This window comes from Clostridium sp. (assembly GCF_047718555.1).
Classification (GTDB): Bacteria; Bacillota; Clostridia; order Clostridiales; family Clostridiaceae; genus Clostridium_I.
Map to the genome: position 1 here is coordinate 1 of NZ_JBDNRK010000027.1, position 52,028 is coordinate 52,028.

Genomic DNA, 52,028 nt, shown 5'->3' on the forward strand with positions numbered 1-52,028 from the left:
TTCCTTGTATGATTCAAAATATACGTCGCATCTTTGACTTACTATTTATTTTCATGTGCCTTATTAAATCAGACATCGCATTAAAATATTTTTATTATTAAAGTATTATGTACGTAAACTTCAGCAATCATTTATTTCACTGCGGCATGTTTACTGGCATTAATGAAGTTTACAATGTGAAATTTAACTATATATCTAAAAATTATCTTTTCTTATTCTATTATAATAGTCTATCACATGTCTTTCATATTCTTCTTCCATAATAGGTGATTTTACCAAAAAATCTGCTGTAGATCTACTCATAGCTATAGGAATATCATATAGAACAGAAATTCTAAGAAGAGCTTTTACATCTGGGTCATGTGGTTGTGATGTTAATGGATCCCAGAAAAAAATCATAAAATCTATGTCGCCATTAACTATACTTGCACCAATCTGCTGGTCTCCTCCCATAGGGCCGCTTTTAAAGCCCTTTACTTCTAAACCCGTTCTTTCAGAAACAAGCTTTGCAGTAGTACCGGTTCCGCATAGAAAATGTTTACATAAAATATCTTTATTCTCTCCTGCCCAGCTTATTAAATCTTCTTTTCTATTATCGTGAGCAACTAATGCAATTTTTTTCTTTTTACCTAATTCATTTATACTCATACTGATCCCCCTTAAAGTAATCTTTTATATAAAATTATATCATATATTAATGCATCTTCAAAGAAACAACTAATTAATTAATACTTTAATTGGTTATATAAGAAAAGTGCGAATTAACTTGAAGGTTTCTAATCATTAATCAGTGAAAGCTTTTATGGCTGTAAAATCCCGAAAAACATGGGATCTTACAGCCACAAAAAACGAAAGATTTCACTTTATAAGTTTTAAACTCATAACATACCCCTGCGGGCGTTAAATCACTATTAATGACCACTAACAATTACTAATTAATCCTCTTTAACAACTACAGCTACCCCATTAGGAATAACTACCACTTCAGCATCATTACCCTTTATATCATAGGCTCTCTTTAAAGCATCTTCAAAATTATTGGCATGCTCCATATGCATATTTTTTATCATTTCAGGATCACACATATCTGTAACCATAATTACAGTATAGTTACTTAAAATTCTTGCTAAAATTTGAATTTCCCATTGATCTGGTATAGTTTTATTTCTAGGCACCTTTAATATACTTTCAAGAAGTTCTTCGGGTCCTTTTGAATTAGCAATAGTATTGTAAAAAGATTGACCACCGTGGCCATCATTACAGGCTGCTATCATAATAATAACTCCACCTTTTCTACAGGTAGATTCTGCCGCTGTCATGCCCTTAACTGCCTGGTATATATTTTGATCTAAAGGATATCCTCCATTACTGGAAACTACAATGTCAGCATCTATTTTTTTTACACTTGAAAGCTTCATAAGAAATTTGCAACCTGACTCATGAGCTAGCTTGCTATCTCCCGCAAAAGCATTTATAATGTTTTTGTTCTCGTCTATAATAACATTTAAAATGAATGCCAATTTTGCCTTTTCAGCAGCATACAGCATATCCTTATGAATAGGATTATTGTCTATTATCCCAGTTCTAGCATGCTCATTATTAATAAATTCTGAGCAATGATTTGCCATTATGGTATTTGCTGATGCTATACCTGGTAAGATACTTTTTCTTCCTCCTGAAAATCCTGCAAAAAAATGAGGTTCAATAAAACCTTCTGCTATTAATAATTCTGTTTCTATTGCTAATTTATTTAATAAAAGCTGTCCACCTGATGGCAATACACCAACATTCACCAAACTGCTTTCATCAGTAGAAATATGATTTATAATTTTTTCTTTCTCCACTATATCTTTTCCAAATTTATTTATCATTTCTTCTCTGGTAGTTGGTCTATGAAACCCTGTAGCAATAAGTATAGTTATATTAATATTGTGATTTATCTTTCTTATCCTATTAAGTAAAATAGGCATAGTAATACTGCTTGGAACCGGCCTTGTATGATCACTAGTTATAATAACCATGTTATTTTTATCTTTTACAAGTTCCTCTAAGCTTTTACTTCCTATACAGTTATCAAGTGCTCTATTTACTATGTTCTCTTGTGACTCACTAACTTTATAATCCTCCGCTTTAGATACCAATATCCCCTTTAAATTTTTATCATCTATACTTATTTTTAATGTTTTTGTTGAATAAGGAATGTCAATCATAATGCTTACCCCCATATAATTAATTTAAATATGAATAAATTAAATTTCAGCCCAGATTGGTACTACCACTAAATCCGGGTAAATTCCGAGTTGCATACCACTGCAATAAGATACCATTATTTAAATATCATATATTAATCAAATATATAATTTAAATTGTGATTTATGCATCATCTTACATGAATGCTAACGATTTCATACCAATAACATTATACCATATAATAACAAAGTTGGATCAATAATAAAAAATTATTGATCCAACTTTATTATTTTTTTTATTTGGTTTTCTTTTGCAATTAAATCTTCAAAATTTCCATGCCATAATTTTTCACCCGTAAGTTCATAAATGACTTTGGCAAATTTTGAAAAGTCACAATTACCTGCCCGTTCCCCCATACCTGTAATAGTGCAATCAGCAAATTTTGCTCCTGCTTCTATTGCCGCTAAGGAATTGGCAATGGCCATTCCAAAATCATTATGAATATGTATCTCTATATCGATAGGAACTGCATTTCTTATTCTTTTTACTTGATTAAAAAGTTCTTTAGGTTCCATTATCCCTACAGTATCCGCATACCGTACCCTTTCAACGCCTAGATTAAAAACCATTTTGCATAATTCAATGAAAAAATCCAGATCTGCCCTAGAAGAATCTTCTAAACCTACAGTTACTTCACAACCTTTATTTTTAGCATAACTAACAGACTTTTTTAGATTTTCTATAACCCATTGTCTATCTTTTTCCAATTTTGATTTTATCTGAAGATCTGATACAGGTGAAGATATATGAATTATATCTACTCCACACTCAATGGAAGTATCAATGTCTTTAGTACTCATCCTGTTCCAAGCTGCTATTTTGCTGTTAAGACCTAAAGCTGCTATTTTTGTTACACTTAATTTTTCATCACCACCCATGGCCGGTATACCTGCTTCTATCTGGTATACTCCCATTTCACTGATAAGCTTAGCAATTTTTACTTTATCTTCTATACCTAAAGCTATCCCAGCTTTTTGTTCTCCATCTCTTAAGGTAGTATCTACTATGTTGATACTCATATAATCATCACCTTTAATAGCTTCTATTATTTATATATTTTAAAATAAATAATTATTATTGCTTTTATTCAAATATATTTTATACATTTTAACTATTTCTTCATCTAAAACATTTCTTTTCATTTCTATACTTTTTTCTCTTATGTCATTTAAAAATAAGTCCATATCTATATTATTATAATCCAATTTAAGTTCTTCAAATTTCACCATTAAAGCTCTTTTCCCTGAATGTTTTCCAATGTACAATTTTCTATGTGCTCCTATAAATTCTGGACTAAATGGTTCGTAATTCTTAGGATTTTTAGCTATACCATCAGCATGTATTCCTGATTCATATTTAAAAATATCTTCTCCCAGTATAGGCTTCATGGAATATATCTTTTTCCCTGTTATCTTTTCATACACCTTAGTAAGTTCACTTATTAACTTTAGATCACCGCATATTTTAGCTTTCTTAATCACTTTAATTGCTAAAATCACTTCCTCCATTGCTGCATAATCCTTACTGTTAAATTCAGTAGTAATAAAATCACTACCCTCTATGCAGGCATCGATAGCTATAGAGGTAGCCATATAATATTTATTACTGGCACAGAAATCTACTAATACAGAAAAATTTGCTTTTATGTCTTTTATTAAATCATCTCTACCTAAAAAGTCAATTTTATTTGCATTACTTATTCTTACACAAGTTATATTATATCTACAAAATATCTTATTATTTTCATCCATATACAATTTATCTAAATCCTCAATGTCTATTTCCAGTATTACATTATTTTCTCTTAGCTTGTCTTGAAATTTTTCATTAATTACTAAAGCGATTTTATATCCTAAAACAACATACTTGAAGCTGTACTTATTCAAATATTGTAAATCTTCAATTTCTTCAACTCTATATATATAATCTAAATGTAAAGGCAGCCTATTTATTTTATCTATAGCAGCCTTATCAATTTCAAATAAATCTACACCTACTTTGGATAATAACTCTAAAAAGTATGCTATATCTTCATTATCAAAATTTTTAAACTCCCTCACAAGCTCCGGTATAGTTCTATCAATAATATTTTTTTCGACTTCATTAACTATAATAGCCATATAAACACCTTCCTGTTAGTCATCATCCTTAACGCTAAGTCTAACTACTAATAACAACACAAAAGTCATTATGTATAAAATTGTGGCAAAAGCTGTGGCCATCTTAATATCATCCTGCATATATGTATAAATTTGAAGTGGCATAGTTCTTGTTTTACCTATGATATTTCCAGCAAACATCAAAGTGGCACCAAACTCTCCCAGCGACCTTATCCAGGCTAAAATAAGCCCTGACACAACTGATTTTTTAAGCATTGGCAGCATAATCTTAATAATTGTTTCAATTTTTCCTGCTCCTAACACATAACTTACCTCAAAAAGTTCAATGGGCACTGTTTTAATAGAATCTCTCAGAACTCTTACATAGAGAGCAGAAGATACGAAAAATTGGGCAATTACTACCGCTGTAGAAGTAAATATGATATTTATTCCATGACTTGCTAAAAAATTACCCACAATGCCATTTTTACCAAAAGTCAGTAATAAAGCAATACCAGCTACTGCTGGAGGCAAAACCACAGGGATTTCTACAAATATATCCAATATTTTAGATAAAAATTTATTTTTCACAAAATGTATCCAAAAGGCTGTTGGAGTTCCTATTATAAAAGTAAATATAAGTGCTATTAAAGAAGTAGAAAAGCTTAGAATTACGGTTTTTATATTGTCTGAATCATAAAGAGTTTGAATAATATAGGATCCTCCTGAATACCTGATCATAGAAAATATTGGAAATATAAGTACCAAAAAATATATAACAGTTAAAATTAAAAAAACAGGAGCTAATATTTTTTCAAAAAAATAAAATTTAGTCTTTTCATCACCATAAGAAGAAATATTTTTTGAATTTTGTGGGATTTTTTGATTATTCTCCATATATAATATTACCCCCCTAATATGTGCATTTATAAAATAATTACAGCCATATTATTTAATGTTATTTTATATTAATTAATACCATTTAATTAATCAATACAATTCTAATATAACAGTATATTAAATAATAAACTTACTCTTAACGTCATTATTATACCACATTTTATATGTTACTACACTATAATATATAAATCGCTATAACAAAATATATTATTATATATAATTAAAGAAATAACAAATCAATATATTATTCTTTGACCTGTTATTTCTTTAATTATATTTTAAATCTATTAACTTATTTTACTGAAAAACCATATTGCTTTAAGATATCTTTTCCTTTACCAGCAGTAACATAATCAACAAACTCTTGAGCTGCTGCTTTGTTCTTTGAATCACCTACTACAGCTATAGGATAATCTACTTGTAATTTTGAAAATTCCTTGTCATTTATAACTTGTAATTCTTTTTGATTATTTGCATCTGTCTTGTAGACAACACCAGCATCTGCATCTCCAAGTTTTACTTTACTTACAACATCTTTTACATTCAATTCCTGGCTCTTTATATTTTTTATTATCTTGTCATAAGTAGCCTGGTCTATTGTATTGTCAGCTTTAGCAGCATCTAAAGCTTTATAAAAATAGTTTCCAGCTGGTAGAGATTTATCCCCTACTACAAGCTTAACCCCATCCTTACCAAGGTCTGCTAAAGAATTTATGGATACATTACTGGACTTGTTTTTTGCTATAACTATCTGATTCTGAGCAAAAATAACATCTTTATCAACCTTTTTAGCATCTGTTAAAGTCTTCATATTTTTTGTATCAGCTGATGCAAATACATCTGCATTAACTCCCTGATTAATAGAAGCAACTAATTGCTGACTGCCTGCAAAGTTAAATGTTACATCGATATTTTTGTCTTTTTTAATCTGCTTTCCTATTTCAGTATAACTTTCTTTTAAACTGGCAGCTGCAAATACAGTAATTTTCTTAGGCGGCTCATTGCTTCCAGCAGTGTCGTTCTTAGTGGTACTATTTTGCTGACCGCTGCTGTTTCCACAAGCAGCACTGAACATTGCTGCTAACAGGATAATAAGAATTAATAAGGTAAATTTACAACCTTTAAAAAGTGACTTCTGCATTCTTTACTTCCTCTCCAGTTAGTGCTGACATCTCCTCTACAGCACGTTTTATTCCTTTGTCAATTGAATCATACATTTGGATAAGTTTAATGCCTTTTGACTCTAGAGTTTTTACTGGTTCTATTCCTGCTCTCAGCGCAAGAACAGCATCACAGTCATGAATAGTATTTACTATTTTTAAGATCTTATTCTCAGCTTCTCCACAATCCTCAGAACCTGAACAATATTTATCTACATGTCTGCTCTCTAGGAATTTAATATCTCCTCCTTCATAAGAATAAATTTGGAATTCCTTAGCTTGACCAAAATGTTGATCTATATCTACACCTGATTTAGATGCTATGGCAAATTTATATTTTGACATTTTAGATGAATTTTCCTCTGGAACTTCAACTTTAGATTGATATGCATCAACTACTGAACTGCTGCAGCCTGATTTACAATCTCCTGCTGGAGCTATATCTGAAAAATCGGCGGAACAATCATTTCCCAATGTACCTATGGCATCTGCTCTACACTGCTTACAGTGATACATTTGTTTCATGTCTATTTCACATGATTTTCTCATGTCATTTAATTCTTTAGTAGGAGTCTCTGGCAAGTTTCCAAAAGCACTTTCCTTTACAGGTATAAGCTTCATTATATTTGTCATAAATGCTCCACATTCCTTAACCTTTTTAACTACCTCTGGAATATGAGTATCATTTACACCTTTAATCATTACAATGTTAACCTTGCAGACAATACCTTTAGAACAAAGATATTTAAGTCCTGAAAGCTGATTATTCATAAGTATTTCAGCAGCTTCTTCCCCAGTGTATCTCTTTCCAAGATAGTTAACATCTCTATATATTTTAGCTCCTATCTTCTTGTCTACAGAATTCATAGTTACTGTAACATGTGATATTCCCAATTCTATCAATTGATTAGCAAAGAACGGTAACATTAAGCCATTGGTTGAAATACAGAAAGTAATATTAGGATCTTCTTCCCTTATTAATTCTATAGATTTTTTAACAACATCAAAATTAGCTAATGCATCTCCAGGTCCTGCTATACCTAGAACAGTTAAATTTTTAAACTTAGCTTTAACTGCTTTAAATTTTTCTAAAGCCTGTTCAGGAGTAAGTACCTGACTTGTAACCCCTGGTCTGCTTTCATTGACACAATCATATTTTCTACTACAATAATTACAGCTTATATTACATTTTGGTGCTACAGGTATATGCATTCTTGCAAATTTATGAGCATTATCACCATAGCAAGGATGAGTACATGATTTTTCTGCATTTGCTTCAGCAGTTGTGAGAATTTTTTCCTCTTTTACTGGTTCTTCTACTATTGATTTTGGTTTATTTACTGGCTCCATATTATCTTCCCCTTCTTTTTTAGGAATGAAAAATCTATCATAGGAATCTTTCCTAAAGGTATTTTCCTTATCTTCAAGAATAGTGTTTGCAATAGAATCTATTAAGAATGCAGATCCATTATATCCTGTAAATACTAGTCTTTGAGCTCCAACTCTATCATGAACTGGGAAACCTATTCTGACTATTTTTACACCAAGTCTCTCTGCCATTCTTCTTCCATCTGAATTTCCAATCATAACATTTATATTAAAATCTTTAGCATAAGATTCTATTGTTTCAAAGTCAGTATCATCTAAAATAACAGCTTTTTCTAATTGTTTTTCAAGTTCTTTCTCTAACTGCATCTTTAATTCTTTATTTTTTGATCCAGTAGCAATAAGTTTAACTAATACTCCATTTTCTGCACAAGTTTTAGTTATAGCTAATACAAGTTCTGGTTCACCATATATGATAGCTCTAGCCTCTCCATTATATTTGTGACTATCTATCATGGCATCCAGATATCTTCCTCTTTGTAATTTAAATTTATCTGGCATCGCAATACCAGTTATTTTCGAAATTATAGCCATAAATTCATCAGTATTCCTAAGCCCAATAGGAATATTACATTTATAAAGTGGCACTCCAAATTCCTCTTTTAAATACAGCCCAGGTGAATAGTCATCTGGCACCGTCATGCCCATTTCTATAGTAGCTGCTGCGCTACCCATTTTTTCAATATCTTCTATTTTTGTTCCACCATTAGGTAGTCTTGTATATTCTTCATTATGTGATGAATCCAATGTATTAGACACATCTGGAAGCATTGTATACTCTACTCCAAAGGTTTCAAGTATTTCTTGTATATTTCTTACATCTCCAGGGTTTATATTCGCACAAATTATATTAACTTTTTTACTTTTAACATCAGTTTCAGGTTTTTTACAAACCTGCTCTACAATACTTCTTAAAGCTCTAAAATATCCCTCTGCCTGTGTTCCACCATATCCTGGTGTTGAGGTAGTTATTATTCTAATATTTTCATATTCCTTATTATCTTTTTCTTCTTGTCTGAATTCATATATAATCCTCTTTATATCCTCACCTATAGTTTCCGCAAGACAAGTTGTCATTACCCCTATAGTCTTAGGATTATACATCTTAATCATATTCTTTAAACCTGATTTTAAATTCTTAGTTCCACCATATACTGTACCATTTTCAGTTAGCGAAGATGAAGCTATATCAATAGGCTCATTGTAATGAGTTGCCATATGCCTTCTAATATATGTGCTGCAGCCTTGAGAGCCATGTAAAATTACCATATTTCCTTCTATACCTTTAAAGGCCATAACACCTCCCATTGGCATACACATCTTACACGGATTAACATTTAAATTCACAAAATTTCGACTATTCAATATAATCACCTCCACTTATATTTTAAACAAAATTCCATACAGGACTGTTTATTGTTAAATCAATCTCTTTAGCAAAATTTAGAGATCCTACATAACCGCTTAGTGCATGTTTTCTTTCATGATTATGATCACAAAATGCTATACCTAATTTATAAGCCAGTGGTCTTTCTTTAACACCACCTACTAGTATATCTGCACCCTGCTCTAAAATAAATTTTTCTAATTCATAAGGATTTGCATCGTCTAATATTACAGTACCTTCATTAGTAATACTTTTTATTATTTCATAATCATCTTTTTTACCTGTTTGCGTTCCTACCATTACTGTTTCCATACCTAGATTTCTAAATTGCTTTATTAGGGATATTGCCTTAAAAGCACCACCAACAAATATAGCAGCTCTTTTTCCCTTTAATCTATCTCTATAATAATCCAGTTCATTTTCAATTTTACTTTCTTCATCTAAAACAAACTGTTTTGCTTTCTTAATCTTATCTTCAGTACCTAAAATATCTGCTATTTTAAGTAATGAATTCTTTGTATCCTCAACTCCATAGAAACTTACCTTAATATAAGGTATTCCAAATTTTTCTTCCATCATCTTTGCCAAATACATCATAGATCCGGCACATTGAACTATATTAAGTTTAGCTTTTGGCGCATTCATTATTTCATCATAACTGCTATCTCCAGTTAATTTAGCCACAACATCTATACCAAACTTTTTCAAATAATTAGTTACAATCCATATTTCTCCAGCCAAATTAAAATCACCCAAGAAATTTATTCCATCAATCTTTTCGTCTGTAGTTTTGTCACCCATAAGCTTCATTAAAGCATCACAAGCTGCTTTATATCCAGTAGATTTACTTCCTGCAAAACCAGGAGATTTAACCGGTATTACTCTTATACCGTATTTTATTTCCGCTGCCTTACACACTGCATCAGTATCATCACCTATAACTCCTACAATACAAGTGGAGTAAACAAAAATTACTTTTGGATGATGTGCTTCTACTATTTCATCAATAGCTGCTGTTAATTTCTTCTCTCCTCCAAATATAACATCCTTTTCTCTTAAATCTGTAGAAAAACTGTTTCTGTATACTTCTTCTCCGCTGCTTAGACTTCCTCTTATGTCCCAAGTGTAGCTAGCACAACCAATAGGTCCATGTACCAAATGGTAGGCATCAGTTATTGGATTTAGAACAACTCTGGCTCCACAGTACACACAAGCTCTTTGACTTACAGAACCTGATACACTAGCTGAATCACATTTGAATTCTCCCTCACCACATCCGCCTTCACTTTTTTTATTGTAATAAACGGATTCTTCTCTTTGTTCTATTACCTCTAATTTTTTTTTTTGAACTACAGGTTTATACTTAACTTCATCACTCACATTCTCATTCTTATCCACTAATTCCAAACAATCATCGATTGTTGAATCATCATAACAAAAATCTTTTTTTCTATTTTCCATAATAATTGCACCTCCAAAATTTTAATCATTATAACATTACCCTATAAAATTACCTATATTAAAATTTGATTCAGGATGATTATAGTATCATCCTGAATCTATGGGGCATTTATCAATATATAGCCTCTGCCAATTTTTTATAAAAGTAATTGGGCAAATTATATTTTTATCAAAATACAATCTTTACTTAAAGAGATTAGCAGCAGGCCCGTAAATAGCTAAAAATTATCTTACTACTTCAAAGTCTTCTTCTGCACATTCTCTTTCAATTTTGTCAAGTATAACATTAGTTATGTCTTCTATTAAACGCATTGCGCCTTTGTAGCCAACCTTTGGATTGTAATAGTGTCCATATCTATCCATTATTGGGAAACCAAATCTAACAAATGGAATATTTTCTTCTCTTGCAATGAATTTTCCATAAGTGTTTGATATCAATAGATCAACACCTTCATTTTTTATCCATTGGTGTATGTCAAAGAAGTCACCTTCAGCTTTAACTTTACTTCCTTCTATGCCAGCTTCTTCAAGCATAGCATTGATTTCTTTTCCAAATTTAGCACCAGGAGTACCAGTAACTACATACTTTGGTATAGCTCCTAATTCTATTATAAATTTGCTAAGTGCAATTATTTCATCAGGGTCACCAATTAATGCAACCTTTTTACCTTGAAGATACTGTTGGCTATCGATCATTAAGTCGATCAATTGACCTCTTTCTTCTTCTATTGATGCTGGTATTTCCTTACCTGTTGCTTCAGTTAAAGCCATTAACAATTCATCTGTAGCAGCCACACCAATAGGAGTCTTCAATGTTTTAAATGGAACTTTGCACTTCTTTTCTAATTCCTTTGCACCTAATTCTGAAGCATAACTTCCAAGTGCAAAAGTAATATCTGCATTTCCTGAATCAGCTATATCTTCACGCTTTGTTCCACCCTCTGGATACATTTTGAATTCACCTGTAGTTGGACCATCTAATACTCCACTAGTATCTGGGAACATTGTATAAGGAGCCCCTACAACTTCAAATAATCTCTTTATTTCTCTCATGTCAGCTGGACCAACAAATCCAGGAATTATATTTATTTTGCCATTCTTTTTATCAGTATTTTCAGCTAAATATTTAACTATACCCTGTACCATGTTAGCAAATCCAGTAATGTGTGATCCAACATAACTTGGTGTGTTTGTATGAATAACTAATTTACCTTCTGGTATACTACCTGCATCCTCCATTTGGCTGATATAAGTAGGCAAGTCATCGCCTAATGTTTCTGATAGACAAGTTGTGTGAACAGCTATTATATCTGGATCGTACATTGCAAATATATTTTTAACAGCTGTCTTTATATTTGAACCACCACCAAATACGCTGGCACCTTCAGTAAATGAACTTGTAGTAGCCATTGCTGGTTCTTTAAAATGTCTTGAAAGAACTGTTCTGTGGTATGAACAACAACCTTGTGAACCATGGCTGTGAGGAAGACAATTGTGAATACCTAGTGCTGCGTACATTGCCCCTACTGGTTGACAAGTTTTAGCTGGATTAATTCTTAATGCTTTTCTATCTACTACTTCTTTTGATGTTGCATCTAACATTATACTTCCCCTCCTACAACAACTTTACTTTTTGCTGAAGCATCTTTTTTCCAAGGTGGTGTTATCATTTTCCATGCTGGTGTATAAATACCATTAACAAGTTCATGTCCAAAATTAACTACTCCTCTGAATCCTGCATATGGACCATTGTAATCATAAGAATGAAGTTGTTTTGATAATATTCCACCCTTTTGGATAACATATTTTTCTTTTACTCCTGCAAAGAACATATCTGGGTGTAATTTTTCTATTACTGTTTCCATGTCGTGATGGTTCATATCATCTATTAATACAGTACCATCATGCATTTCTTTCATCATTCCGCCATAAGCAGATAATGGAACGCCTGCTTTTTTAAGCTCTTCTACTTTATCTTCTGGAATTACAACACGATATTTCTTATCATCTGGAGTAACAGTTATTTCAGGAATATTTTTACTATCTGCATCAATTTTGATAGTTGGTATAACTTCTCTTCCTTCATAGTCGTCACGGTGAGCAAATTCGAATCCAGCTACTAAGCTGTCTACACCAAAGCTCTTAAGCATATTCATATATGTGTGAGATCTTGATCCTCCAACATATAAACAAGCTGTTTTTCCATTAAGTTTCTCTTTGAAATAATCTAAATCATCTTGAATTTCAGCAATTTCTTCTGCTATAACTTCTTCAGTTCTCTTAGTAAGTTCTGGATCATCAAAACATTTAGCCATATCTCTAAGTGTTTCAACTATTCCATCTACACCTATGAAATTACATTTGATCCATGGAATACCATACTTAGTTTCCATCATTTCAGCAATGTAGTTTATAGATCTGTGACATTGTACCAAGTTTAAATCTGCCTTGTCAGCATTTTGAACTTTCTCATAACTACCATCACCAGTTAGAGTTGCGTTAACAGTATACCCTATTTTTTCAAGGATTCTATCCATTTCCCAAGCATCTCCACCGATGTTGTATTCTCCTAAAATATTTATAGAGAACTTCTTCTTTTCCTTGTTTCCTTTTCCAATCACTTCACTCATAACAGTATTATTTGCTATATGGTGACCTGCTGATTGAGATACACCTTTGTAACCTTCACAGCTGAAAGCATGAACTGGAATTCCAAGTTCTTTACTTGTTGTTGAAGCAACTGCAAGTATATCGTCACCGATAAGACCAACTGGACATGTTGCATATACACCGATAGCTGCTGGATGGAACATTTCATAAGCCTCATGTATAGCCTCTGTTAATTTGTTAGTTCCTCCGAAAACTATATCGCTTTCCTGCATATCAGTAGAGAATACATATTCGTTAAAGTTTAAGCCATCTCCGTTTTCTGGTCTTGACTTAAATCTTCTTCCACCCCAAGTGTAGAAAGAACAACCTATAGGTCCATGTGTTATATGAACCATATCTTTTATAGGTCCCATAACAACACCTTTACAGCCTGCGTAAGCACATCCTCTAGCTGTAATTATTCCTGGTATTGTTCTTGTGTTAGCAACTATTTCAGGATTTGGTGCTTCTTCAGTTTTTATAACAATGTGACCACTTCTGCTTCTTTTAGTTTTAGGTATATATTTTTCTAAAATCTCGTCTTTTAAATTTTCGCTCACGAAATTCACCCCTCATTATAATTAAATAAATTTGTTTTAGAATTATAGATCCATAAGACCATATTGCATTAATATTTCTTCAAGTCTTTCTTGAGTCATTGGTTTTGGTATAACAAATAATTTGTTTTCATCTACTTTTCTTGCTAATTCTCTGTATTCTTCAGCCTGATCACAAGTAGGATCAAATTCTATAACAGTTTTCTTGTTTATCTCAGCTTTTGTTACCATTGGGCTTCTTGGTACGAAATGTATTAATTGACTTCCAAGTTCTTTAGCAAATGCATCAAGTAGTTCATATTCATTTGCAACCTTTCTGCTGTTACAGATGATACCACCTAATCTAACTCCACCGCTCTTAGCATATTTTTGGATACCTTTTGAAATGTTGTTAGCAGCATATAGAGCCATCATTTCTCCACTTGCTACTATGTATATTTCTTGAGCTTTTCCTTCTCTTATTGGCATTGCGAATCCACCACAAACAACGTCTCCAAGTACATCGTAGAATACGTAATCTAAATCATCAGTATAAGCTCCAAGTTGTTCTAGCATATTTATTGAAGTTATTATTCCTCTTCCTGCACATCCAACTCCTGGTTCTGGACCGCCTGATTCAACGCATCTGATTCCACCATATCCATCTTTTAATATGGAATCTAATTCTACGTCTTCTCCTTCTTCTCTTAATGTATCAAGAACTGATTTTTGAGCTAGTCCTCCTAAAAGTAATCTTGTTGAATCTGCTTTAGGATCACAACCAACTACCATGATCTTCTTACCCATTGCATGAAGACCTGATGTTAAATTTTGTGTTGTAGTTGATTTACCAATTCCACCTTTTCCATAAATAGCTACCTGTCTCATTTAAACATTCCTCCTAAAAATTAAAAATAAATTTAGTTTTGCTTTGTATTTTGTGCTCAAAACTTATGTTGTTTTTTAGCTTAATGAAAATATATCACAATATAATAATTAACACAATAGAAAATTTGATAATTTCGCAAAGTTTTTTTATCTTTTTTATCAAAAGCTTAATGAAAACGATATTTCGATTAAATTTTATCAAACATACAATAAATTTACCTGTTAACAATATTATCATTTTAGCAATTCATAAATACAATTCAATAAAATTTATACTATATTTAATGATAAATCCATATTTTCATTTATTCACAAAAGTATTGATAACTTATTGTAAAGTATATATTTTTTAATATTGATAATATAATATTAAAAAATATTATATTATCAAGAGGTTATTTGAAAAGGAATAAATATTTATCCTTAAGATAGCATCTTTTATAAGCTTAAAATTTATTTGTTCAATATTTTTTTATAAAATAAAAGGACAACTTTAAGTTATCCTTTTATTTATGGAAAAATTTTATATTAATGATTTATCATCAGAATGTTTATATGGTAACTATTTATACGAATTTCCTCTACTAGTCAATAAGACCGTGTTCCATTAATATTTGCTCTAATTTTTCTTGAGTCATTGGCTTTGGTATAACAAACATATCATTTTCGTCTACTTTTCTTGCCAATTCTCTGTATTCATCAGCCTGAGCACAAGTAGGATCAAATTCAATAACTGTTTTCTTATTTATCTCAGCCTTTGTTACTGATGGACTTCTTGGTACAAAATGTATTAATTGGCTTCCAAGTTCTTTAGCAAATGCATCAAGTAGTTCATATTCATTTGCAACCTTTCTGCTGTTACAGATGATACCACCTAATCTAACTCCACCGCTCTTAGCATATTTTTGGATACCTTTTGAAATGTTGTTAGCAGCATATAGAGCCATCATTTCTCCACTTGCTACTATGTATATTTCTTGAGCTTTTCCTTCTCTTATTGGCATTGCGAATCCACCACAAACAACGTCTCCAAGTACATCGTAGAATACGTAATCTAAATCATCAGTATAAGCTCCAAGTTGTTCTAGCATATTTATTGAAGTTATTATTCCTCTTCCTGCACATCCAACTCCTGGTTCTGGACCACCTGATTCAACACATCTAATTCCAGAGTATCCAGTTTTCAATATTGAATCTAGTTCAACATCTTCCCCTTCTTCTCTTAATGTATCGAGAACTGTCTTTTGTGCAAGGCCACCTAAAAGCAGTCTTGTTGAATCTGCCTTTGGATCACAACCTACCACCATTATTTTTTTACCTCTTTCAACTAAACCTGCTGTAAGATTTTGTGTAGTAGTTGATTTCCCAATTCCACCTTTTCCGTAGATAGCTAGCTGTCTCATTTAATATTCCTCCTTTAAATTACACAAACCCGGTTGTCGCTAAACGCAATAACTATTCTTCATATAATTATTTAATTATTTTATACTTCTTTTTTATTATATGTAATCTTTTAACAAAAGTCAATAAATTTAGCATATTTTCTATCAAATTATTAATTATTTGAATTATAACCTATTAATATATTAATAACCATTTCTTAATATTAAAAACAATTTTTATTTCAATGTAAAAAAGGATGTACAAAACTTATATTTTATAACACCCTTTTAATCTTTCAATTATATATTAATTAGCTTGCAGCTGTGAATTAAGCATTTTATTTACACCATCAGTTAAATTATACGTGAAGAAATTTTTATAGAAATCTTTAGTTAAATCACATTCAATAAATTATTCTATAGTAACAATTTATTGAATGTTAAGTTGTTAATTTCTTTAACTTTCTTATTACATTATAATATTATTCTATATAAAACTATATGAAATGTATGTTATAATGATTTATAATTATACTATATAATAGTTAGTTCAATAAAACTATTTATTAGAAAGATTATTATAAATAGATAAAATGATCATGGAAGGAAATGTGATATATGGATATAGATACAGCGCTTACACCCCAAGAGGTTGCGGATATATTAAAAATTTCAAAGAGTACTGTATATGATTTAATAAAAAAAAATGCAATAAACTCATATAGAGTAGGAAAAAAAGTTCGTGTGGATTTAAAAGATGTAGAGGCTTATAAAAACAAAACAAAAAATATAAAAACTCCTGCTGCATATTTTTCAAACTCTTCTATGTTAATATCTCCGGCATTGTCTGATGCAATGTCACAAAATGATGAACCTACAGATGAATACAGTTTTGTTATATCTGGTCAGGATCCTATCCTAGATATTTTATGTAGATATCTTGAATTTTACCCTACTGGAAAACGTGTTTTAAGATCCTATGAAGGAAGTTATAATGGTATATATGAATTGTATTGTGGAAAAGTTCAGGTAGCAACAGCACATATGTGGTATGGAAAAACCGGTGAATATAATGTTCCTTATATCGAGAGAATGCTCCCTGGAGTTTCAGCTGTTATAATACGATTGGTAGGAAGAACACAAGGTTTTTATGTTGCAAATGGAAACCCTAAAGGAATAAAAGATTGGAAGGATTTTTCACGATCAGACATTACTATTATAAATCGCGAAAAGGGCAGTGGTGCTAGGATATTATTAGATGAAAATTTGCGAAAGATGAATATTTTAGGAAAAAATATAAATGGATACAAGCATGAATGTATTTCCCATTTAGCAGTTGCCAGCACAGTTGCTCGTGGTGATGCAGATTTAGGTATCGGCAACGAAAAAGCTTCTTCCCAAGTTAAAGGAATTGATTTTATCCCAATACAGAAAGAAAAATATGATTTGATTATAAAAAAAGAGGATATGAATCACCCTACAGTAAAAGCTATTCTTGATATCCTTAACTCAAAAGAATTCAAAACGGAAATATTAGGTATAGGTGGATATGATATCAGCGAAATGGGCAAAATTATAGCAGAAACCTAGAATGCGAAGGACAATTTTTAATCTTGTCCTTCATTTCTTATATTTTTATTTTGAAAGAAGTCTTTCTATTTTCTTTCCACTTTTTAAATGAGTCTTTATAATTTCCTCCACATCCTCTACTTTGATTCCGCTGTACCAAGTACCCTCTGGATATATGACCATGTTAGGTCCTTTATTAGTTATTCCATTTCTAAAACATCCACAACTGGATACTAATACTTCATCGGACATGCCATATTCATTTATCAATTCATCAAATTTGGAAATTATATCTTCTGATCCCTTTTGATAACATACTCCATCCTGAATTTTATTACACTTAGTACCATTACAGATAAGAACATGATATTTAGGTTTTCTTCGCATTATTAAATACTCCTATCCTTATATAAATTTATCTTATGACTATCCACTGTAACAATCCCACTCAGTAAGATTCATTGATAATTTTATGACCAAGCCTTTTTACCTTTTATAAGCAGGTACAAAAATAGTGGAGCACCTATAATAGAAGTTAATATACCCAGTGGCACCTCCATAGCAAACATATTACGTGCAAAATCATCAACTAATAATAAAAAACTACTTCCTACAATTATTGATACAGGTAAAAGTACCTTATAATTAGGTCCCACTATCAAACGTGCAATATGCGGAATTATAAGACCAATCCAAGAAATCATTCCTGCAATAGCCACTGATGCCGCTGTGAGCATAGTAGCACATACAATAATAATTATCCTAATTTTGCCAGTATCAACCCCTAGAGCCTTAGCCTCTTCCTCTCCAAAAGATAACACATTCATTTTCCACCTTAAAACAATAAGTGGAATAATACCAATTATAAATGGTACTAGAAACATGAGGAGATCACTATTAGTAATAGTAGAAAGACCACCCATAAGCCAAAAGCTAATTGCAGGAAGTTTATTATATGGATCTGCTGCATATTTAGTAATAGATATAACCGCTGTAAATATATTTGAAACTACTATTCCAGTTAATACCAAAAGAACGATTGAAGTTCTATTTTTACCAATAATGGAACTTATAACATATGTAAGAATTACAGCTACAAGTCCCATAATAAATGCCATAAATTGTATGGCAGCACTATTAAAAGATAGTAATATCCCTATGACTGCACCTACTCCAGCACCAGAGGAAGCCCCCAAAATATCCGGTGAAACCATAGGGTTTTTAAATAATCCCTGATAAGCTGCTCCAGATGCTGACAGTGCAGTTCCTATCAGCACAGCTGCAAAAATTCTAGGAATACGAACCTGAAATAATACCATTTCTTCACTTCTAGTCCACGTAACCGGCAGGCTAAAAAGTTTTCCTATTACAATATTAAATAATTGAGATAAAGGAATTCCATATCTACCAATAGTAAAGGATACTAAAAAAATGGTTACAGATATGATAGTTAATACCGTCAATATAACATTTTTATTCTTTCTTTTTTTAATTTTTAAAGTTGGGATAGATATTGCTTCCTTATGCTTTAATTGAACATTATTTATAACTTTCATAAAATCACCTTTCTAACCTGTATAATGTTTGGCGTGCATAAATTAATTTCATTTAGCATGGCAAATTTAAATTAAGAAAATATTATATACAGTATTGTAAATTGGAAACTTAGATTTAGATTTAGACACGCGTAAAATTGACAATTAAATAAATATATGATAATTTGTATTAGGTTTAAATTATTTAATTATTATTTTATTTGATATGTTGCTCAGATTTATATTTGAGCAATATTTTTTTAGTATAGTAAAACTACCACTGTGCCATATAAACCTGCCTAGCGGTAGTTTTAACCTGACTAACTTGGCGTAAGTCTCCCACTTTAGAGGTGGGAGTTCAACGCCAAGTAAGCCATGCATTTGCAGTTCTAAAATTCAGATGGGGTAAAAGAATCCCCACCTGAATTAAGAACTTGCTTCAATTTATACATCTCTCTCTTTACTAATTTCCTTTGAGCGAAATGCTTTCTCCCAGTCATTTGCAACTACTTCCAAAATATTCAACATACCTTCGTATCCGAAATAAGCTTTATCTAAATAAACATCCATATTTGTTGGTGCCAGCACATCAAAAGCAATTTTAATTCCAACTTCTTCTGCCATGTACTTTTCCCAAGAGGATCCAAATACAGCATCCACATCTATATTTTTCAAGCTCTCTTTTATTTGATATCCATCTACACCAAATGCCACTTTAGATTTTAAGCCAAGAGAATTTAATTCTTGACTTAATAAATTTCGTATTTGCGGAGCATCAGATTTAATAAGTATTGTCTCTGGAATCATTTCTAATTCCTCAAATAACATTCTTAACAATCCAATCCCCATAGTAGCATCAGCAGATAAAGCTATTCTACAATTATGATAACGCGGAATCATCATCAAAGCTCTTTTTCTGAGAATATCTATTACATATTCTTCACCAGGCTTTATTATTTTTTCCACTTCTTCGCTTACATTAAAATATTCACCTAATCTTCGCAGCCATGTAGCTGTATTTTTTAAGCCAATAGGCAAAGGTATATCATCAAGAATTAACGGAACACCATGAATTTTTTTCATACTTTGTGCAAATTCATATCCAACATCATGACTTAAAATAATATTAGCAGATGCTGAACCTGCATTTTCTAATTCATCAATAGATATTCCCCTAGCTAATACAGTCTGGACTTTAATACCTAGAGTTTTTAAAACGCTCGTTACCCACTTTAAATCAGCCCACCAGGTTGGATTTAAATTTGCCTGAGGTGCAATAATATTTACACTCTTCTCATTTCTTATTTCTGCTTTCTTTATAAATGGTATTAGTGCGTTTAAGCCTATATTCATACCATCATAACTATTTCCACGAAAGCCTCCTGCCATTACCGGAATCAGTTTAGCTTTTACCTCATCTTCCATTTCTCTGCATATGCCTTCTAAATCTTCTCCAATTATGTCAGCAGCGCAAGTTCCTATTACAAAAATAACTTTACTATTAAAAGTATTATCTGCTTCTCTTATCAAATTTTTTAATTTTTGTGAAGCTCCCATTATTACATCTGATTCAAAAAGACGTGTACATCCTATTTTACGCTTTGTAAAATCAATTTCATGGGCATCATAAGCTGCTCCCACTGTAGCCGCACAACCTTGAGGCGAATGTACTACAATGCTTGCATTTTCTATACCTGCTACTATGCTGGCAACTCCTTCTAGAGCACAACTTACAACCGGATCCTTACTGTGATCACATTGTTCAAAGCTTAATTCATCATACATTGACCTCTCCTCCTTCTGTGTGCATATACAGTACAATCAGGTAAATCCTGACTCAATTTAGGTGTTAAAGCCTGAGCGGATGCCAAGCTTGAATCTTCTGGAAATACTATTTTCTTAAATAGAGAACTTCTAGGTCTAAAAGAATACCTTAATGCAGTATTAATACATTTTGCTACTTTTAATGCTCCTCTATAACCAAATCTAGGGCGATTTAATATGGCATTTAGATCTACCAACGGAATATTAGGAAAACTTAATGAAGAACCAAAATATACTACAGAGCTTGGGTCTATGCCACCAAGAAAGGCCAATAATTCATCCTCCGTTTGCTTCATTGATTCATATTTACCAAAAGCAAGAGTACCCTTTGTTATCAATATTTCAGGATCTAGACCAGTCTCCAATAGATAATCTATACTTGTCTGTCTTGCTTCTGTACTCCAGGGATGGAAATTAAATATAATTGGTCTCATTCCAAAATCACTTTTCAACATATGTGCAATAGATAAACACTTTACAGCATCATGCCCTTCTATAATAGCTATCTTACCTTCTAGGAATTTCTTACTTTCTTCAAATTCATCTTTTATTGCAGCATATTCTCTTTTCATCAAGGCTTCTGCCTCTTCTTCCATGTTTAGATATTTAGCTGCTCCCATAATCCATTTTTCTGTAGCAGCAATACCATAAGGAAGTATTGTAGAATTAATAGGTGTTCCAAATTCCTCTTCCATAGATTTACCAATAGCATATCCTATATCAAGACATAGTGCACAATTAACAGCTGCACTAGGAGCTTTTTTAAGTTCATCCAGAGTACAGTCTCCAGCAATTACAGAATTAACCTTTGCACCCATACCTTTTACAAGTCTGATTAATTCCTTTACATCTGTATTTACTTCCGTTCTTTCAGCACCCATTTTCCCGCCTACAATATTAACAGTGTCTCCCATTTTACTTCTGCTTTCAATAGTAGGTTTATCCATAAGTTTTACTATTTGTTTAAATACAAGATCAAAACCACTTCTATATTCTCCTGAAAAGCCTTCACAGCGTATAGACATCAATTTAGCATTTATTTCTGGTTCTATCTTTTCCATAATCTCATCTACGTTATCGCCTATGATTCCTGTTGCACAGCTTGTTGCTGCGAAAATAACATCAGGCTTATATTTTTTATCAACTTCTTTAAGGGCACCTTTTAATTCTTTTTCCCCACCATAAATAACATTCTTTTCACTTATATTCGTGCTCACAACTGGCTCATAGGCAGCTCCACTATTTCGACAATTTGTAAGTTTATATGCCTGTTTTACTCCATAAGCACAACCACTAGGTCCATGGGTAAGAATAACAGCATTTTTAATACCACTTAAAACCTTAGTAGCAGTCCAAAATTTACATGGACGTGTATGGCTTCCCTGCAAATTAGTTTTTATTTTTCCCTCTTTAGCCAATTTATATAATTCACTGAGAGTTCCATGAAATTCTATACTTTCCTTTGTAATAGCCATAATACATACCCCCTGTTTTATAATTTATGATTTATATTTTATAAGTTATATTTAAATATAACTTTTGTTTTCAATTTTATAAATCTTATATGTATAGCCAAGTTTTAAATTAAAACTTGGCTATACAATAAGCTTAAATTTGTTAGTTTTTAATTTTCAAATGATATTCTGTTAATTACCAAACATTTAATATCCATTCTTTTTGATGTTTGTTTTCCATATCTGTAAATAAAGTATTTGCAATAGTTTCTGCAAGAAATTCTGCACCTTTGTAACCTACAATAGGATGCTTCCAAAGTCCAGCTCTGTCAAAAGTAGGGAATCCTACTCTAACCATAGGGATATTGTTATCAATAGCAATATATCTTCCCTTTGAATGTCCCATGATTAAATCTAATTTAAGGCCTTCATTCTTTATTCTCTTTTCAAGCTCCCACAAATCTGAATTACAAATAACTTCTATATCACAATTAGCTCTCTTTTCTAAATCAGTAAGTCTAGGATCTTTAGCATATTTCTTATTATCATCACCTAAAAGAAGTAGTACAGGTTCTAATTCACATTCTATACAAAAATCAGCAAGTGCCATTACTAAATCAGGATCTCCGTAAATAGCAACTCTCTTATTTGCAAAGAACATATGAGCAAGGTCAGCCATTGCATCTATAGCTCTTCCACGTTCAACAACTAAAGATTCAGGTATTTCTTTACCAGTAAGTTTGCTTATATTTTGAATAAATTTATCAGTATTTGCTATTCCAACAGGCATTGAATCTAGTACTGCAGGAACCTCAAATTCTTCTTCTAAGAATGTAGCAGCACTTCCACCTTCATATTTGCAAACAGCTACAGAACCAACTGAGTTAGCGCTGTCAGCTATGTCTTCAATAGTTGTATTTCCATAAGCAAAAGCAGATTTATCAGGCATAATTGGAGCATCAAAAGTCTCTACATCCATTAATATATTGCCTTCTACATTCATTTGAGATAATATACTCTTAATTTCTGTTACATCTCCAGGATTTATCCATCCTGTGAATACATTTAACTTACCATTAGGCTTAGTTTTCTTAGCAAGTTCAGTTACAAACGAAAGTACACCTACATCATAACCACTAACCTGACTTCCAGTATAACTAGGAGTATGCATTGGGATTAATTTAACTTCACAATCTGGATGACTCTTCTTCCAAGCCATTTTTATTTTTCTTATAGTACCTTCAACGTCATCACCTATAGTTTCAGTTGAACAAGTAGTAATTATAGGCAAAACTTTTAAATCAGGATATCTGCTTATAAGTGTTTCTACACCATCTTCAATTCTTTGAACTCCACCAAAAACAGCTGCGTCTTCATGTAATGAAGAAGAAGCAATATCAAAATTTTCTTTATAGTGTTGAGCAAACATAAGTCTTACGAAAGTACAGCATCCTTGTCCACCATGAACTAAAGCTATACAATCCTTAACTCCTATACTTGCATATTGAGCCCCACAAGGCTGACAGTTAAAAATAGGATTTATTACACCTGTACGATCTCTTTTTATTATTGAAACAGACATTTTATCACCTCTCGAATATTTTAGAAAAATTAGCCTTTTAGAATATATAAGCTGCATAAATAGCGTATTTAAACAGAATATTAGCAGCTTATATAGAAATTAATTTTAATAGAATGGGACTCTCAATTCCTCATTTCTACATTTTGTTATAGCTACATTAACAAGCTTATCTTTAACACCACTTAATAATTCACTTTTTTCACTTTCGTTCATTTCCTTTACGAAAGAAAATCTTTCTAGTAATTGATCTGCAAGAATTCTACCATCTGCATAAAAACATTTTTCTTGAAGAGTTGCATCTTTAAGGTCAACTTTTTCATTGTTTAATACTTTAGCTAGCACATCAAAAATACCATTAATGTTATCTTTTCTATCCCATTCTCTTGAATGAAATTGCCATAGACATCTCTCTTGAATAAATTCAAGTATTTCATCAATTTTCTTTTCCATAAGACTATACCCCCTGCCTGATATCTTTTTTAGATAATCCCCAAAGAGGAGAATTTATAGCGTTATACATATCTCTAGCCATATTTACAGAACCTTCAAATCCCATGTATGGTCCATTGTGGTATCCATGTCCATTGATATATGGTATCTGTAATTTTTTAACCATTTCACCAACTCTAGGTCCTGTAAGGACAACGTCAGGTTTAACCATTTCCAAAACTTCAAAGAATTCTAATTCATTTCCGTCATCGATGTAAATAGTACCTTTTCTTCCACGGGAGATAACTTTTTCAAAGTCTTCCTGATGACCAAATTTAGAAGACATAGCTACTACTTCCATACCCAAATCATCTTCTAAAGCTTTAGTCCAGTGCCACAATCTAGGACCACCAGTCCAGATACAAAGCTTCTTACCAGCTAATCTTTCTTTGTACCATTTTCTCTTTTCTCCCCATTTTGCATCTTCTTCTGCAATTATTTGTTCAGCTTTTTCTTCTAAGCCAAAATATGCACCTAATTTTCTTAAGCCTTCTTTTGCATAGTCATAACCCCAAGTATCAACATCAAGTCTTGGAATTCCATATTTTTTCTTAAGTTCATTAGCTATATAACCTGCAGATCTAGCACAGTTTGTAAGATTTAACTTAGCTCTATGCATACCTCTTAAAGCATCATAAGTTCCGTTTCCTGTAAAGTGGGCTATTACCTGTATTCCCATTCTTTCAAGATAATCATTCATTACAAAGGTATCACCTTGGATGTTATAGTCACCGATGATATTAACAGTATATTCGCTCTTTATTTCAGGTTCAAAAGTTCCTACTTTTTCCTTCATCCAGTCTATATTAAATACGTGATGTCCCATTGATTGACTTACTCCTGCAAATCCCGGACACTGTATAGCGAATAGATCTACATCTCCACGTTCCTCTTCAACTTCTCTAATAACTGATTTTATATCATCACCAATTAAAGCAGTAGCACAAGTTACATAAACCATCATCCTCTTAACTTCTGGGAATGCATCAAAAGCTTCATTTATAGACTGTTTTAATTTTTTCATTCCTCCGAAAACAACATTTCCTTCTTTCATATCTGTTGACCAACCATACTTCAATTGGAAGTTGTTGTTGTCACTTGGATATCTCTTTGTGTGCCAAGTATTATAAGTACAACCTATAGGTCCGTGAACTAATTGAATAGTATCTTTAAGAACACCACCGATAACTAGTTTAGCTCCACAGTAACTACATCCTCTTTCTGATAAAGTACCAGGAATTGTATTAACGTTGGAAGCAGGTAAATATTGAGTTAAGTCCTCTCCCTCTTCTTTTATATAAACATGTCTTTCTCTTTCAGGTATTGTTTCATCACATTTAAATAACTTTAATGGCATTTCTATACCTCCATTTTCATTGATTAATATTTATGAATCAAGAATAAATCTAATATTTTTATTTATATATGGTTCTAATATAATGTGGTTTAAATTAGATAAATATTATTTTATTTAATATATTTCTCAAATTTCTATGAGAAGTAAATTCATTATTATAATGATACAATAATCTTATAAATCCATAAGACCATATTCCATCAATATTTCTTCAAGTCTTTCTTGAGTCATTGGCTTTGGTATAACGAATAATTTGTTTTCATCTACTTTTCTTGCTAATTCTCTGTATTCTTCAGCCTGATCACAAGTAGGATCAAATTCTATAACAGTTTTCTTGTTTATCTCAGCTTTTGTTACCATTGGGCTTCTTGGTACGAAATGTATTAATTGACTTCCAAGTTCTTTAGCAAATGCATCAAGTAGTTCATATTCATTTGCAACCTTTCTGCTGTTACAGATGATACCACCTAATCTAACTCCACCGCTCTTAGCATATTTTTGGATACCTTTTGAAATGTTGTTAGCAGCATATAGAGCCATCATTTCTCCACTTGCTACTATGTATATTTCTTGAGCTTTTCCTTCTCTTATTGGCATTGCGAATCCACCACAAACAACGTCTCCAAGTACATCGTAGAATACGTAATCTAAATCATCAGTATAAGCTCCAAGTTGTTCTAGCATATTTATTGAAGTTATTATTCCTCTTCCTGCACATCCAACTCCTGGTTCTGGACCGCCTGATTCAACGCATCTGATTCCACCATATCCATCTTTTAATATGGAATCTAATTCTACGTCTTCTCCTTCTTCTCTTAATGTATCAAGAACTGATTTCTGTGCTAGCCCTCCTAAAAGTAATCTTGTTGAATCTGCTTTAGGATCACAACCAACTACCATTATCTTCTTACCCATTGCATGAAGACCTGATGTTAAATTTTGTGTAGTAGTTGATTTACCAATTCCACCTTTTCCATAAATAGCTACTTGTCTCATTTAATCATTCCTCCTAAATCTTTTGTACAATTCAATATCATTTGGAATACACCCTTCCAAAACGATATATTTTGTACTGTTTTGTCTAATTATATTTTAGTTTTTATCAATTGTCAATATTTTTATAGATTTTTTTATTAATTTATAAAAATTTTCTTTATATAGATAATAAAATATTAAAATGATAACAATTACACGCCTGATTATCATTAAGAAAAATGCATTTTCATAAATAATAAATTAAATTTAACACAAGTCTTTTTATACTAAATCATACATTTTAATATAATTTATTATAAAAAATATAATTTATTTTTTTATTTTTCCAGTTGACTATATTTTGTTTGCAATGTATAATTGTTTTAAGATAAATTGTATTAATTCATATATTTATATCATATTTGAAAATTTAATCGCTATTATGCAACCTTTGCATTAAATAGATAACCAGTTTAAGAACATTATTTCCTAAAGGAGAGATGATTTAGTTTTTACTATTTTATCCTCCATTTTTTTATTTAAAATTAATCTATCCTGCAGTGACGCAACCCTTGATAATTCAGCTAAACTTACTAAAAGTACAATCTCATCAATTTTCCGGTTATCTCCCCCTAATACTTCTACTACACTGCATAAACAGAGTTCTTTGTTTCAGATGGAGTTTTTTTCTCCAGCCGAAACTTACTAACAGAGTTCTTAGTATCGGTATTTTCGATACTTAGAAATCGTTGTCCTTTAGGGTAAATCGTTATCCAGGGACGTAGCAGCCGTTATCTCCCACTTTGATAGAAAAGCAGAGAACCAAAATCTTGGATTTTGTGTGAATCGCTTTCACTGTGTGCGATGGGAGTATTACGGATGGTAGTCATCGGATAAAAACAGTTCACGTAAAGTTAAAGATTTTTTCTACTTCAAAATCACACATAAACTCTAATATACAAAAGCAAAAGTTCTATGATATATTGATTAGATTTCATAGAACTTTTGCTTTTTGCGGAGTAATTCTCCCAAACCGTCTATTTAAAAAACATTTTTCAAATACTTTACTACATTAGCTTCAAAATATTGTTAACTTTTAAAGTGTTTTTAGTAACACAACGTTGACTATCGTTACGTTATGTTATATAATGATATTGCAGGATGCGTTATAATTACTTTTATTATTTATTATAACTTTTCTAAAATAATTATTTAAATTTGCTATTATGCATTTTGCATTAAATAGATAATCTCAAATTATTCCTAAATCTAAGAGTAAAAAGTAAATACACCATTATACCCTTTACTTTTTACTTAATTTTTTAAATTTAATATTATTTCATTTAATATTTTTTAATGAACAAATTTCACCATACATTCTACAATTTCTTAACATTAACCTTTCAAAATATACATTAATAATCTTTAATAAATTATCCCCTTCACAGAGTAACAGCAATTGTAATATTTAAATACTATAATGATTTTATAAAATATCTGCCACATTTCTTTCTTAACATTATCTTTAAGCCATTTCAACTGCATAGTTTTTATCAATAACATTGTATTTTCAATGATTTTATATTACAATTATCTTAATATTTATGATTTTTTTGTTTTTTAATATTTTATTATCACTAATCTAAAAGTGGTTATACTCTTAATATGTACAGTATGATTATTGTACATATTAATTAATTTATTTAGGATATTAGGCATATTCAAATAAATAACTAGTCAGTATGCTAGCCTATTTTGAATCCTACTGCGTCAGCAGAACCCTCAGATAGCCCACTATCCTCGGAACCTGCTTCCTTGTTGGATTCAAAATATTCGTCGCATCTTTGACTTACTATTTATTTTCACATGCCTTACCCAAATATTTTAAACTATTTTTTTGCATCTATTAATGTTTTACGAAAGGAGAACTAAATATGTTACAAGACACAGCTTTAACTCCGCAAGAAGTAGCAGATATACTAAAGATAGCTAAAAATACAGTATATGAATTAATAAAACGCGGGGAATTAAATGCATATAAAGTTGGGAAGAAACTTAGAATAGATTTTAAGGACGTTGAAGCCTACAAGAACAAATCAAAAAATATACACTTCAATCAAGTTAATCAAAATAGCACTGTAGACGATAATCAAATATCTCTTGAAACACTTTCACCACCTTTATACGAATCAGCTTCATCAAGAGATTTCGTCATTTGCGGTCAAGATGTAATTTTAGATATACTATCTCGTTATTTAGAATTCAATCTCCGTGGATCTCGTATTTTGAGATCTTATACCGGTTGTTATAATGGTCTATTTGCACTTTATCTTGGAAAAGTTCAAATTTCAACTGTACATCTTTGGGATGGTGATTCCGGAGAATACAACATACCTTTTGTTAGAAGAATGCTTCCTGGAGTACCAACTATAATACTTCACTTAGCTTGTAGAATACAGGGTTTTTATGTGGCAAAGGGAAATCCTAAAAATATAAAAGGTTGGGAAGATTTAAAGAGACCAGATATTTCTATTATCAATAGAGAAAAAGGATCTGGAACCAGAATTCTTTTAGATGAACATATTCGTTTGCTTGGAATCGACAACAATTCAATACCAGGTTATTCAAGAGAATGTTTTTCACATTTAGCCGTAGCAAGCACTGTATCCAGAGGAGGAGCAGATCTAGCTTTGGGCAATGAAAAAACTGGGCTTCAGGTTAAAAATATTGATTTTATACCACTGCAGCGAGAAAGATATGAATTAGTTATAAAAAAAGAAGATATGAATAAACCTTTTGTTAAAGCTGTAATGGAAATTGTAAATTCCGAAAATTTCAAAACAGAATTAGAAGGACTAGGCGGATATGATCTTTCTGAAACTGGCAAAATAGTAGCCGAATTATAAACAATATGGAATATTATTAACAATATTGATATTAATATTGTTAATAATATTATGTCTATGTTATAATATTATTAATACTAAATGTTAATACAATAACCAATAACCTCATTTAGTATTAATAAAATTTATTAATTATAGTAAGGAGTAATTATTATGGTAAATCCAAAGCATCACTTATTTGTTTGTACTAGTTGTAGATTAAATGGAAAACAACAAGGTTTCTGTTATTCAAAAAATTCCGTTGATATCGTAGGTGAATTTATGGAAGAATTAGACAGCAGAGATTTATCAGGTGACATAATGGTAAACAATACAGGCTGTTTCGGAATATGCAGCCAGGGTCCTATCGTTGTTGTATATCCAGAAGGTGTTTGGTATGGTAATGTAACTGCTGATGACGTTGAAGAAATTGTAGACTCACTTGAAAGTGGTGAAGTTGTAAAGAGACTTCAAATCTAGTAGATACATAAAATAAAAAATATAGCAATTGAAAGACACTATGAAATTTATTAAAATATGAATTTCATAGTGTCTTTTAATATAATTATACTGGTTTGCTAACAAATTTTAGTTCTTAAAAATACATTTTATTTATTGATGGCAGAGACTTCATTACAGACATAATCTAGATTATGAATTCTCACCTCAAATTCACCTTTAACCAATTCTTTAACTTCAAGTCTCATATTTAAAGTTAATAATTCACCTTCAAGCCATCGAGGAGTATGACTACAAAAAATTTTAAGTTCCTTAAAAGGCTTGTTTCTTAAAAACGGCATTAATATTTTCTTTGAACTAATACCAGGATTACTAGTCTGTATACTTTCAAGATTTATAAAATAGCACCCTTCTTCCCCTATAGCTATTGGTTCTATTGATACTTCTTCAGTCTTTCTCTTTTTAGCTTCTTTTTCTTTGCTTTCTATCATCATTTCTCGCAATTCATCTAAAAACTCTTCTGGATTACCACTTGCTTCTGCAATAGTATATCCAGATTTTTTTAAAATACTATATGGAATTCCATCTACCCTTTTTCCCAAAAACACACTACAGTTTCCTAAGTTTTCTATAAGTAATGCCATTCTCTCACGAACAGCTCCCATTCCATTTGATGTATTTACATTAAATATAATTTTATTTTTGACATTCCAATTTTCTTCTTCTCGCTCATATAGTACCACCATTCCCGGTTCATATATACTACCAGTCTCCCCATCTTTTCCTGTTAAAACCGCTATTTTATCAAACATAATTATCATCTCCTAATAGAATTATTTATTCATTTACTTATGTACCATTTTATATTGTTTTATATTAAATCATAGCATTACTTTATTAAATTATAATATTACTTTTATTAAATTGCAACATATTCTTTGATTATTTATTAAAATATCATTTATTTTATTGATATATTTAAAATAAAATTCAAAAATTTATTGACTTTTAATAAAAACACAATATAATATAACATATAACCATACAAAACATAACAATATGGACAATATAAACAAAATACGTTACATAACAATACAATTTGTGCAAAAATACAATAGAAAGGAATATATTTTATGAATACAAATATTTATTTTTCAGTAACAGGTACACAATCTACTTATAAAGCAAACTTATACTTTTTTCAAATTATAAATATACAAAGTGAAATCTTACAAAAAATTACAATACGAAAGGATGATTTAAATGTTAAAGAAAATTATTTCCATCATAGGCGTACTTCTAATAGTCATTTCACTTGCAGCCTGTAAAAGCAATACTGCAGAAAATACCGCAAAAACAGATACTCAAAAGCCTAAAACTATAGCTGATTCAGCTGGAAAACAAATTGAAATACCCGCTAAGATAGATAACATTGCCGAGTTATGGGGAGCACATCTTGAAGTTTTACAGACACTTGGAGTTGGAAATAAAATTGTTACTACTACCTTCACTCCACAATCAAGGCCATGGTTGTTTAAAGTAATCCCTACTTTAGATAAAGCTGTTTATAGCGTTATAGCTAATTTAAATATAGAAGAATTAGTGAGCAAAAAGCCTGATATAGTATTTATTCCAACAGCAGATAAAAATGTAGACAAACTTTCTAAAATGGGTTTACCTGTTGTTCAACTTTCCTTTACTGATTTTGAATCTATGAAAAAATGTTTTACTTTGACCGGGGAAATCTTGGGTGGTAATGCTGTCCAAAAAGCTAAAGACTACAATACATATCTTGATAGTAAATTAAATATGATCAAAAATATCACCTCAAAAATGCCAGAGGATCAAAAGCCTAAAGTTTTACATCTTTCCAATGCAGAACCCTTTGCAGCAGACGGTAATAGTACAATAATTAATGATTGGATTAACGTCGCTGGAGGAATAAATGTGGCAAAGGACGTAAAGGGTAATAGACAAACGGTTTCTGCAGAACAAATACTCCAATGGAATCCAGATATCATCATTGTAAGTGAAAATATTAAATCCATAGATAAAATTACACAGGACCCTAAATTAAAAGATGTTTCATCAGTTAAAAATGGTAAAGTCTTTTTAAATCCAGATGGTGCATTCTTATGGAATAGATATGGCACAGAAGAAGCACTTCAAGTACAATGGGCTGCAAAGACTATACAACCAGATAAATTTAAGAACTTAGATATGGTCAGTGAAACAAAAAATTTCTATAAAAAATTCCTTAATTACAATCTAACTGATGATGATGCACAGAGAATTTTAAAGGCAATGCCTCCTAGTAAATAATTAATAAAAAAACAGTAGATTTTAACCTAAATCTACTGTTTTTTTATTTTACAGTTAATACTTTAAAATTATTCTTTATTCATTGCAAACCTTATGGCTTATATTTACTTCATAAGTATCTCCATTTACTTTCTGAGAACTCATCTTCATGTTCAGTTTTGCTAATTCATTTTCAAACCATGGTGGTATATGACCACAGGAAACCTTAAGCTCATAAAAGGTCTTGTCATTCAAAAATGGAAGCAATGCTTTTTTGGAACTAATACCAGGGTTCTCTTCCTGAAGCTTTTTTAAATCTAGAAAGTAATATCCCGCTTTATCAACTTCTATAGGTCCTATATTTTCTATATTCTCTTTTTTAGCCTCCTTCTCCCTTTTTTTCTCCTCAAAGATTTCTAAAAACTCATCTAAAAATTCACTAGGCTTTCCTTCTGCTTCCACTATGGTAAAACCTGCTTTTTTTAATGCAGTATAAGGAACTCCTTCTACCCTTTTTGCAATAAAAATTTTACAATCTTCTAAACTCTCTATAAGTTTCTCTACCTTTTTATGAATAGATTGCATTCCTTCTGCTGTATTCATATTAAAAATAATTTCACTTACTACATTCCATTCCTTTGCTTCTTTTTTATACACCATCACAATACCAGATTCATATATAGTGGTAGTTTCGTTGTTCTTACCTATTAACACACCTATTTTATCACTCATAGCATTCATCTCCTATCTTGATAATTTTTTTTATTATATCATATCTTTAAGCATATACAATTTAAAAAACATATTTGAATTCATCATTGTGAGAAAGAACTAACTAATAGATGGAAAAATTTACACCCCTGGGGTGTAAATTTTTCCAATTTCAGTTCGCAATCTTCCTAAAATACTAACTAATATTTATTTAAGTACACTTTTCACTTCTTTTACAAACTTTTCAACATTTTTAATTGCTTCCTCTTTATCCTTTGATTCATCTACTTTTTTTACAATAGCACTTCCAATTATAATTCCATCACAGTAGTCTTTTAATTCCTTTGCCATTTTTGCACTGGAAATACCAAACCCTAAAGCCTTAGGTATCTCTGCATATTGAGCCACAGTACTCATATATTCATTTAGATCAGTTTTTATTTCATTTCTAGCCCCTGTAACACCATTAGTTGATACGCAATATATAAATCCACTGGCATTTTTAACTATATTTTTTATTCTCTCTTTAGATGTAGGTGCTATTAATGGTATAAGGGCAACATTGTATTTATCACCTAATGCTAGTATATCCTTCCTCTCCTCTATAGGAAGATCAGGTATTATAACACCATCTATACCAACTTCGCTACAATCCTTTATAAATCTCTCAATGCCATAATTGAATACTGAATTGTAATATACCAAGTAAACTAGAGGCACTTCAGTATTTAAACGTATTTTTTTTACTGTATCCATTATTTTAGCTATAGTTGTCCCATTTTTAAGTGATCTTTGGGAAGAAGCCTGAATTGTAGGACCATCTGCAAGAGGATCAGAATAAGGAACTCCAAGTTCAATAATATCTGCTCCTGCCTTTTCCATAGCATTTACTAGTTCAATAGTAGTTTCAAGATCAGGATCTCCCGCTGTTACAAAAGGAATCATTGCCTTTTCATTTTTGTCTTTTAATTCATTAAATTTAGCCTCAATTCTATTCATTATAGTTCTACCCCCATTACTTTAGCTATAGTGTTTATATCCTTATCTCCTCTACCAGATACATTTACAATGATTACTTTATCTTTATCAAGTGTAGGTGCAAACTTCATAGCATAAGCCAAAGCATGAGAACTTTCCAGTGCCGGAATTATACCTTCTATTCTTGATACTTCTACAAAGGCATCTACTGCTTCCTTGTCATTGGCAGATACATACTCCGCTCTTCCTATGTCATTGAAATATGCATGTTCCGGTCCTACACCAGGATAATCCAGTCCTGCTGATATTGAATAAGCTGGAATTATCTGACCATCACCATCTTGAAGTACATAGGTCATCATTCCATGAATAACTCCCACAGAACCCTTAGTTATACTGGCTGCATGCTCATCTGTATCTATTCCCTTTCCAGCTGCCTCTACTCCTATAAGTTTAACTTCTTTATCCTCTACAAAAGGATAGAATATACCCATGGCATTGCTTCCGCCACCTATACATGCAATAATATAGTCTGGTAATCTTCCTTCTTTCTCCAATATTTGTTCTTTAGCTTCATCCCCAATAACCCTTTGAAAATCTCTAACCATAGTTGGATAAGGGTGAGGCCCCATAACTGTTCCTACAACATAAAAGGTATCATCTACACTTGTAACCCAATTTCTCATAGTCTCATTTACAGCATCCTTAAGAGTTCCAGTACCTGACGTAACTGCAGTAACCTTTGCCCCTAGTATTTTCATCTTAAACACATTAAGTGCCTGTCTTCTTATATCCTCTTCTCCCATAAATATTTCACATTCTAATCCAAACATAGCTGCTATAGTTGCTGTTGCAACGCCGTGCTGTCCTGCTCCTGTTTCTGCAATAACTCTCTTTTTACCCATTCTCTTTGCAAGTAGAACTTGACCTAAAGCATTATTTATCTTATGTGCTCCTGTATGGTTAAGATCTTCTCTTTTAAGATAAATTTTAGCTCCTCCTAGTTTTTTAGTTAAATTTTCAGCATAATAAAGAGGTGACTCTCTTCCCACATAATCCTTTAAATAGTACCTAAATTCTTTTATAAAATTTTCATCATTTTTTGCTTTATCATATTCCACTTCTAACTCTGCAATAGCATTCATTATAGTTTCTGGCACATATTGCCCTCCAAATTTTCCAAATCTTCCAATCATTTAATATTCCTCACTTTCTCTATAAATGTTTTTATTTTATTAAAATCCTTTACTCCATCTGTTTCTACCCCGCTAGATACATCTACAGCAAAGGGGTTAACTTTATTTATGGCTTCAATTACATTATCTGCATTTAATCCACCTGCTAATATTAATTTTTTCTCAATATTAAGCTTTGAAATAACATTCCAGTCAAAACTAATACCCGTTCCGCCTTCTGCACCTTTAACACTGCTATCCAGCACTACGGCTTCAATATCATATTTATTAATTCCATTCAAAGTACTTTGATATTCATCTATTTTGTAGTTATAAAAAACATCTTTATTATTACTATAATGTTCACTATTACTTATCAAATCAGCTTTTCCATAATTGCCATCTGACTTATCTTTACTTATCTCTGCTTTTATAGATACAGATTTCCACAATGTAAATCTATCTAATTCTAAAAAATATTTCTTATCCTCGCAACCATGAAATTGCAGCACATCTAATTTTAAATTTTCAGCTATGTTTTTTACTTTTTTTATATCTTCATTTACAAAGACTCCTACAGTTTTTATGCCAGCATTTAATTTGGATATAAGTTCTTCGGCCTTTTTCATATCAACTTGCCTCTTACTTTTAGCAAATATAAAACCTACATAATCAGGCAGAAGTTCATTTACATATTCTATATCTTCTAACCGCTTAAGCCCACATATTTTTATCTTAGTCATAAAAACCCCCATTAGGTGAATTATTTTCCCTTAGCTTTAAGTATAAAATCTTCAACAGCCTGAACATCCTCTATATTTCTCATAAAGGTTTCACCAATAAGCACTGCATTTACTCCAATAGATTTTAAATACAATATATCTTCTGGAGTTTTGATTCCACTTTCAGAAACGATAATTGTTTCCTTGGGAATATATTTCATAAACTTTTCAGTAGTTTTTAAATCTACTGTAAAATCTCTCAAATCTCTATTGTTAACTCCTATAATTTCTCCCTCTGCATCTAAAGCTATCTCCAGTTCTTCTCGGCTGTGAACTTCTATAAGACAATTAAGTCCAAGCTCCTTAGCTAATTTATAAAAACTTTTTAATTTTTTACCAAGTACTGCAACTATAAGAAGAATAGCATCTGCCCCTATATTTTTTGCCTGAAATATCTGATACTCGTCTACTATAAAATCCTTACGAAGTACGGGCTTTGAGGTAACCCCTTTAACCTGTGCTATATATTCATCGCTGCCCATGAAAAATTTCTTTTCTGTAAGTACCGATATGGCATCTATACTTATTTGTTCATAGACCTTTGCTATAGCTACAGGATCAAAATCTGGCTTTATTATACCCTTAGAAGGAGATGCTTTCTTTATTTCTGATATTATATTAATTCCAGGTTTATTTAGCGCAGCTTTAAAATCTCTAGTAACTATGTCTTGTACTTTATTTTCAAATTCCTTAAGAGGCAATTCTCTTTTTTCTTCTTCTATCTGTTTTGTTTTGTAAGCAACAATATCATCTAAAATCATATTTTTACACCTCTTTACTGTACTCTACAAGTTCATTTAATTTTTCATAAGCTTTACCAGAATCGATAATATCTTCAGTGAGTTTTATACCTTGTTCCAGGTTTTCTGCAACTTTTCCAACATACAGTGCTGCAGCAGTATTTAAAACTACTATATCTCTTTTAGGTCCTCTTTTTCCTTTTAATATATCTATTATTATACCAGCATTCTCTTTAGCTGAAGACCCCTTAATATCTTCCACCTTTGCTAATGGTATACCAAGCTTTTCAGGTTCAATTTCATAATCTATGACTTTACCTTCTCTGATCTCACTTACATAAGTAGTTGTAGTAGTTGTAATTTCATCTAATCCATCTCCGCCATGAACTACCATAGCCTTTTCACTGCCTAATTTTAAAAGTACCTCTGCAAGAGTATGGGTTAATTCCTTGCTGTAAACTCCTAATACCTGCCCCTTCACAAAGGCTGGATTTGTAAGTGGTCCCAGTATATTAAACACAGTTCGTATTCCAAGTTCTTTTCTTACAGGTCCTACATTTTTCATAGCTGAATGATATTTCTGAGCAAACAAAAATGCCATTCCATTTTCATCAATTAATTTTTTTGCCTTTTCAGGTTCTATATCTATGTTAATACCCAATTTCTGAAGCACATCAGCACTGCCGCTGCTGCTGGAAACCGCTCTATTGCCATGCTTAGCTACCTTAACTCCTGCTGCGGCCGCAATTATTGCCACTGCTGTAGAAATATTAAAGGTTTTGCTTCCATCACCACCAGTTCCACAAGTGTCTATAACATATTCAGACTCCAATTTAACAATAGATGCATTATCTCTCATGGCTCTTGCAGCTCCAGTTATTTCTTCAACAGTTTCCCCCTTCATTCTAAGCCCTACTAAAAATGCGCCTATTTGTGATTGAAGTGCTTCCCCCTTCATAATTTCATTTACAGAAGAATAAGCTTCCTCCTCATTTAAATTTTCTTTATTACTTATTTTCTTTATTGCTTCCTTTAACATTACATATCCCCTCCACAAAATTCTTAATCATAATTTTCCCTTGTTCTGTAATTATTGATTCTGGATGAAATTGCAATCCATAAATATCATATTTATTGTGTTTAAGCGCCATAACAACTCCATCATCCAAACTTTCTGCTGTAATAGTTAGCTCTTTGGGAAAAGTATTCTTATCAACAACTAAAGAATGATAACGCATAACCTTAATTGGATTGTTTATTCCCTTAAACATTCCTTCACTATTGTGTTTTATATCAGAAGTTTTACCATGCTTTATGTTTTCTGCTCTAACTATATTTCCCCCATAGGCATAACCTATAGCTTGATGCCCAAGACAAATACCTAAAATCGGTATTTTACCACCATACTTTTTTATTACATCTACACAAATTCCTGCTTTTTCCGGAGTACCAGGCCCAGGTGAAAGTATTATCCCATCTAAATCCATATTCTCTATATCTTCAACTTTAATTTTATCATTTCTTACAACCTTAACTTCATGCCCCTGGGGTGCTAATATTTCTCCTATATATTGATATAAATTATAAGTAAAAGAATCATAATTATCTATTATAAGTATCATCTTAAATCACCTCTTTCATTGCCATAGCTTTGTTAAGAGTTTCTCTGTATTCTGTTTTAGGGTCTGAATCATATACTATACCTGCTCCAGATTGAACATAGGCATAATCATCTTTAAAAACGATAGTTCTTATAGCTATACAAGTATCCATATTTCCATTGTGAGAAAAATATCCCACAGCCCCAGCATAGATTCCTCTTCGCACATTTTCAAGTTCATCTATTATTTCCATGGCTCTTACCTTTGGAGCTCCTGATACTGTTCCCACAGGAAGACAGGAACTTAAAGCATCAAAACAATTCAGCTCTTTTTTCAATTCACCAGAAACCATGGAAACTATGTGCATAACATGGGAATAAAGATCTATTTCCATAAATCTATCCACATTTACTGTGCCAAATTCACTTATCCTTCCAATATCATTTCTGCCTAAATCCACCAGCATTAAATGCTCTGCTTTCTCCTTCTCATCTTCTAAAAGTTCCTTTTTAAGTTTCTCGTCTTCTTCTGGTGACTTACCTCTTGGTCTTGTTCCAGCTATAGGATTTGTTGTAACCCTATTATCCTTTACGGAAACCAGACTTTCCGGAGAAGATCCTGCTATCTGGAAATCTTCAAAATCTATATAGAAAAGATAAGGTGATGGATTTTTAGATCTCAATCTTCTATATACATCAAAAGGTTCAGAAGAATTTTTAAATTTTAGCCTTTGTGATGGAACCACTTGAAATATGTCTCCTGCTTTTATATATTCCTTTGCCCTTTCTACAATTTCACAATATTCTTCCTCTGTAACATTAGATTCAAATTCTTTATTTAAATTAGCTTCCTCAAGAGGATGCAGTACATTACCGCTCATTATGCTTTGCTTTATATTATCAAGAGTTTCCGTTATTTTATTGTAGTCAGAATTATCCTCTGGAAATACATTGTAGACAATATTTATATTGTGTTTAAAATGATCGTAACATATAAAGATTTTATAGAACATGAGGTTTGCTTCGGGAACTTTTAATTCATCTATATTATTATCTGGAAGTTTTTCATATTGTCTTACAATATCATAACCTACGTACCCTATTGCCCCTCCTGTAAAGGGAATATCGAAAACTTCTGAATTATAATCTATATTTACATACTGTTTTACATAATCTAACACTTTTCCATAAACAGTTTTAGTGCCATTATCTCCAGATATTGTAATCTCATCTTTATAACTCTTAATTGTCATATAAGGATCTGCACCCATAAAAGAGTATCGTCCTATTTCTTTTTCAGAATAGACACTTTCAAGAAGAAATTTTTTTCTTCCCTGTAAATTATAATATAGAGTTATTGGAGTTAGCTCATCTCCATTAACTTGAAGACTAATTGGAAATGTTTTATGCAGCTTTCTTTGGTCATAAAATTCCTTTTCAGTTAAATTGAACATAAATTTCACGTCTCCTTTAAATAATAAGGCATGTGAAAATAAATAGTAAGTCAAAGATGCGACGAATATTTTGAATTCTGCAAGGAAACAGGTTCCGAAGATAGTGAGCTATCTGAGGGTTCTGTTGACGCAGTAGGATTCAAAATAAGCTAGCATACTGACTAATTATTTATTTGAATATGCCTAAGATTAAAAAAAGGCCACTTCGCCCGGAATATGGGACGAAGTGACCGTGGTGCCACCCATTTTAATTTTATATTATAAGTGCAAGCATTTTAGTTTATACATTACTGATTATCTAGGACTCGTTGTTGTTATCTCCCATATATAAATATTGGGCCATTTCAACCACTAATCATCAGATTATACTAATGTAAAAATAAAAAACACTTCATCCCTTTAAGGACGAAGTGTTAAACTTCGCTATGCCACCTAATTACAAAACTTTTCTTTAACAGATACAGAAATAAAATTTCGATATCCTGTCTCTTTAACGGTAGACTACCGGCTATTGCTACTAAAATTTCACATTGCATCTCACAGACCCATTCAATATAAGCTACAATATTTGGCTTCCACCATTCCAAACTCGCTTTGATTAAACTCTCATATTTACTACTTCTGATCATAGATTTACTAAAAGTAACTTTTACTGTAATTATACAATATTTTTTAGAGTTGTCAATATATTTTTTTAATTGCCTAACATTTTCAGCAATAAATCAGCATTTTCTTTTGCTTTATCCAAATGCTGTTCCGATAATTGTTTTTTAGTTGCAATAGTATCATCTATGCTCTTATCCAAATCCTTTAATGCCAATTTTAATCTTTCACGTAATCTAGGTATATTTTGAATTATTCTTTTCACTATATATACATACTCGTCATCATAGAGCCTGTAACACTTAAACTCTCCTGAAGTTAATCTTCCATCTGAAAGAATATATATGAATCTATCGTCCATCTCTCCAGATAAAGCTATCTCTATCTTGTGTTTATACAATCTAAATCTTGATCCATTATCATCTATAAGTACAGGAAATATAGTTGAAAACAAAAAAGCTAATTCCTCTGTAGAATTATCTAAAAGTCCTATACTTGAAAAATCCCTTGCATTTAAACGTATCTCTATATCCCTTGAAAAAATTTCTTCTTTTATAGCATTGGATACCTTCTCACGTAATTCCTCTTCTTTTCCCTTAGAAATAAATTTTGTTATTGAATTTACTAAATTGCCAATATGGCTTTTAGTTTCTTTTTTACTACCAACCACAATAATCGCCTCTTTTATTAATCCTATAATAAAAGTATATATAATATTTTCCACAATTGCAAATGTAGTTCATATAAAATATTGCTAATCTTTAAGTAATAAAAAACTATAGCATAATTTTATTATTTATCACGGGACAATATTTAGAATATTACCATATATCACCTTATTTATTGTAATGTTTGATAATAGCACATAAGATAAATTTTCATTCGTTACTTGCAAAAAACAATTTTATTTATTATGATTATTATATAACAATAGATATTAATATTCGAATTATATAATAATTCTAAATGTCAATATTTAAATTATGTTAAATTTATGATTTATATAATAATAAATACTTTAAAATAATAAAATAAAATTAAAGCTATAAAATCAACATTTACAATTATGAGAGGTGGTATGTTTATGTTTGAAAATATATCAGAAGGTAAAAATTACAAAAGCCTATTTAATGGTGAATGGGTTAAAAGTAAAAGTGGGAAAACCATACAATTAAAATCACCTGTAGATGAAACTGTAATTGGTGAAATTCAATCTCTTTCCCAGGAAGAAGTAAATGAAATACTTGAAAACTCAAAAGCTGCTCAAATTAAATGGGGAGAAACTCCAATAAATGAGCGTGCAGAAGTGCTTTATAAAGCTGCAGAACTTTTAGAAGAAAATGTAGATGAAATTGCTCAAATAATGCAGCGTGAAATTGCCAAGGACTCTAAATCAGCTGTATCAGAAGTTAAGAGAACTGTTGATTTTATAAAATTTACTGCCAATGAAGGAAAACATATTGAAGGAGAAACCATAGGGGGAGATAATTTTCCTGGCTTTAATAAAAATAAATTATCCTTTGTTACACGAGTTCCTTTAGGCGTTGTTTTATCAATTTCTCCCTTTAACTATCCTGTTAATCTTTCTGCTTCAAAAATTGCCCCTGCACTTATAGCTGGAAACAGTGTGGTGTTAAAGCCCCCTACACAAGGTGCTATCAGTGCATTGTATTTAGCAGAAGTATTTAACAAAGCAGGACTTCCTAAAGGGGTTCTCAATACAGTTACTGGTAGAGGCTCTGAAATTGGTGACTATTTAGTTACACACAAGAATGTAAATTTCATTAATTTTACAGGCAGCACAGAAGTAGGCAAACATATTGCAAAAGAGGCCAATATGATACCTATGCTAATGGAACTTGGCGGAAAAGATGCTGCTATAGTTCTTGAGGATGCAGACTTAGAATTAGCTGCTAAAAATATTGTTTCAGGAGCTTACAGCTATTCCGGTCAAAGATGCACAGCCGTTAAAAGAGTTTTAGTAATAGATAAAGTTGCAGATAAATTAATAAATTTAATAGAAGAACGAGTTAGTAAGCTAAAGGTTGGAAATCCTAAGGATGGAGTTGATATAACACCTTTAATTGATTCTAAAGCAGCAGATTTTGTGCAAGGTTTAATTGATGATGCCCTTACTAAAGGCGCTAAGCTTCTGCTTGGAAATAAAAGAGAAGGAAATTTAATTTACCCTACCCTCTTTGACAATGTAACTACAGACATGAGACTTGCTTGGGAAGAACCCTTTGGACCAGTACTACCTATAATACGCATTAATAATATAGAAGAAGCCATTTCCATTGCAAATAAATCTGAATATGGTCTTCAATCTTCTGTATTTACAAGAAATATTGATGATGCATTTTATATAGCTAAAAAGCTTGAAGTTGGTACTGTACAGATTAACAACAAAACTGAGAGAGGTCCAGATCACTTTCCTTTCTTAGGTGTTAAATCTTCTGGTATGGGTACTCAAGGTATACGCTATAGCATTGAAGCAATGAGCAGACCTAAAGCTATAGTTTTAAATTTACCTAGATAATTTATTAGCCTTTTGCAGATTGAAATCATCTAAAATAAGAGTGTTGTAAGTCTTACTCGATTACAGCACTCTTCTAATTATATTATCTTATTTATTTTTCCTCATATTCAACTTATTCTTAGTTTAGGCATCTATACTGACTAGTTATTTATTCCTAATGCTTTAAATAAAAACTTTAGTTAAATCTAAAATTCTATTTATATTTTTACACAATCATGAAATTCACCATTTTTGTAAATAAACCCTTCTTTAATTCCCTTCAAAATACTTTTAACTTTTACGTAGGCAACTCCATTGCAAAATTCTCCTACCTCGTCAAATTTAGGTTTTATAGCTATTTCACCTAATTTATTTATATATCCCCACTTGCTTCCTATAATAGATTTAACTTTTACTGCGGCAAAACCATCATGAAAATCTCTTACAAGTTCATATGTAGGCTTTATAATCACTTGTCCTTCTTCATTTATATATCCCCATTTATCATTAATATTTACTCTGGCAAGATTATCATTAAAAGTTCCTATATAATCAAAATAAGGCTTTATAATAGTTACCCTATTTTCTTTATCTAGGTAACCATATTTTCCTTTACTATCTATAAATCTCATTAATCTTTCATTTATAATCCCCAATCTTTTTCCCTGAGAATCTACATAAGTATACCTGCCATTGACTTTCATCAGTGCAATTCCATCAATAAACTCAAATTTTTCATTAATAGCATAGTCATCTTCATCATTATTGGCATCATAGGCAATAACATCTACTATAGGTGAACATTCTTCAAGCCTAGTATTACTTATAGATTTTTCCATAGTCTTAAATTTAACTTCTATATCCCCATTAAAATTTATCAATTTTATTCTCTCTACACTTATAGTATTGTTATCATATCTTAATATTACATAAACTAAATATTTATCTCCAGATTCATAGAGCTCCTTTGAAAGTCTCACATCCGATTCAATATAAGTTTCTTTTATATCTGAAACATATTCTCTTATCCAATCCTTCCATTCTATAGATATTGGGAAAATTTCCGCACTTTTATTATATTTATCTACATTCAAACTAGCCTTACCTGCCGACAACAAACTTAAGTTTTTTATTTGATTTGTGTATTCTTCTGTTGTATCAAAAAATATACTATCGAAAAATGCAGCATGTACACTAATTTTATTTTCTTTCCATAGTATGTAGATTTCTTGAATATCTATATATATTTGTTCATTTATATAATTTAATCCACCATATAGAGTACATGAATTATTATTTTTATAGAACTCCGCTGCTTCATCCTTATTTATAACCATATAGAATAAGCTTATATTGGGAAGTTTTACTTCTTTAAAAGTGTTAAAATCTACTTTTATTTCAAAAACACCTGTATTTATATCATAATTTTCTCTTTCTACAGTAATTTTACCTAGGGGCATGTCTTTTATATTTACTATTTTATCCCTAAACTCATTATAGCTTTCAAAAGGCTCCTTTAAAAAGCTTATAGCATGAACTTTTAATTCCATATCTTCTATACATATTTCCATACTATCTGTGTCCACATAAACTTTTTCACCTTTTACCTTTAATTTAGCTCTTATTGTATATCGATCATTAAAACTTTCAACAACATCAGTTCCTTCATCTTGAAAAACAAAATATAAATAGCTGCAATTAATTTTCATTATAGAATTCCATTTATAAAACTCTACATTAATGTAGCAAATACCCGACTGGATGTCATAGGTACTAGCTAATACCTCTGCTTTACCTATACTAATTGATTTAAGATCTTCAATACGTTCTTTAAACTGTTCGTACGTTTCAAAAGAGTCCCTTATTAAACTGTCGTCTGTTACTCTAATAATAGAATTATTGTCACTATACAAACTATCACTTCCTTAATACAAAATAGACTATACTCAAAATAAATATTACTTAAATTTACCCATTTAAAATATTATATTCCATTTTTTGTATATTTATCAATAGAATGTATAAAATTAACAAACTTTTTATATTATTATTTTACTCTTCACACTCCTGTAAGTAATATCATATAATATTTACAAAAACAATATCTACATATTGCAATAAATTATCTTCACCAGTAAAATAGCTATCTTATTTAAATATTATAATAGCTATTATCAAGGAAATGTATAATTTTAATTACAATTTATACCCTATCTTCTTTAAATAAAACTTTTACCTATAGATATTTGCATACAACTTCTAATATCTTTTAATACCTTTCTAAAATACACTCATAATATCGATTTATTGATAATTAAATCAAAACATAATTATAAAATTGCTATTTATTCTTAAAATAAATTTATCTTACTTAAAATTTAACCATTAACATTGTAATATAAGTTTAGCTATGATAATATAACAATGGAATCCTTAATAGAAAAACACTTGTTTTTTATAGAAAGACATTTAAAATAAAAACTGTATTTAAAATAATTATTTAAGCCATTGACAGAAATTAATATTCTAATAATTATTTAAGCAGTAGGAGGGTATTTATTAAAACTTATGAAAAGTAAATATTTATTGGTAGATACAAAGGTACTTCCTGATATATTTGAAAAAGTAATGCAAGTTAAGGATCTTATAAATGTAAAGAAAGCCCATGACATAAGTGAAGCAGTAAAAATTGTAGGAATTAGCAGAAGTACTTATTACAAATATAAGGATTATGTGTTTTCTGTTTCTGAATCCATGAGAGGTAATAAAGTTGCCATTTATCTACTTCTTGACCATAAAGCTGGTACTCTATCAAGTATACTTGATAAAATGGCAGAAAATCATGCTAATATTCTTACAATAAACCAAGATATACCTATTAATAATACTGCCAATGTGAGCATTACTTTCGATACATATAATCTAAAAATAAAACTTGAACAATTATTAGAGGACATAAAAAATACTGAAAATGTTATCAAAGCTGACTTGATTGCAATGGAATAGGAGATGAAAATATGCTAAAAATTAAAGTTCCTGCTAGCACAGCTAATATGGGACCTGGTTTTGATTCCTTTGGTATGGCATTAAACCTGTATAATGAATTTGAAATTGAAGAAACTGATAAAGATATAATATTTTTAGAAGCTGGAAAACCTTCTTCAATCCCGTTAAGTGAAAACCTCATATATAATAGCATGGTTAAAGCTTTTGATAAGTATGATTATAAATTCAAAGGACTTTATATAAACGTAACAAAAGCTGATGTGCCACTTTCAAGAGGTCTTGGCAGCAGTGCAACCTGTATTGCCGCTGCTCTTAAAGCTGCTAATCATATAATGAATAATATTATGTCAAAGCAGGAAATCCTAAATTTAGCTACAGAAATAGAAGGACATCCAGATAATGTAGTTGCTGCACTAGAAGGTGGACTTGATGTTTCCTTAGTAGAAAATAATCAGGTGGTATATTCTAAAATAAATCCACCAGAAGATCTTATATTTGCGGCTTTAATACCAGATTTTAAAATGAGTACTTCAAATGGCAGAAAAGTTTTACCTAGCCAATACACTAAGGAGGATTGTGTTTTTAATATTTCTAGAGCGGCTTTATTGATTTCTGTATTTTATAATAAAGATTTTAAAAAATTACGAACTTGCTTTCAGGATAAAATACATCAGCCTTACAGAGGTGCATCCATAAAGGGTTTAGAAGATATATTTGAGACAGCTAAGGAATTTGGCTCTTTAGGGGAATTTATCAGCGGATCAGGTTCTACTTTAATGGTGGTATTGGATAAAAATAACACTGATTTTTTTAATAAAATGCAATCATATTTAGAAACTACAGAAGCCACCTGGAGAATAGAACTGCTTCAACCTGATTGTAATGGTACTGAAGTAACTGTATGTTAATAATAAATAAATTAAAGGGGAAAAGAATACTATGAATAAAGTTAAAATAGCCTTATTAGGTTTAGGTAACGTAGGTAAAGGTGTCTGGGAAATATTCAAAAATAATACTGAAGAAATAATTCGCCGTTCTGGCTGTGAAATTGAGATAACTAAAATTCTTGTAAAAGATGTAAATAAGGATAGAGGAATAGATGTTCCTAAAGAAGTATTGACTGACAATATTGAAGAGATATTAAATGACAACAGCATACAAATAATAGTTGAATTAATGGGCGGAGTTGACCCAGCTGCTGATTATATACTAAGAGCTATTAAAAATAAAAAGCATGTGGTAACTGCAAACAAGCAGCTTATTGCAATTCAGGGTAAAGAGTTATTAGATCTTGCCAAAAAGGAAGGTGTGCTCTTCTATTATGAAGGTAGTGTTGCTGGCGGTATTCCTATATTAAAGGGTATCGAAGAAAGTCTTACTGCAAATAAAATTGAAGAGATTGTAGGAATAATAAATGGAACTACTAACTATATTCTTACTAAAATGTCTCTTGAAGGTATGGACTTTGAAACAGCCCTTAAAGAAGCTCAGGAAAAAGGATATGCAGAAGCTGATCCTACATCAGATATAGAATCCTATGATGCTGTATATAAGCTTGCAATATTGACTTCACTTTCCTTTGGAATAAATGTAAATGTAAATGATATATACAGAGAAGGTATTTCAAAGATTTCTTCTCATGATATTCAAAATGCAAAGGAATTTGGCTATACAATAAAACTTTTGGCTATAGCAAAGGAAAGAGGTAATTCTCTGGAACTTAGAGTTCATCCTACTATGATTCCATTAAATCACCCTCTTTCAAATGTAAATGATTCATTTAATGCTATTCTCATAAAGGGAAATGCTGTAGGAGATTTAATGTTCTATGGAAGAGGCGCCGGCTCCCTTCCAACAGGTAGTGCTGTAGCCAGTGATATAATATCTATTTTAAGAAATGATATGACACTGCGTTCAATTTCATTAGTTGAAAATACTGATTTAAAGAAAACCGTACTTCCTAGAGAAGAATTTGCTTCTAGATACTATTTAAGACTTACAGTAAAAGATGTAAGCGGTGTTTTAGGCCAGATTTCTACTATATTAGGTAAAAATGATGTAAGTATATCTTCCTTCATTCAAAAAGGTGAGAAGGATGCTAATAACATTGTACGTATAGTGTTTATTACTCATGATACTTTAGAGGGAAATATTATGAAATCCATTGAGGATCTAAAAAAACTAGAAGTAGTAGACGAAATCAAAAATTTAATAAGAGTTGAAAAATTCATTTAGGTATCTGAAAATAAATATTAAGTCAAGGATGTGAAGCATACTTACTATTTATTTATAGTTCCTTAAGACATGAAAAAAGAAATATTGAGGAGGAAATATTTTGGATAATTTAATATACAAAAGTACAAGAGGCCATGGTGATCCCGTTAGTGCTTCTAAAGCTATAATAAGAGGGATTGCAGAGGATGGAGGCCTATTTGTACCTAGCTTCATCCCTAAAATAGATTTTAATGTAAAGGAATTTTCAAAGCTTAATTACAAAGAATTGGCTTACACTGTTATGAGTAAATTTTTTACTGATTTCACTGAAGAGGAACTTAAAAGCTGCATAGACAAAGCTTATGATGATAAATTTGATACTGAGGAAATTGCTCCAGTAAAAAAAATTGGTGATGATTTCTTTCTTGAACTTCATCACGGCCCTACTCTAGCTTTTAAAGATGTAGCATTATCTATTCTGCCACATTTATTAAAAACTGCTGTAAAGAAACAAGGTATAGACAAAGAAGTCTTAATCCTTACTGCAACTTCTGGCGATACAGGTAAAGCAGCTCTTGAAGGGTTTAATAACGTAGAAGGCACAAAGATAATAGTATTCTACCCTGAAGTTGGTGTTAGTATAGTTCAAGAGCTTCAAATGACTACCCATGCTGGTGATAATACTTTTGTAGTAGCTATAAAAGGTAATTTTGATGATGCTCAAAAAGCTGTTAAAGAAATTTTCACTGATAACAAAATAAGAAAGCAGCTTGCCGAGAAAGGTTTTATGTTCTCTTCTGCAAATTCAATTAATATCGGAAGACTTATTCCTCAAGTAGTATACTATTTCTCAGCTTATTTGGATTTATATAAAAAAGGCGAAATAAATGAAGGGGATAAAATAAATGTAGTAGTTCCTACTGGTAATTTTGGAGACATTCTTGCAGGATATTTTGCTAAATCCATGGGACTTCCTATTGATAAATTGATATGTGCGTCAAATAAAAACAAGGTATTATCTGACTTCATAAATACAGGAAAATACGATAGAAATAGAGAATTCTATGTTACTAATTCTCCTTCCATGGATATATTAGTTTCAAGTAATCTAGAAAGACTTCTTTATTTTATTAGTGGAGAAAATCCAGAGAAAATAAGTGCTTTAATGGAAGCTTTATCAACTAAAGGTGAATATACAATAGATAAAGATATGAAAGACAAACTTAAAGACTTCTACGCTGGATATGCTTCTGAAACTGAAACCTGTGATGTTATTACAGAACTTTACAAAACTCATAAGGAAGCCATAGATACTCATACTGCTGTTGCTTACTCAGTATATAAAAAATACACAGCTGATACTAAGGATACTACAAAAACAGTAATACTATCCACTGCAAGTCCTTTTAAATTCCCTAAAGCTGTAATGAGTTCCATAGATAAAAAATACGATGGTGTAAATGAATTTGAATTAATAAAAGAATTAAGTAAAATAGCAAATTACACTATACCACAAGGCATTAAAGATATTGACACTAAACCACAGGTACACAACACTGTTTGTGATAAAAAAGATATTAAAAATGTAGTTTTGGATTTTTTAAAGATTAAATAGTATCTATCATAATAAAAATACGTTAGCTAGATAAATAGCTAACGTATTTTTATTTTTCTAAGGCTATTATCTTTAGTAGTAACCACACCTTACTTTTAATATACTTTCCTTAGTTAAATATTAAATTGTACAACATACTTTTTCAACTTATCCGAACTTAATCTTGCCTTATCTATAAGATTAACTACTGTATTTGACTTTTCAGATATACTCATAGATTTTTCAGCAATATTTGTAGTCCCCTCAGTGCCTTCATTAGTTGCAAGAGTAACCTGATTTACAGCTTTTGAAACATTCTCTATAGATATATGAAGTTCTTGTGCTGAATTACTGACTTCTGTTATAATTTTATCTATATATCCTGCATCTTTACTATATTTATATCCATTGTCTACAAACATTTCATAATCATTTATAACCTGTTTGTCCATAAGTTCTAATAAATCTCTAGAACTAGTCACTAAATTGTCAACGCATTCCATCACAGTATCAGTAACTATTTGTATTTCATTAACTGTAGCTTTTGAGTTTTCTGATAATTTTCTTATTTCCTCTGCTACTACAGCAAAACCCTTTCCCATTTCTCCCACTCTTGCAGCCTCAATTGCTGCATTTAAAGCTAAAAGATTAGTTTGAGCAGAAATTTCAAGTATAGCATCAGATAAAACTTTAATCTGATGTATAGCTTTTGAGTTTTCAATAGCTGCTTTAAGTTTTATTTCAGTATTTGAATATACTCCAACGATATTCTTTTGAGAAGCTTTAAATGTAATATTTAATTCATTTGCTTTTTCATTTATTTGTCTTGCTGAATTATGCCCTTCTGTGGCTTTCTTTGACATATTAGCTACTGAACCTTCAATTTCCTGTGAAGTTGCATTCATTTCTTCCATAGAAGCTGCTGTTTCTTCCATACCTGCTGATAGTTGCTCTGTAGTTGCAGATACGTCTTCTATGCTCTCATTTAGGTTCCTAATACTTTTCTGAGAAAAATTTAAAACTTCATCTATATTGGATGACTCTTCCATTATAATTTTAATTATTCCCCTCATATCTTGCTGCAATTTTAAAGCTGCTCTTGCCATATCACCAATTTCATCCTTTAACGTCAAATGTTTTTTAGATATTTCTTTAGTGAAATCTCCATTTGACATATTATTTAAACTTTCTTTAACAGCATTAATAGTTTTTACTATGGTATCTCCAAAAAAATATGAAGTAATTATACTTATTAAGAGCATAATAATTATGATACTGATTACAAAAATCATTATTGTCATTATCTCTTTATTGGCTGAAGTTTTGTTAGCACCTATAAACCACATACCTATTACTTTTCCATTAGAATCAACAATTGGCTTATAATAAGTTATGGCAACTTGTCCTACCACCTTTGCCGTACCTATATAATCTTGTCGATTTTTTAATACCTTATCAATTACCTCACTGGATGCTTTTGTGCCTATAGCTCTCTTTCCATTTTCCTCTAAGACATTAGTTGACACTCTAGTATCATTCATAAATATAGTAACATAAAAACCTGTAGTCTTTTTTATATTGTCCGGTATGGCAAAATTATCATTAATTACTGTATCGCCTTTATAAAGCTTATTATCTTTTATGTACCAATTTCCTTTATATTGTGAATCTAAATATGAATATCCTAATTCTGCACTGGACTTTATATTTTTGCTGTAATTATCATAAATAATACCATTAATTTTATCATAAACAACTAAAGATATTATTACTGAAAATAATAATAGTATTGCTGAGAAAGTAACTATTATCTTCTTTTTCATACCCATAAGATCATTCCTTCCATATTATGTTATTATAGCATTTTAGTATACATATTTCTACAAATTTTTTAATAATTATAACTACACATATTTAACCTAAATTGGAGAAGTAGTACCTACAATATTGAGTAGTCTCCACAATATTGATATATTACAATTATTTAAAAAATTTTTTAGTGAAAAATGGAGTATTATCAATAAGTTGATGGGTTATTTGTCGAGTCAAAGTCATATATCCAATATATGTAATATATATATCAATATTTTAAATTATATTACATTTATTTAAAATTGTCAATATT

The 52,028-nt window shown here is 31.0% G+C and carries 41 protein-coding genes; 9 read left to right on the forward strand and 32 right to left on the reverse strand.

Annotated features, from left to right (window positions below; translation table 11 throughout):
• Nucleotides 1-195: 195 nt before the first annotated feature.
• The 12 genes from ABF633_RS11980 to nifH (ABF633_RS12035) form a co-directional block, all read right to left on the reverse strand.
• Nucleotides 196-648, reverse strand: coding sequence for a methylglyoxal synthase (locus ABF633_RS11980; RefSeq protein WP_415523986.1), 453 nt, complete (start codon nucleotides 646-648; stop codon nucleotides 196-198).
• A gap of 287 nt (nucleotides 649-935) precedes the next feature.
• A complete protein-coding gene (larA, locus tag ABF633_RS11985; protein WP_415523988.1) occupies nucleotides 936-2,210 on the reverse strand; it encodes a nickel-dependent lactate racemase in 1,275 nt (424 codons plus the stop codon).
• Between the two features lie 249 nt (nucleotides 2,211-2,459).
• Complete coding sequence (locus ABF633_RS11990; protein ID WP_415523989.1) at nucleotides 2,460-3,269, reverse strand: homocitrate synthase; 810 nt, start codon at nucleotides 3,267-3,269, stop codon at nucleotides 2,460-2,462.
• A 39-nt stretch (nucleotides 3,270-3,308) separates the two neighbouring features.
• Nucleotides 3,309-4,370 (reverse strand): homocitrate synthase, encoded by a 1,062-nt coding sequence (locus tag ABF633_RS11995; RefSeq protein WP_415523991.1) that lies wholly within the window; start codon nucleotides 4,368-4,370, stop codon nucleotides 3,309-3,311.
• A gap of 15 nt (nucleotides 4,371-4,385) precedes the next feature.
• The gene (locus ABF633_RS12000) at nucleotides 4,386-5,246 is read right to left on the reverse strand and encodes an ABC transporter permease (protein ID WP_415523993.1); all 861 of its coding nucleotides are present in this window, start codon (nucleotides 5,244-5,246) and stop codon (nucleotides 4,386-4,388) included.
• A gap of 295 nt (nucleotides 5,247-5,541) precedes the next feature.
• Entirely contained in the window at nucleotides 5,542-6,390 is an 849-nt protein-coding gene (gene modA, locus ABF633_RS12005; RefSeq protein ID WP_415523995.1) for a molybdate ABC transporter substrate-binding protein, read from the reverse strand.
• On the reverse strand, nucleotides 6,371-9,160 hold the full coding sequence (gene nifB, locus ABF633_RS12010; protein ID WP_415523997.1) for a nitrogenase cofactor biosynthesis protein NifB: 2,790 nt from the start codon (nucleotides 9,158-9,160) through the stop codon (nucleotides 6,371-6,373). Before nifB ends, modA begins: the two co-directional genes overlap by 20 nt.
• A 22-nt stretch (nucleotides 9,161-9,182) precedes the next feature.
• Nucleotides 9,183-10,643: a nitrogenase iron-molybdenum cofactor biosynthesis protein NifE gene (gene nifE / locus ABF633_RS12015; RefSeq protein ID WP_415523999.1), complete on the reverse strand. Its 1,461-nt coding sequence runs from the start codon at nucleotides 10,641-10,643 to the stop codon at nucleotides 9,183-9,185.
• Between the two features lie 225 nt (nucleotides 10,644-10,868).
• Nucleotides 10,869-12,245, reverse strand: coding sequence for a nitrogenase molybdenum-iron protein subunit beta (gene nifK, locus ABF633_RS12020; RefSeq protein WP_415524001.1), 1,377 nt, complete (start codon nucleotides 12,243-12,245; stop codon nucleotides 10,869-10,871).
• A complete protein-coding gene (gene nifD, locus ABF633_RS12025) occupies nucleotides 12,245-13,852 on the reverse strand; it encodes a nitrogenase molybdenum-iron protein alpha chain (RefSeq protein WP_415524003.1) in 1,608 nt (535 codons plus the stop codon). The genes nifK and nifD overlap by 1 nt, the downstream gene beginning before the upstream one ends.
• A 42-nt stretch (nucleotides 13,853-13,894) precedes the next feature.
• Entirely contained in the window at nucleotides 13,895-14,716 is an 822-nt protein-coding gene (gene nifH / locus ABF633_RS12030) for a nitrogenase iron protein (RefSeq protein ID WP_415524005.1), read from the reverse strand.
• A 584-nt stretch (nucleotides 14,717-15,300) separates the two neighbouring features.
• Nucleotides 15,301-16,119, reverse strand: coding sequence for a nitrogenase iron protein (nifH, locus tag ABF633_RS12035; RefSeq protein WP_415524007.1), 819 nt, complete (start codon nucleotides 16,117-16,119; stop codon nucleotides 15,301-15,303).
• A 597-nt stretch (nucleotides 16,120-16,716) separates the two neighbouring features.
• On the opposite strand from nifH (ABF633_RS12035), the gene ABF633_RS12040 reads away from it, so the two are divergent.
• Entirely contained in the window at nucleotides 16,717-17,688 is a 972-nt protein-coding gene (locus ABF633_RS12040; RefSeq protein WP_415524009.1) for a substrate-binding domain-containing protein, read from the forward strand.
• Between the two features lie 45 nt (nucleotides 17,689-17,733).
• On the opposite strand, the gene ABF633_RS12045 is transcribed toward ABF633_RS12040, so the two are convergent.
• From ABF633_RS12045 to nifH (ABF633_RS12080), 8 genes are all read right to left on the reverse strand, one after another.
• Nucleotides 17,734-18,054, reverse strand: a complete 321-nt coding sequence (locus tag ABF633_RS12045) for a (2Fe-2S) ferredoxin domain-containing protein (protein WP_415524011.1) — start codon at nucleotides 18,052-18,054, stop codon at nucleotides 17,734-17,736.
• A gap of 83 nt (nucleotides 18,055-18,137) precedes the next feature.
• Nucleotides 18,138-19,223 (reverse strand): FecCD family ABC transporter permease, encoded by a 1,086-nt coding sequence (locus tag ABF633_RS12050; RefSeq protein ID WP_415524013.1) that lies wholly within the window; start codon nucleotides 19,221-19,223, stop codon nucleotides 18,138-18,140.
• Nucleotides 19,224-19,646: 423 nt separating this feature from the next.
• A complete protein-coding gene (locus tag ABF633_RS12055; RefSeq protein WP_415524015.1) occupies nucleotides 19,647-20,987 on the reverse strand; it encodes a nitrogenase component 1 in 1,341 nt (446 codons plus the stop codon).
• Nucleotides 20,972-22,501: a nitrogenase component 1 gene (locus ABF633_RS12060; RefSeq protein WP_415524017.1), complete on the reverse strand. Its 1,530-nt coding sequence runs from the start codon at nucleotides 22,499-22,501 to the stop codon at nucleotides 20,972-20,974. The genes ABF633_RS12055 and ABF633_RS12060 overlap by 16 nt, the downstream gene beginning before the upstream one ends.
• 175 nt (nucleotides 22,502-22,676) lie before the next feature.
• On the reverse strand, nucleotides 22,677-24,062 hold the full coding sequence (locus ABF633_RS12065; protein WP_415524019.1) for a nitrogenase component 1: 1,386 nt from the start codon (nucleotides 24,060-24,062) through the stop codon (nucleotides 22,677-22,679).
• A 105-nt stretch (nucleotides 24,063-24,167) separates the two neighbouring features.
• Complete coding sequence (locus ABF633_RS12070; RefSeq protein WP_415524021.1) at nucleotides 24,168-24,512, reverse strand: Fe-only/vanadium nitrogenase subunit delta; 345 nt, start codon at nucleotides 24,510-24,512, stop codon at nucleotides 24,168-24,170.
• A 4-nt stretch (nucleotides 24,513-24,516) separates the two neighbouring features.
• Nucleotides 24,517-25,908 carry a nitrogenase vanadium-iron protein, alpha chain gene (vnfD, locus tag ABF633_RS12075; protein ID WP_415524022.1) on the reverse strand — a complete coding sequence of 464 codons (1,392 nt, stop codon included), beginning with the start codon at nucleotides 25,906-25,908 and terminating at the stop codon, nucleotides 24,517-24,519.
• Between the two features lie 174 nt (nucleotides 25,909-26,082).
• Nucleotides 26,083-26,904, reverse strand: coding sequence for a nitrogenase iron protein (gene nifH, locus ABF633_RS12080; protein ID WP_415524023.1), 822 nt, complete (start codon nucleotides 26,902-26,904; stop codon nucleotides 26,083-26,085).
• Nucleotides 26,905-28,817: 1,913 nt separating this feature from the next.
• Between nifH (ABF633_RS12080) and ABF633_RS12085 the strand changes: the two genes are divergently transcribed.
• Both ABF633_RS12085 and ABF633_RS12090 read left to right on the forward strand, forming a co-directional pair.
• Entirely contained in the window at nucleotides 28,818-29,789 is a 972-nt protein-coding gene (locus ABF633_RS12085) for a substrate-binding domain-containing protein (protein ID WP_415524024.1), read from the forward strand.
• 153 nt (nucleotides 29,790-29,942) lie between these two features.
• Nucleotides 29,943-30,248, forward strand: coding sequence for a 2Fe-2S ferredoxin (locus ABF633_RS12090; RefSeq protein ID WP_415524025.1), 306 nt, complete (start codon nucleotides 29,943-29,945; stop codon nucleotides 30,246-30,248).
• A gap of 128 nt (nucleotides 30,249-30,376) precedes the next feature.
• Here ABF633_RS12090 and anfO (ABF633_RS12095) read toward each other — a convergent pair whose 3' ends face one another.
• The gene (gene anfO / locus ABF633_RS12095) at nucleotides 30,377-31,039 is read right to left on the reverse strand and encodes a Fe-only nitrogenase accessory protein AnfO (protein ID WP_415524026.1); all 663 of its coding nucleotides are present in this window, start codon (nucleotides 31,037-31,039) and stop codon (nucleotides 30,377-30,379) included.
• 451 nt (nucleotides 31,040-31,490) lie between these two features.
• Here anfO (ABF633_RS12095) and ABF633_RS12100 point away from each other — a divergent pair, with 451 nt between their 5' ends.
• A complete protein-coding gene (locus ABF633_RS12100; RefSeq protein WP_415524027.1) occupies nucleotides 31,491-32,549 on the forward strand; it encodes an ABC transporter substrate-binding protein in 1,059 nt (352 codons plus the stop codon).
• Nucleotides 32,550-32,624: 75 nt separating this feature from the next.
• Here ABF633_RS12100 and anfO (ABF633_RS12105) read toward each other — a convergent pair whose 3' ends face one another.
• The 9 genes from anfO (ABF633_RS12105) to ABF633_RS12145 all read right to left on the reverse strand — a co-directional run bounded on the left by anfO (ABF633_RS12105) (nucleotide 32,625) and on the right by ABF633_RS12145 (nucleotide 41,241).
• Nucleotides 32,625-33,260: a Fe-only nitrogenase accessory protein AnfO gene (gene anfO / locus ABF633_RS12105; RefSeq protein WP_415524028.1), complete on the reverse strand. Its 636-nt coding sequence runs from the start codon at nucleotides 33,258-33,260 to the stop codon at nucleotides 32,625-32,627.
• Between the two features lie 186 nt (nucleotides 33,261-33,446).
• On the reverse strand, nucleotides 33,447-34,238 hold the full coding sequence (gene trpA, locus ABF633_RS12110; RefSeq protein WP_415524029.1) for a tryptophan synthase subunit alpha: 792 nt from the start codon (nucleotides 34,236-34,238) through the stop codon (nucleotides 33,447-33,449).
• A complete protein-coding gene (gene trpB, locus ABF633_RS12115; protein WP_415524031.1) occupies nucleotides 34,238-35,413 on the reverse strand; it encodes a tryptophan synthase subunit beta in 1,176 nt (391 codons plus the stop codon). The genes trpA and trpB overlap by 1 nt, the downstream gene beginning before the upstream one ends.
• Nucleotides 35,410-36,135 (reverse strand): phosphoribosylanthranilate isomerase, encoded by a 726-nt coding sequence (locus ABF633_RS12120; RefSeq protein ID WP_415524032.1) that lies wholly within the window; start codon nucleotides 36,133-36,135, stop codon nucleotides 35,410-35,412. The genes trpB and ABF633_RS12120 overlap by 4 nt, the downstream gene beginning before the upstream one ends.
• A gap of 20 nt (nucleotides 36,136-36,155) precedes the next feature.
• The gene (gene trpC, locus ABF633_RS12125; RefSeq protein WP_415524033.1) at nucleotides 36,156-36,935 is read right to left on the reverse strand and encodes an indole-3-glycerol phosphate synthase TrpC; all 780 of its coding nucleotides are present in this window, start codon (nucleotides 36,933-36,935) and stop codon (nucleotides 36,156-36,158) included.
• 4 nt (nucleotides 36,936-36,939) lie between these two features.
• Nucleotides 36,940-37,953 (reverse strand): anthranilate phosphoribosyltransferase, encoded by a 1,014-nt coding sequence (gene trpD, locus ABF633_RS12130; RefSeq protein WP_415524035.1) that lies wholly within the window; start codon nucleotides 37,951-37,953, stop codon nucleotides 36,940-36,942.
• Nucleotides 37,922-38,536: an anthranilate synthase component II gene (locus tag ABF633_RS12135; protein WP_415524037.1), complete on the reverse strand. Its 615-nt coding sequence runs from the start codon at nucleotides 38,534-38,536 to the stop codon at nucleotides 37,922-37,924. Before ABF633_RS12135 ends, trpD begins: the two co-directional genes overlap by 32 nt.
• A gap of 1 nt (nucleotide 38,537) precedes the next feature.
• On the reverse strand, nucleotides 38,538-39,968 hold the full coding sequence (trpE, locus tag ABF633_RS12140) for an anthranilate synthase component I (protein ID WP_415524038.1): 1,431 nt from the start codon (nucleotides 39,966-39,968) through the stop codon (nucleotides 38,538-38,540).
• Between the two features lie 694 nt (nucleotides 39,969-40,662).
• Complete coding sequence (locus ABF633_RS12145; protein ID WP_415524039.1) at nucleotides 40,663-41,241, reverse strand: hypothetical protein; 579 nt, start codon at nucleotides 41,239-41,241, stop codon at nucleotides 40,663-40,665.
• A 414-nt stretch (nucleotides 41,242-41,655) separates the two neighbouring features.
• On the opposite strand from ABF633_RS12145, the gene ABF633_RS12150 reads away from it, so the two are divergent.
• The gene (locus ABF633_RS12150) at nucleotides 41,656-43,110 is read left to right on the forward strand and encodes an NADP-dependent glyceraldehyde-3-phosphate dehydrogenase (RefSeq protein WP_415524040.1); all 1,455 of its coding nucleotides are present in this window, start codon (nucleotides 41,656-41,658) and stop codon (nucleotides 43,108-43,110) included.
• Between the two features lie 197 nt (nucleotides 43,111-43,307).
• Here the strand turns inward: ABF633_RS12150 and ABF633_RS12155 are convergent, their stop codons facing one another.
• Nucleotides 43,308-45,002 carry a WG repeat-containing protein gene (locus ABF633_RS12155; RefSeq protein WP_415524042.1) on the reverse strand — a complete coding sequence of 565 codons (1,695 nt, stop codon included), beginning with the start codon at nucleotides 45,000-45,002 and terminating at the stop codon, nucleotides 43,308-43,310.
• Between the two features lie 655 nt (nucleotides 45,003-45,657).
• Between ABF633_RS12155 and ABF633_RS12160 the strand changes: the two genes are divergently transcribed.
• From ABF633_RS12160 to thrC, 4 genes are all read left to right on the forward strand, one after another.
• Nucleotides 45,658-46,095 carry an ACT domain-containing protein gene (locus ABF633_RS12160; RefSeq protein WP_415524043.1) on the forward strand — a complete coding sequence of 146 codons (438 nt, stop codon included), beginning with the start codon at nucleotides 45,658-45,660 and terminating at the stop codon, nucleotides 46,093-46,095.
• Nucleotides 46,096-46,106: 11 nt separating this feature from the next.
• Nucleotides 46,107-47,003, forward strand: a complete 897-nt coding sequence (gene thrB / locus ABF633_RS12165; RefSeq protein ID WP_415524045.1) for a homoserine kinase — start codon at nucleotides 46,107-46,109, stop codon at nucleotides 47,001-47,003.
• Nucleotides 47,004-47,034: 31 nt separating this feature from the next.
• On the forward strand, nucleotides 47,035-48,330 hold the full coding sequence (locus ABF633_RS12170; RefSeq protein ID WP_415524046.1) for a homoserine dehydrogenase: 1,296 nt from the start codon (nucleotides 47,035-47,037) through the stop codon (nucleotides 48,328-48,330).
• A gap of 100 nt (nucleotides 48,331-48,430) precedes the next feature.
• Nucleotides 48,431-49,924 (forward strand): threonine synthase, encoded by a 1,494-nt coding sequence (gene thrC, locus ABF633_RS12175; protein ID WP_415524047.1) that lies wholly within the window; start codon nucleotides 48,431-48,433, stop codon nucleotides 49,922-49,924.
• 113 nt (nucleotides 49,925-50,037) lie between these two features.
• Here the strand turns inward: thrC and ABF633_RS12180 are convergent, their stop codons facing one another.
• Nucleotides 50,038-51,732, reverse strand: a complete 1,695-nt coding sequence (locus ABF633_RS12180; protein WP_415524048.1) for a methyl-accepting chemotaxis protein — start codon at nucleotides 51,730-51,732, stop codon at nucleotides 50,038-50,040.
• Nucleotides 51,733-52,028: the final 296 nt, after the last annotated feature.

Coding starts and splice junctions, on each gene's coding strand:
- ABF633_RS11980 (WP_415523986.1), bottom strand. CDS start 648: ATGAGTATAAATGAATTAGGTAAAAAGAAAAAAATTGCATTAGTTGCT.
- larA (WP_415523988.1), bottom strand. CDS start 2,210: ATGATTGACATTCCTTATTCAACAAAAACATTAAAAATAAGTATAGAT.
- ABF633_RS11990 (WP_415523989.1), bottom strand. CDS start 3,269: ATGAGTATCAACATAGTAGATACTACCTTAAGAGATGGAGAACAAAAA.
- ABF633_RS11995 (WP_415523991.1), bottom strand. CDS start 4,370: ATGGCTATTATAGTTAATGAAGTCGAAAAAAATATTATTGATAGAACT.
- ABF633_RS12000 (WP_415523993.1), bottom strand. CDS start 5,246: ATGGAGAATAATCAAAAAATCCCACAAAATTCAAAAAATATTTCTTCT.
- modA (WP_415523995.1), bottom strand. CDS start 6,390: ATGCAGAAGTCACTTTTTAAAGGTTGTAAATTTACCTTATTAATTCTT.
- nifE (WP_415523999.1), bottom strand. CDS start 10,643: ATGGAAAATAGAAAAAAAGATTTTTGTTATGATGATTCAACAATCGAT.
- nifK (WP_415524001.1), bottom strand. CDS start 12,245: ATGTTAGATGCAACATCAAAAGAAGTAGTAGATAGAAAAGCATTAAGA.
- nifH (WP_415524005.1), bottom strand. CDS start 14,716: ATGAGACAGGTAGCTATTTATGGAAAAGGTGGAATTGGTAAATCAACT.
- nifH (WP_415524007.1), bottom strand. CDS start 16,119: ATGAGACAGCTAGCTATCTACGGAAAAGGTGGAATTGGGAAATCAACT.
- ABF633_RS12040 (WP_415524009.1), top strand. CDS start 16,717: ATGGATATAGATACAGCGCTTACACCCCAAGAGGTTGCGGATATATTA.
- ABF633_RS12045 (WP_415524011.1), bottom strand. CDS start 18,054: ATGCGAAGAAAACCTAAATATCATGTTCTTATCTGTAATGGTACTAAG.
- ABF633_RS12050 (WP_415524013.1), bottom strand. CDS start 19,223: ATGAAAGTTATAAATAATGTTCAATTAAAGCATAAGGAAGCAATATCT.
- ABF633_RS12055 (WP_415524015.1), bottom strand. CDS start 20,987: ATGTATGATGAATTAAGCTTTGAACAATGTGATCACAGTAAGGATCCG.
- ABF633_RS12060 (WP_415524017.1), bottom strand. CDS start 22,501: ATGGCTATTACAAAGGAAAGTATAGAATTTCATGGAACTCTCAGTGAA.
- ABF633_RS12065 (WP_415524019.1), bottom strand. CDS start 24,062: ATGTCTGTTTCAATAATAAAAAGAGATCGTACAGGTGTAATAAATCCT.
- ABF633_RS12070 (WP_415524021.1), bottom strand. CDS start 24,512: ATGGAAAAGAAAATTGATGAAATACTTGAATTTATTCAAGAGAGATGT.
- vnfD (WP_415524022.1), bottom strand. CDS start 25,908: ATGCCATTAAAGTTATTTAAATGTGATGAAACAATACCTGAAAGAGAA.
- nifH (WP_415524023.1), bottom strand. CDS start 26,904: ATGAGACAAGTAGCTATTTATGGAAAAGGTGGAATTGGTAAATCAACT.
- ABF633_RS12085 (WP_415524024.1), top strand. CDS start 28,818: ATGTTACAAGACACAGCTTTAACTCCGCAAGAAGTAGCAGATATACTA.
- ABF633_RS12090 (WP_415524025.1), top strand. CDS start 29,943: ATGGTAAATCCAAAGCATCACTTATTTGTTTGTACTAGTTGTAGATTA.
- anfO (WP_415524026.1), bottom strand. CDS start 31,039: ATGTTTGATAAAATAGCGGTTTTAACAGGAAAAGATGGGGAGACTGGT.
- ABF633_RS12100 (WP_415524027.1), top strand. CDS start 31,491: ATGTTAAAGAAAATTATTTCCATCATAGGCGTACTTCTAATAGTCATT.
- anfO (WP_415524028.1), bottom strand. CDS start 33,260: ATGAGTGATAAAATAGGTGTGTTAATAGGTAAGAACAACGAAACTACC.
- trpA (WP_415524029.1), bottom strand. CDS start 34,238: ATGAATAGAATTGAGGCTAAATTTAATGAATTAAAAGACAAAAATGAA.
- trpB (WP_415524031.1), bottom strand. CDS start 35,413: ATGATTGGAAGATTTGGAAAATTTGGAGGGCAATATGTGCCAGAAACT.
- ABF633_RS12120 (WP_415524032.1), bottom strand. CDS start 36,135: ATGACTAAGATAAAAATATGTGGGCTTAAGCGGTTAGAAGATATAGAA.
- trpC (WP_415524033.1), bottom strand. CDS start 36,935: ATGATTTTAGATGATATTGTTGCTTACAAAACAAAACAGATAGAAGAA.
- trpD (WP_415524035.1), bottom strand. CDS start 37,953: ATGTTAAAGGAAGCAATAAAGAAAATAAGTAATAAAGAAAATTTAAAT.
- ABF633_RS12135 (WP_415524037.1), bottom strand. CDS start 38,536: ATGATACTTATAATAGATAATTATGATTCTTTTACTTATAATTTATAT.
- trpE (WP_415524038.1), bottom strand. CDS start 39,968: ATGTTCAATTTAACTGAAAAGGAATTTTATGACCAAAGAAAGCTGCAT.
- ABF633_RS12150 (WP_415524040.1), top strand. CDS start 41,656: ATGTTTGAAAATATATCAGAAGGTAAAAATTACAAAAGCCTATTTAAT.
- ABF633_RS12160 (WP_415524043.1), top strand. CDS start 45,658: ATGAAAAGTAAATATTTATTGGTAGATACAAAGGTACTTCCTGATATA.
- thrB (WP_415524045.1), top strand. CDS start 46,107: ATGCTAAAAATTAAAGTTCCTGCTAGCACAGCTAATATGGGACCTGGT.
- ABF633_RS12170 (WP_415524046.1), top strand. CDS start 47,035: ATGAATAAAGTTAAAATAGCCTTATTAGGTTTAGGTAACGTAGGTAAA.
- ABF633_RS12180 (WP_415524048.1), bottom strand. CDS start 51,732: ATGGGTATGAAAAAGAAGATAATAGTTACTTTCTCAGCAATACTATTA.